This window comes from Blastococcus sp. SYSU D01042 (assembly GCF_054050515.1).
Window position 1 is genome coordinate 56542 of sequence record NZ_JBJGZM010000008.1, and the last position, 57106, is coordinate 113647.

53 protein-coding genes (2 of these 53 running past the window's edge) are annotated in these 57106 nt (G+C 75.5%); 38 read left to right on the forward strand and 15 right to left on the reverse strand.

The window, feature by feature from the left end:
- From pyrR to ACI79H_RS15245, 18 genes are all read left to right on the forward strand, one after another.
- A protein-coding gene (pyrR, locus tag ACI79H_RS15160; protein WP_456555234.1) for a bifunctional pyr operon transcriptional regulator/uracil phosphoribosyltransferase PyrR crosses the window boundary here: on the forward strand, positions 1 to 124 show its 3' portion. 515 nt of this gene lie to the left of the window's left edge; the window shows 124 of its 639 coding nt (coding positions 516-639); the start codon falls outside the window, past its left edge; its stop codon occupies positions 122 to 124.
- Positions 121 to 1041, forward strand: coding sequence for an aspartate carbamoyltransferase catalytic subunit (locus tag ACI79H_RS15165; protein ID WP_456555235.1), 921 nt, complete (start codon positions 121 to 123; stop codon positions 1039 to 1041). The genes pyrR and ACI79H_RS15165 overlap by 4 nt, the downstream gene beginning before the upstream one ends.
- On the forward strand, positions 1038 to 2327 hold the full coding sequence (locus ACI79H_RS15170; RefSeq protein ID WP_456555236.1) for a dihydroorotase: 1290 nt from the start codon (positions 1038 to 1040) through the stop codon (positions 2325 to 2327). The genes ACI79H_RS15165 and ACI79H_RS15170 overlap by 4 nt, the downstream gene beginning before the upstream one ends.
- The gene (gene carA / locus ACI79H_RS15175) at positions 2324 to 3433 is read left to right on the forward strand and encodes a glutamine-hydrolyzing carbamoyl-phosphate synthase small subunit (protein ID WP_456555237.1); all 1110 of its coding nucleotides are present in this window, start codon (positions 2324 to 2326) and stop codon (positions 3431 to 3433) included. The genes ACI79H_RS15170 and carA overlap by 4 nt, the downstream gene beginning before the upstream one ends.
- Positions 3426 to 6725, forward strand: coding sequence for a carbamoyl-phosphate synthase large subunit (gene carB, locus ACI79H_RS15180; protein ID WP_456555238.1), 3300 nt, complete (start codon positions 3426 to 3428; stop codon positions 6723 to 6725). Before carA ends, carB begins: the two co-directional genes overlap by 8 nt.
- A complete protein-coding gene (locus tag ACI79H_RS15185) occupies positions 6722 to 8074 on the forward strand; it encodes a dihydroorotate oxidase (protein WP_456555239.1) in 1353 nt (450 codons plus the stop codon). The genes carB and ACI79H_RS15185 overlap by 4 nt, the downstream gene beginning before the upstream one ends.
- Positions 8071 to 8877 carry an orotidine-5'-phosphate decarboxylase gene (gene pyrF / locus ACI79H_RS15190; RefSeq protein WP_456555240.1) on the forward strand — a complete coding sequence of 269 codons (807 nt, stop codon included), beginning with the start codon at positions 8071 to 8073 and terminating at the stop codon, positions 8875 to 8877. The genes ACI79H_RS15185 and pyrF overlap by 4 nt, the downstream gene beginning before the upstream one ends.
- 301 nt (positions 8878 to 9178) lie before the next feature.
- A complete protein-coding gene (gene mihF / locus ACI79H_RS15195; RefSeq protein WP_456555241.1) occupies positions 9179 to 9505 on the forward strand; it encodes an integration host factor, actinobacterial type in 327 nt (108 codons plus the stop codon).
- 42 nt (positions 9506 to 9547) lie between these two features.
- Positions 9548 to 10135 carry a guanylate kinase gene (gene gmk, locus ACI79H_RS15200; RefSeq protein WP_456555242.1) on the forward strand — a complete coding sequence of 196 codons (588 nt, stop codon included), beginning with the start codon at positions 9548 to 9550 and terminating at the stop codon, positions 10133 to 10135.
- A 34-nt stretch (positions 10136 to 10169) separates the two neighbouring features.
- Positions 10170 to 10433, forward strand: a complete 264-nt coding sequence (rpoZ, locus tag ACI79H_RS15205) for a DNA-directed RNA polymerase subunit omega (RefSeq protein ID WP_012949163.1) — start codon at positions 10170 to 10172, stop codon at positions 10431 to 10433.
- 77 nt (positions 10434 to 10510) lie between these two features.
- Positions 10511 to 11734 (forward strand): bifunctional phosphopantothenoylcysteine decarboxylase/phosphopantothenate--cysteine ligase CoaBC, encoded by a 1224-nt coding sequence (gene coaBC, locus ACI79H_RS15210; RefSeq protein WP_456555243.1) that lies wholly within the window; start codon positions 10511 to 10513, stop codon positions 11732 to 11734.
- Positions 11735 to 11851: 117 nt separating this feature from the next.
- Entirely contained in the window at positions 11852 to 13045 is a 1194-nt protein-coding gene (gene metK / locus ACI79H_RS15215; RefSeq protein ID WP_456555244.1) for a methionine adenosyltransferase, read from the forward strand.
- A 54-nt stretch (positions 13046 to 13099) separates the two neighbouring features.
- Entirely contained in the window at positions 13100 to 15055 is a 1956-nt protein-coding gene (locus ACI79H_RS15220; protein ID WP_456555245.1) for a primosomal protein N', read from the forward strand.
- Positions 15056 to 15062: 7 nt separating this feature from the next.
- On the forward strand, positions 15063 to 15788 hold the full coding sequence (locus tag ACI79H_RS15225; protein ID WP_456555246.1) for an aspartate/glutamate racemase family protein: 726 nt from the start codon (positions 15063 to 15065) through the stop codon (positions 15786 to 15788).
- On the forward strand, positions 15785 to 16330 hold the full coding sequence (gene def / locus ACI79H_RS15230; protein ID WP_456555247.1) for a peptide deformylase: 546 nt from the start codon (positions 15785 to 15787) through the stop codon (positions 16328 to 16330). The genes ACI79H_RS15225 and def overlap by 4 nt, the downstream gene beginning before the upstream one ends.
- Entirely contained in the window at positions 16267 to 17259 is a 993-nt protein-coding gene (gene fmt / locus ACI79H_RS15235; RefSeq protein WP_456555248.1) for a methionyl-tRNA formyltransferase, read from the forward strand. The genes def and fmt overlap by 64 nt, the downstream gene beginning before the upstream one ends.
- A complete protein-coding gene (locus tag ACI79H_RS15240) occupies positions 17256 to 18626 on the forward strand; it encodes an RsmB/NOP family class I SAM-dependent RNA methyltransferase (RefSeq protein WP_456555249.1) in 1371 nt (456 codons plus the stop codon). The genes fmt and ACI79H_RS15240 overlap by 4 nt, the downstream gene beginning before the upstream one ends.
- A gap of 31 nt (positions 18627 to 18657) precedes the next feature.
- Positions 18658 to 19167, forward strand: a complete 510-nt coding sequence (locus tag ACI79H_RS15245) for a GNAT family N-acetyltransferase (protein ID WP_456555250.1) — start codon at positions 18658 to 18660, stop codon at positions 19165 to 19167.
- On the opposite strand, the gene ACI79H_RS15250 is transcribed toward ACI79H_RS15245, so the two are convergent.
- The 3 genes from ACI79H_RS15250 to ACI79H_RS15260 are packed head-to-tail and all read right to left on the reverse strand — an operon-like array spanning position 19164 to position 21712.
- Positions 19164 to 19820, reverse strand: a complete 657-nt coding sequence (locus ACI79H_RS15250) for a cyclase family protein (RefSeq protein ID WP_456555251.1) — start codon at positions 19818 to 19820, stop codon at positions 19164 to 19166. The two genes, ACI79H_RS15245 and ACI79H_RS15250, sit on opposite strands and share 4 nt — an antisense overlap.
- Before the next feature lie 29 nt (positions 19821 to 19849).
- Positions 19850 to 21409 (reverse strand): DUF222 domain-containing protein, encoded by a 1560-nt coding sequence (locus tag ACI79H_RS15255; protein ID WP_456555252.1) that lies wholly within the window; start codon positions 21407 to 21409, stop codon positions 19850 to 19852.
- 39 nt (positions 21410 to 21448) lie between these two features.
- Complete coding sequence (locus tag ACI79H_RS15260; protein ID WP_456555253.1) at positions 21449 to 21712, reverse strand: hypothetical protein; 264 nt, start codon at positions 21710 to 21712, stop codon at positions 21449 to 21451.
- A gap of 63 nt (positions 21713 to 21775) precedes the next feature.
- Here ACI79H_RS15260 and rpe point away from each other — a divergent pair, with 63 nt between their 5' ends.
- The 8 genes from rpe to ACI79H_RS15300 are packed head-to-tail and all read left to right on the forward strand — an operon-like array spanning position 21776 to position 27604.
- Entirely contained in the window at positions 21776 to 22447 is a 672-nt protein-coding gene (gene rpe, locus ACI79H_RS15265) for a ribulose-phosphate 3-epimerase (RefSeq protein WP_456555254.1), read from the forward strand.
- Positions 22444 to 23505: a bifunctional diaminohydroxyphosphoribosylaminopyrimidine deaminase/5-amino-6-(5-phosphoribosylamino)uracil reductase RibD gene (gene ribD / locus ACI79H_RS15270; RefSeq protein WP_456555255.1), complete on the forward strand. Its 1062-nt coding sequence runs from the start codon at positions 22444 to 22446 to the stop codon at positions 23503 to 23505. The genes rpe and ribD overlap by 4 nt, the downstream gene beginning before the upstream one ends.
- Position 23506: 1 nt before the next feature.
- Complete coding sequence (locus ACI79H_RS15275) at positions 23507 to 24115, forward strand: riboflavin synthase (protein WP_456555256.1); 609 nt, start codon at positions 23507 to 23509, stop codon at positions 24113 to 24115.
- Positions 24112 to 25425: a bifunctional 3,4-dihydroxy-2-butanone-4-phosphate synthase/GTP cyclohydrolase II gene (locus ACI79H_RS15280; RefSeq protein WP_456555257.1), complete on the forward strand. Its 1314-nt coding sequence runs from the start codon at positions 24112 to 24114 to the stop codon at positions 25423 to 25425. Before ACI79H_RS15275 ends, ACI79H_RS15280 begins: the two co-directional genes overlap by 4 nt.
- Positions 25422 to 25943: a 6,7-dimethyl-8-ribityllumazine synthase gene (gene ribH / locus ACI79H_RS15285; RefSeq protein WP_456555258.1), complete on the forward strand. Its 522-nt coding sequence runs from the start codon at positions 25422 to 25424 to the stop codon at positions 25941 to 25943. The genes ACI79H_RS15280 and ribH overlap by 4 nt, the downstream gene beginning before the upstream one ends.
- Positions 25940 to 26203 carry a phosphoribosyl-ATP diphosphatase gene (locus ACI79H_RS15290; RefSeq protein WP_456555259.1) on the forward strand — a complete coding sequence of 88 codons (264 nt, stop codon included), beginning with the start codon at positions 25940 to 25942 and terminating at the stop codon, positions 26201 to 26203. The genes ribH and ACI79H_RS15290 overlap by 4 nt, the downstream gene beginning before the upstream one ends.
- A gap of 35 nt (positions 26204 to 26238) precedes the next feature.
- The gene (gene hisG / locus ACI79H_RS15295; RefSeq protein ID WP_456555260.1) at positions 26239 to 27105 is read left to right on the forward strand and encodes an ATP phosphoribosyltransferase; all 867 of its coding nucleotides are present in this window, start codon (positions 26239 to 26241) and stop codon (positions 27103 to 27105) included.
- Positions 27106 to 27142: 37 nt separating this feature from the next.
- The gene (locus ACI79H_RS15300) at positions 27143 to 27604 is read left to right on the forward strand and encodes an SSI family serine proteinase inhibitor (RefSeq protein ID WP_456555261.1); all 462 of its coding nucleotides are present in this window, start codon (positions 27143 to 27145) and stop codon (positions 27602 to 27604) included.
- Between the two features lie 36 nt (positions 27605 to 27640).
- Here the strand turns inward: ACI79H_RS15300 and ACI79H_RS15305 are convergent, their stop codons facing one another.
- Positions 27641 to 28489: a DUF2877 domain-containing protein gene (locus ACI79H_RS15305; RefSeq protein WP_456555262.1), complete on the reverse strand. Its 849-nt coding sequence runs from the start codon at positions 28487 to 28489 to the stop codon at positions 27641 to 27643.
- A gap of 557 nt (positions 28490 to 29046) precedes the next feature.
- Between ACI79H_RS15305 and ACI79H_RS15310 the strand changes: the two genes are divergently transcribed.
- Positions 29047 to 30861 (forward strand): PucR family transcriptional regulator, encoded by a 1815-nt coding sequence (locus tag ACI79H_RS15310; protein ID WP_456555263.1) that lies wholly within the window; start codon positions 29047 to 29049, stop codon positions 30859 to 30861.
- Here ACI79H_RS15310 and add read toward each other — a convergent pair.
- Complete coding sequence (gene add, locus ACI79H_RS15315) at positions 30858 to 31835, reverse strand: adenosine deaminase (RefSeq protein ID WP_456555264.1); 978 nt, start codon at positions 31833 to 31835, stop codon at positions 30858 to 30860. The two genes, ACI79H_RS15310 and add, sit on opposite strands and share 4 nt — an antisense overlap.
- A gap of 65 nt (positions 31836 to 31900) precedes the next feature.
- Between add and ACI79H_RS15320 the strand changes: the two genes are divergently transcribed.
- Positions 31901 to 32650, forward strand: coding sequence for an SDR family NAD(P)-dependent oxidoreductase (locus tag ACI79H_RS15320; protein WP_456555265.1), 750 nt, complete (start codon positions 31901 to 31903; stop codon positions 32648 to 32650).
- A gap of 4 nt (positions 32651 to 32654) precedes the next feature.
- Here the strand turns inward: ACI79H_RS15320 and ACI79H_RS15325 are convergent, their stop codons facing one another.
- The gene (locus ACI79H_RS15325; protein WP_456555266.1) at positions 32655 to 34199 is read right to left on the reverse strand and encodes a helix-turn-helix domain-containing protein; all 1545 of its coding nucleotides are present in this window, start codon (positions 34197 to 34199) and stop codon (positions 32655 to 32657) included.
- An 87-nt stretch (positions 34200 to 34286) separates the two neighbouring features.
- On the opposite strand from ACI79H_RS15325, the gene ACI79H_RS15330 reads away from it, so the two are divergent.
- From ACI79H_RS15330 to ACI79H_RS15340, 3 genes are all read left to right on the forward strand, one after another.
- Positions 34287 to 35033: an SDR family oxidoreductase gene (locus ACI79H_RS15330; RefSeq protein ID WP_456555267.1), complete on the forward strand. Its 747-nt coding sequence runs from the start codon at positions 34287 to 34289 to the stop codon at positions 35031 to 35033.
- Between the two features lie 99 nt (positions 35034 to 35132).
- Positions 35133 to 36047: a DMT family transporter gene (locus ACI79H_RS15335; RefSeq protein WP_456555268.1), complete on the forward strand. Its 915-nt coding sequence runs from the start codon at positions 35133 to 35135 to the stop codon at positions 36045 to 36047.
- A gap of 67 nt (positions 36048 to 36114) precedes the next feature.
- Positions 36115 to 37116 carry an Acg family FMN-binding oxidoreductase gene (locus tag ACI79H_RS15340; RefSeq protein WP_456555269.1) on the forward strand — a complete coding sequence of 334 codons (1002 nt, stop codon included), beginning with the start codon at positions 36115 to 36117 and terminating at the stop codon, positions 37114 to 37116.
- Between the two features lie 7 nt (positions 37117 to 37123).
- Here ACI79H_RS15340 and ACI79H_RS15345 read toward each other — a convergent pair whose 3' ends face one another.
- The 4 genes from ACI79H_RS15345 to ACI79H_RS15360 all read right to left on the reverse strand — a co-directional run bounded on the left by ACI79H_RS15345 (position 37124) and on the right by ACI79H_RS15360 (position 38902).
- Positions 37124 to 37909 carry a DUF998 domain-containing protein gene (locus ACI79H_RS15345; protein WP_456555270.1) on the reverse strand — a complete coding sequence of 262 codons (786 nt, stop codon included), beginning with the start codon at positions 37907 to 37909 and terminating at the stop codon, positions 37124 to 37126.
- Positions 37897 to 38355 (reverse strand): hypothetical protein, encoded by a 459-nt coding sequence (locus tag ACI79H_RS15350; RefSeq protein WP_456555271.1) that lies wholly within the window; start codon positions 38353 to 38355, stop codon positions 37897 to 37899. Before ACI79H_RS15350 ends, ACI79H_RS15345 begins: the two co-directional genes overlap by 13 nt.
- Before the next feature lie 14 nt (positions 38356 to 38369).
- A complete protein-coding gene (locus ACI79H_RS15355) occupies positions 38370 to 38567 on the reverse strand; it encodes a hypothetical protein (protein ID WP_456555272.1) in 198 nt (65 codons plus the stop codon).
- A 77-nt stretch (positions 38568 to 38644) separates the two neighbouring features.
- Positions 38645 to 38902: a hypothetical protein gene (locus tag ACI79H_RS15360; RefSeq protein WP_456555273.1), complete on the reverse strand. Its 258-nt coding sequence runs from the start codon at positions 38900 to 38902 to the stop codon at positions 38645 to 38647.
- Between the two features lie 367 nt (positions 38903 to 39269).
- Between ACI79H_RS15360 and ACI79H_RS15365 the strand changes: the two genes are divergently transcribed.
- Positions 39270 to 41750 carry an ExeM/NucH family extracellular endonuclease gene (locus ACI79H_RS15365; protein WP_456555274.1) on the forward strand — a complete coding sequence of 827 codons (2481 nt, stop codon included), beginning with the start codon at positions 39270 to 39272 and terminating at the stop codon, positions 41748 to 41750.
- Positions 41751 to 41954: 204 nt separating this feature from the next.
- Positions 41955 to 43790 (forward strand): bifunctional metallophosphatase/5'-nucleotidase, encoded by a 1836-nt coding sequence (locus ACI79H_RS15370; RefSeq protein ID WP_456555275.1) that lies wholly within the window; start codon positions 41955 to 41957, stop codon positions 43788 to 43790.
- 111 nt (positions 43791 to 43901) lie between these two features.
- On the opposite strand, the gene malQ is transcribed toward ACI79H_RS15370, so the two are convergent.
- Both malQ and hrpB read right to left on the reverse strand, forming a co-directional pair.
- Positions 43902 to 45740, reverse strand: coding sequence for a 4-alpha-glucanotransferase (gene malQ / locus ACI79H_RS15375; RefSeq protein WP_456555276.1), 1839 nt, complete (start codon positions 45738 to 45740; stop codon positions 43902 to 43904).
- A gap of 37 nt (positions 45741 to 45777) precedes the next feature.
- Positions 45778 to 48261, reverse strand: coding sequence for an ATP-dependent helicase HrpB (gene hrpB / locus ACI79H_RS15380; RefSeq protein WP_456555277.1), 2484 nt, complete (start codon positions 48259 to 48261; stop codon positions 45778 to 45780).
- Positions 48262 to 48457: 196 nt separating this feature from the next.
- Between hrpB and ACI79H_RS15385 the strand changes: the two genes are divergently transcribed.
- Genes ACI79H_RS15385 through ACI79H_RS15400 form a run of 4 tightly spaced genes read left to right on the forward strand, consistent with a single transcriptional unit; the run spans position 48458 to position 54474 of the window.
- A complete protein-coding gene (locus tag ACI79H_RS15385) occupies positions 48458 to 51040 on the forward strand; it encodes a putative bifunctional diguanylate cyclase/phosphodiesterase (protein WP_456555278.1) in 2583 nt (860 codons plus the stop codon).
- Between the two features lie 40 nt (positions 51041 to 51080).
- Positions 51081 to 51731: a hypothetical protein gene (locus tag ACI79H_RS15390; protein WP_456555279.1), complete on the forward strand. Its 651-nt coding sequence runs from the start codon at positions 51081 to 51083 to the stop codon at positions 51729 to 51731.
- A gap of 32 nt (positions 51732 to 51763) precedes the next feature.
- Positions 51764 to 52807, forward strand: coding sequence for a TIGR03885 family FMN-dependent LLM class oxidoreductase (locus tag ACI79H_RS15395; RefSeq protein ID WP_456555280.1), 1044 nt, complete (start codon positions 51764 to 51766; stop codon positions 52805 to 52807).
- On the forward strand, positions 52804 to 54474 hold the full coding sequence (locus tag ACI79H_RS15400) for an alpha-amylase family protein (protein ID WP_456555281.1): 1671 nt from the start codon (positions 52804 to 52806) through the stop codon (positions 54472 to 54474). Before ACI79H_RS15395 ends, ACI79H_RS15400 begins: the two co-directional genes overlap by 4 nt.
- A gap of 7 nt (positions 54475 to 54481) precedes the next feature.
- On the opposite strand, the gene ACI79H_RS15405 is transcribed toward ACI79H_RS15400, so the two are convergent.
- Complete coding sequence (locus ACI79H_RS15405; protein WP_456555282.1) at positions 54482 to 54961, reverse strand: N-acetyltransferase family protein; 480 nt, start codon at positions 54959 to 54961, stop codon at positions 54482 to 54484.
- A gap of 115 nt (positions 54962 to 55076) precedes the next feature.
- Here ACI79H_RS15405 and ACI79H_RS15410 point away from each other — a divergent pair, with 115 nt between their 5' ends.
- Positions 55077 to 55721, forward strand: coding sequence for a hypothetical protein (locus ACI79H_RS15410; RefSeq protein WP_456555283.1), 645 nt, complete (start codon positions 55077 to 55079; stop codon positions 55719 to 55721).
- 63 nt (positions 55722 to 55784) lie between these two features.
- Here ACI79H_RS15410 and ACI79H_RS15415 read toward each other — a convergent pair whose 3' ends face one another.
- Positions 55785 to 56546 (reverse strand): sulfite exporter TauE/SafE family protein, encoded by a 762-nt coding sequence (locus ACI79H_RS15415; protein ID WP_456555284.1) that lies wholly within the window; start codon positions 56544 to 56546, stop codon positions 55785 to 55787.
- Positions 56543 to 57106, reverse strand: partial view of a sulfite exporter TauE/SafE family protein gene (locus tag ACI79H_RS15420; RefSeq protein ID WP_456555285.1) — the 3' portion only. Its footprint extends 216 nt past the window's final position; the window shows 564 of its 780 coding nt (coding positions 217-780); the start codon falls outside the window, past its right edge; it ends in the stop codon at positions 56543 to 56545. The genes ACI79H_RS15415 and ACI79H_RS15420 overlap by 4 nt, the downstream gene beginning before the upstream one ends.

The window sequence follows — 57106 nt, forward strand, 5'->3', positions numbered from 1 at the left end:
CCTGGTGGGCAAGAACGTGCCCACCTCGCGCAGCCAGAAGGTGCGGGTGCACCTGGCCGAGACCGACGGCGTGGACGAGGTCCTCGTGACGGACGGGGCGGCGGGGCGGGTGGACGAGCGATGAAGCGGCACCTGCTGGAGGCGGCCGACCTCGACCGGGACGACGCGACGCTGGTGCTCGACACCGCGGCGCAGATCGACCGGGCGCTGGCCGGTCGCGAGGTCAAGAAGCTCCCGACGCTGCGTGGCCGCACGGTGGTGAACCTCTTCTACGAGGACTCCACCCGCACCCGCATCTCCTTCGAGCTGGCCGCCAAGCGGCTCTCCGCCGACGTCATCAACTTCTCGGCGAAGGGCAGCAGCGTCTCCAAGGGCGAGAGCCTTAAGGACACCGCGCTGACCCTGGAGGCCATGGGCGCCGACGCCGTCGTCGTCCGCCACTCGGCGTCCGGGGCGCCGCACCGGCTGGCGCACTGGGTGCGGGGCAGCGTGGTCAACGCCGGCGACGGCACCCACGAGCACCCCACGCAGGCTCTGCTGGACGCCTACACGATCCGGCAGCGGCTGGGCCGGCTCGAGGGGGTGCGGGTGGCGGTCGTCGGCGACGTGCTGCACAGCCGCGTCGCGCGCTCCAACGTCGGGCTGCTGCACACCCTGGGCGCGGAGGTCACGCTGGTGGCGCCGCCCACGCTGCTGCCGGTCGGCGTCGGCAGCTGGCCGGCGGAGGTCTCCTACGACCTGGACGCCGTGCTGCCCAAGGTCGACGTGGTGATGATGCTGCGCGTGCAGGCCGAGCGGATGAACGCCTCGTTCTTCCCGAGCGCCCGCGAGTACAGCCGCCGCTACGGCCTGGACGCCCGCCGGATGGCCGCGCTGCCCGACGACGCGATCGTCATGCACCCCGGCCCGATGAACCGCGGGATGGAGATCGCCGCCGAGGTGGCCGACTCCGTCCGCTCCACGATCGTCGAGCAGGTCGCGAACGGGGTCTCCACCCGCATGGCCGTGCTCTACCTGCTGCTCGGAGGCTCGCCCGCATGACCACGTACCTGATCAGGGGGGCGCGGCCGCTGGGCGGTGACCCCGCCGACATCCTGCTGGTCGACGGCCGGATCGCCGCCATCGGCGAGGAGCTGTCGGCGACCGGCGCCGAGGTCGTCGAGGCGGCCGGGCTCGTCGCGCTGCCCGGCCTGGTCGACCTGCACACCCACCTCCGCGAGCCCGGCCGCGAGGACGCCGAGACCGTCGAGACCGGCAGCCGGGCCGCCGCGCTCGGCGGGTTCACCGCCGTGCACGCGATGGCCAACACCGACCCGGTCGCCGACACCGCCGGCGTCGTCGAGCAGGTCTGGCGGCTGGGCCAGGAGGCCGGGCTGGTCGACGTCGTCCCGGTGGGGGCGGTCACCGTCGGGCTGGCCGGCGAGCGGCTGGCCGAGCTCGGCGCCATGGCCGACTCCGCGGCCCGGGTGCGGGTCTTCTCCGACGACGGGCACTGCGTGTCCGACCCCGCGCTGATGCGCCGCGCGCTGGAGTACGTGAAGGCGTTCGACGGCGTGGTCGCCCAGCACGCGGAGGAGCCGCGGCTCACCGTCGGCGCGCAGATGCACGAGGGCGACCGCTCGGCGAAGCTCGGCCTGACCGGCTGGCCGGCCGCCGCGGAGGAGGCGATCATCGCCCGCGACGTGCTCTTGGCCGAGCACGTCGGGGCGCGGCTGCACGTCTGCCACGTCTCCACGGCCGGCTCGGTGGAGATCCTGCGCTGGGCGAAGTCCCGCGGCGTCCAGGTCACCGCCGAGGTCACCCCGCACCACCTGCTGCTGACCGACGCCTGCGCGGAGTCCTACGACCCGGTGTTCAAGGTCAACCCGCCGCTCCGGACAGAACGTGACGTGGCAGCCGTGCGGGACGGACTGGCCGACGGCACGATCGACGCCGTCGGCACCGACCACGCCCCGCACGCGGTCGAGGACAAGGAGAGCGAGTGGGCGCAGGCCCGGCCCGGCATGCTCGGGCTGGAGCAGGCGCTCTCCGTGGTCATCGAGACCATGGTCGAGCCGGGCCGGCTCGACTGGGCCGGCGTCGCCGACCGCATGTCGGTGCGCCCCGCGCGGATCGGCCGCCTCGCCGAGCAGGGCCGCCCGCTGGCCCCCGGCGAGCCGGCCAACCTGGTGCTGGTCGACCCCGCGAGCCGGTCGACGGTCGACCCGGCGGCCCTGGCCAGCCGCAGCCGCAACAGCCCCTACGCCGGCCGGGAGCTCCCCGGCCGCGTGGTCGCCACCTTCCTGCGCGGAACGGCGACCGTCCTGGACGGAAAGGCAGTGAAGTGACAGAAGCGGTGCTCGTGCTCGAGGACGGGCGCACGTTCCGCGGCGAGGCCTACGGCGCGGCCGGGACGACGGTCGGCGAGGCGGTGTTCGCGACCGGCATGACCGGCTACCAGGAGACCCTCACCGACCCCAGCTACGCCGGTCAGATCGTCACCATGACGGCCCCGCACATCGGCAACACCGGCGTGAACGGGGAGGACGACGAGAGCCGCCGCATGTGGCCGGCCGGGTTCGTCGTGCGCGACCCCGCCCGGCGGACGTCGAACTGGCGCGCGACCGGGACCCTCGACGACGAGCTCGCCGCCCACGGGATCGTCGGCATCAGCGGCATCGACACCCGCGCGCTGACCCGCCACCTGCGCGACCGGGGCGCGATGCGCGCCGGGATCAGCACCGAGCTGGGGGCCGACGAGCTGCTCGCCCGCGTCACCGCCGCGGCGGGCATGACCGGCGCGGACCTGGCGCCGACGGTCAGCACCGGCGAGGCCTACGTCGTCCCCGCGGTGGGGGAGAAGCGCTACACGATCGCCGCGCTGGACCTCGGCATCAAGACCGCCACCCCGCGGCACCTGGCCGAGCTCGGCGTCGAGACCCACGTGCTGCCCTCGACCGCCACCGCCGAGGAGCTGCTCGCCGCCGGCCCGGACGGGGTGTTCCTCTCCAACGGCCCCGGCGACCCGGCCGCCGCCGACTACGCGGTCGAGGCGGTGCGGGGCGTGCTCGACGCCCGACGCCCGCTGTTCGGCATCTGCTTCGGCAACCAGATCCTGGGCCGCGCGCTGGGCTTGGGCACCTACAAGCTGCGGTTCGGCCACCGCGGCCTCAACCAGCCGGTGCTCGACCGGGTCAGCGGCACGGTCCGGGTCACCAGCCACAACCACGGCTTCGCCGTCGACGCGCCGCTCGACCGGCCCACCGACACCCCGTACGGCCCGGTGGAGGTCAGCCACGTCGGCCTCAACGACGACGTGGTCGAGGGCCTGCGGCTGCTGGACACCCCGGCCTTCAGCGTCCAGTTCCACCCCGAGTCGGCCGCCGGTCCGCACGACGCCGCGCCGCTGTTCCAGCGCTTCGTCGACCTCATGGAGGAGAACAAGCGTGCCTAAGCGCACCGATCTCGAGCACGTCCTGGTCATCGGCTCCGGCCCGATCCTCATCGGGCAGGCCGCCGAGTTCGACTACTCCGGCACGCAGGCCTGCCGCGTCCTGCGGTCCGAGGGCCTGCGGGTGAGCCTGGTCAACAGCAACCCGGCGACGATCATGACCGACCCCGACGTCGCCGACGCCACCTACGTGGAGCCGCTGACCCCCGAGTTCGTCGAGAAGGTCATCGCCAAGGAGCGCCCCGACGCGCTGCTGGCCACCCTCGGCGGGCAGACCGCGCTCAACATCGCGATCGGGCTGTACCAGAACGGCGTCCTGGAGAAGTACGGCGTGCAGCTCATCGGCGCCGACGTCGACGCGATCAACCGCGGCGAGGACCGGCAGCTGTTCAAGGACATCGTCCGGTCCATCGGCGCCGACGCCCCCCGGTCGCGGGTCTGCGCCACCGTCGAGGAGGCGATCGAGACCGCCGAGGAGGTCGGCTACCCGGTCGTCATCCGGCCCAGCTTCACCATGGGCGGCCTGGGCTCGGGTTTCGCGACCGACGAGGCGATGCTGCGCCGCATGGCCTCCCACGGGCTGGCCGACTCCCCGGTCCACACCGTCCTCATCGAGGAGTCGGTGCTGGGGTGGAAGGAGTACGAGCTCGAGCTGATGCGCGACCGCAGCGACAACGTCGTCGTCATCTGCTCGATCGAGAACATCGACGCGATGGGCGTGCACACCGGCGACTCGGTCACCGTCGCGCCGGCGATGACCCTGACCGACGTCGAGTACCAGCGGATGCGCGACGTCGGCATCGCCGTGCTGCGCGAGGTCGGCGTGGACACCGGCGGCTGCAACATCCAGTTCGCCGTCAACCCCGCCGACGGCCGGCTGGTCGTCATCGAGATGAACCCGCGGGTCTCCCGGTCCAGCGCGCTCGCGTCCAAGGCCACCGGCTTCCCGATCGCCAAGATCGCCGCGAAGCTGGCCATCGGCTACACGCTGGACGAGATCACCAACGACATCACCGGCGTCACCCCGGCCGCGTTCGAACCGACGCTGGACTACGTCGTCGTGAAGATCCCGCGCTTCGCGTTCGAGAAGTTCCCCGGCGCCGACCCCCGCCTGACGACGACGATGAAGAGCGTCGGCGAGGTCATGTCGATGGGCCGCAACTTCGCCGAGGCGCTGGGCAAGGCGATGCGCTCCACCGAGACCAAGGTGGCCGGCTTCTGGACCGGCGCGGCGGACGAGCGCTCGGCAGACGAGCTGCTGGAGGCGCTGCGGACGCCGGTCGACGGCCGCCTCTACACGGCCGAGGCGGCGCTGGCCGCCGGTGCGACCGTCGAGGAGGTCGCGGCTGCCAGTGGTTTCGACCCGTGGTTCGTCGACCAGATCGCACTGGTCCGCGAGGTGGGGGAGGCGGTGCGCACCGCGGCGTCGCTCACGCCGGAGGTGCTGCGCCGGGCCAAGCGGTACGGCCTGTCCGACCGGCAGATCGCGGCGCTGCGCCCGGAGCTGGCCGGGGAGGACGGCGTCCGCTCGCTGCGCTGGCGGCAGGGCATCCGGCCGGTCTACAAGACCGTCGACACCTGCGCCGGCGAGTTCGCCGCCCGCACGCCGTACCACTACTCGTCCTACGACGAGGAGACCGAGGTCGAGCCGCGCGAGAAGCCGGCGGTGCTGATCCTGGGCTCGGGGCCGAACCGCATCGGGCAGGGCATCGAGTTCGACTACTCCTGCGTGCACGCGGTGATGGCGCTGCAGGACGCCGGCTACGAGGCGGTGATGGTCAACTGCAACCCGGAGACCGTCTCCACCGACTACGACACCGCCGACCGCCTCTACTTCGAGCCGCTGACCTTCGAGGACGTCCTGGAGGTGGTCGAGGCCGAGCGCGCCGCCGGCCCGGTCGCCGGGGTCATCTGCACCCTCGGCGGGCAGACGCCGCTGGCGCTGGCCCAGCGGCTCAAGGACGCCGGCGTCCCGGTGCTGGGCACCTCGCCCGAGGCGATCGACGACGCCGAGGACCGCGGGGCGTTCAGCCGGGTCCTGTCCGACACCGGCCTGCTCGCGCCCAAGCACGCGATGGCCACGACCTTCCCCGAGGCCCGCGACATCGCCGCCGAGATCGGCTACCCGGTGCTGGTCCGGCCCTCCTACGTGCTGGGCGGCCGGGGCATGGAGATCGTCTACGACGACGCCACGCTCGAGGCCTACATCGCCAAGGCGACCGACGTCAGCGTGGACCACCCGGTGCTCGTGGACCGGTTCCTCGAGGACGCCGTCGAGATCGACGTCGACGCGCTCTACGACGGCACCGACCTCTACCTGGGTGGCGTCATGGAGCACATCGAGGAGGCCGGCATCCACTCCGGCGACTCGGCGTGCGCCCTCCCGCCGATCACCCTGGGTACCGCGGACCTGCTGAAGATCCGGGCCGCGACCGAGAAGCTGGCCGCCCGGATCGGCGTCCGCGGGTTGATGAACGTCCAGTACGCCATCAAGGACGACATCCTGTTCGTGATCGAGGCCAACCCCCGAGCCAGCCGCACGGTGCCCTTCGTCTCGAAGGCGACCGCGGTGCAGCTGGCCAAGGCCGCGGCCCGCATCGCCGTCGGGGAGACCATCGCCGAGCTGCGCGCGGCCGGCGTCCTCCCGGCGAGCGGCGACGGCATCGACCTGCCCGACGATGCGCCGATCGCGGTGAAGGAGGCCGTGCTGCCCTTCCACCGGTTCCGCACCGTCGAGGGCCACGGCGTCGACACCGTGCTCTCCCCGGAGATGAAGTCCACCGGCGAGGTCATGGGCCTGGACGCCGAGTTCGGCACCGCGTTCGCCAAGTCGCAGGCGGCCGCCTACGGCACGCTGCCCACCGGCGGCACGGTGTTCGTCTCGCTGGCCAACCGGGACAAGCGCAATGCGATCTTCCCGGTCAAGCGGCTGGCCGACCTCGGCTTCCGGGTGCTGGCGACCGCCGGCACCGCCCAGGTGCTGCGCCGCAACGGCGTGGCCGCGGAGGTCGTCGGCAAGTTCAGCGAGGGCTCGGGCAACGTGGTCGAGGCGATCCTCGCGGGGCACGTCGACATGGTCGTGAACACGCCCTACGGGGCGCCGGGCAACAGCGGCCCGCGGCTGGACGGGTACGAGATCCGCACCGCCGCGGTGGCCGCCGGCATCCCCTGCATCACGACGGTTCAGGGCATGGCGGCCGCGGTCCAGGGCATCGAGGCGCTCCGGCAGGGTGGGATCGGCGTCCGCAGCCTGCAGGAGGTGCACGCGGCCTTGGCGGCGGGGACGCAGGCGTGAGCCCACCGGTCCGCCGGCTGCGGGACGACCTGGTCGCCCGCGGCCTGGTCGAGGAGCTGCCCTCGGCGTTCCTCGCCGGGGTGACCCGCTCCGGGCCGCCGCCGCGACCGGAGCTCGACGCCCTCACCGCCGGCGTCGCCGACCTCGCCGGGCGCCTGGCGTCCGGCGAGGTCGACGAGGCGGACCTGCCGCTGCTGGGCCGGGTCCTGTACTTCGCGCGGCGGTCCGACGTGCTCGCCGACCACGGGCTGCCGACGCCGGCCTACGACGTCCTGGGCGGGTTCCGGGAGAACCTGGCGCGCCCGCTGGGGCCGCGGCTGCCCGAGCGGCCCACCGCGGGCGGCCGGCGCTGGCCGCTGCTCGGGCGGACGGTCGGCTTCCCGATCGGCGTCCCGGCGTGCGTGCTCAACGGCAGCGAGGCGTGGGTGCGGCACAACGTCGCCAACGGCTGGAACGTGCTCACCTACAAGACGGTGCGCAGCCGGGCGCACGCGCCCAACGAGCAGCCCAACTGGGCCTTCGCGGCCCGGGAGACGGCGAGCCTGGCCCCGGGTGCGGACGCCGACGTCGTCGCCGACCCCTGGGACTGGGTGCCGCCCGGCTCGCCGGCGGTGAGCAGCGTCAACTCCTTCGGCGTCCCGTCGCCGGAGCCGGAGGAGTGGACGGCCGACCTCGCGCGCGCCCTGGCCGCCGTCGGGGACGAGCAGCTGCTGCTGGTGAGCGTGATGGGGGAGGGTGACGACCTCGCGGAGGACTTCGCCCGCACCGCGCTGCTGGCGCAGGACGCCGGGGCCACCGTGGTGGAGCTGAACCTGTCCTGCCCCAACACCCTCGACCGCTCGGCGACCGGCGTGAAGCCGCCGTTGTGCCTGGACCCCGACGCCACCGTCGCGGTGGTCGAGCACGTCCGCCGCGCCCTGGACGACCGCACCGGCCTGGTCGCCAAGCTCTCCTGGCTCGACGAGCCGCGCCTGTCCGCGCTCGTGCCGCGGCTGGCGCCGCTGGTCGACGGCATCGCCGGGATCAACACCGTGCAGAGCCGCGTGCGGCGCAGCGACGGCAGCCCCACCTTCCCCGGGCGCGAGCTCGCCGGGCTCTCGGGGATCGCGGTCCGGGAGCCGGCGCTGGACTTCACCCGGCGGCTGGTCGGGCTGCGCGCGTCGGGCGGGGTGCACTTCGACGTCCTGGCGATGGGCGGGGTCACCGATCCGGAGTCCTTCGCGGCGCTGTTCGCCGCCGGCGCCGACTCGGTGCAGTCCGCGGCCGGCGCCTTCGCCGATCCCTTCCTGGCGGCGGCGTGCGTCGCCCGGTTGGGGACCACCCTGCCCCGAGCCGTGGAGGACCCGTGACCGCACCGTTCGGACAGCGCCTCGCCGACGCCGTCGCCGCCCGCGGGCCGCTGTGCGTGGGCATCGACCCGCACGCGCCCCTCCTGGCGGCCTGGGGCCTGCCGGACTCGCCCGAGGGGCTGGCCCGCTTCACCGACGCCGTCGTCGACGCGCTGGCCGGCTCGGTCGCCGTCCTCAAGCCGCAGGCGGCCTTCTACGAGCGGCACGGTTCCCGAGGCCTCGCCGTCCTGGAGGACGGCGTGGCGCGCGCCCGCGCGGCCGGGGCGCTGGTGCTCCTGGACGCCAAGCGCGGCGACATCGGCTCGACGATGGACGCCTACGCCGGCTACCTGACCCCCGGCCACCCCCTCGCGGTCGACGCGATGACGGTGAGCCCCTTCCTGGGGGCGGGGTCGCTGCAGCCGGCCGTCGACACCGCCCGCGAGCACGGCGCCGGCGTCTTCGTGCTGGCCCGCACCTCCAACCCGGATGCCGGATCGCTGCAGCTGGTGGGGGAGCCCTCGGTCGCGCAGCGCGTCGTCGACACCGTCCGCGGCTGGAACGCCGCGACCCCCACGGGCTCCTTCGGCGTCGTCGTGGGCGCGACGCTGCGGGAGCTCGACGTCGACCTGGCGGGCCTGGGCGGGCCGGTGCTCGCGCCCGGGCTGGGCGCGCAGGGCGGCGCGCCCGGGGACCTGCGCCGGCTGTTCGGTCCGGGGACCGTCGTCGTGCCGTCGGTGTCCCGGGACGTGCTCGCCGCGGGTCCGGACGTCGCCGCGCTGCGGGCGGCGGCGGACCGGTGGACGGCGGCGCTCGCGGGCTGAGGCCGTCGGCGTGTCGCCCACCGGCGTGTCGGGCCGCGGCCGGGTCGCGCGGCGGGCGGGCGCGGTTCGGAACGGTACCGTCTGGAACTCCCGTGACCTGCGGTGATGACGGTGGGTGAGCGGCATGGTGAACGGCCTGTGAACGGGCCCGGAGCGAGCCGCGCGCAGACACCTTGACCTGCGGATTTGCCCGGGAGGACGTTGATCGCGAGGCTCGACCCGCACGTCGTCCGACACCACTTGATTCCGTGTACAGACCCCGCCGGCCTCACCGCCGACGACGACACGATTGGGTTGCACCATGCCCCTTCCCGACCTGTCCCCGGAGCAGCGCGCCGCCGCACTCGAGAAGGCCGCCGCCGCCCGCAAGGCGCGCGCCGAGCTGCGCGAGCGGCTCAAGAGCAAGGGCGCCACCGTCGGCGACGTCCTCAAGCAGGGCGAGACCGACGAGGTCATCGGCAAGATGCGCGTCTCGGCGGTCCTCGAGTCCCTCCCCGGCGTCGGCAAGGCCCGGGCTGCGAAGATCATGGAACGCCTGGAGATCTCCCCGACGCGCCGCGTCCGGGGCCTGGGCGCCAACCAGCGCCGTGCGCTGGAGACGGAGTTCGCCAGCGAGAAGGTCGACTGACGCCCGTCCCCGCAGCACGCACGACCCGGACGGGGACGACGAGTGGCAGCGAAGGCACCGGCACGGCTCACCGTGCTCTCCGGACCCTCGGGGGTCGGCAAGGGCACCGTGGTCGCCGAGGTCCGGCGGAGGCACCCCGACGTGTGGGTGTCGGTGTCCGCGACCACCCGCCGTCCCCGGCCCGGTGAGGTCGACGGCGTCCACTACCACTTCGTGGACGGCGCCGAGTTCGACCGGCTGATCGCCACCGACGGGCTGCTGGAGTGGGCCGAGTACGCGGGCAACCGCTACGGCACCCCGGTGGCCCCCGTGCGCGAGCAGCTGGCCGCCGGCGCCCCCGCGCTGCTGGAGATCGAGCTGCAGGGCGCACGGCAGGTGCGGGCCCGCGCCCCCGAGGCGCAGCTGGTGTTCCTGGCGCCGCCGTCGTGGGCCGAGCTGGTCAGCCGGCTGGCCGGCCGCGGCTCGGAGCCGGCCGCCGTGCAGGAGGCCCGGCTGGCGATCGCGCAGGCCGAGCTGGACGCCGCCGGGGAGTTCGACGCGGTGGTCGTCAACGACGACGTCGCCCGGGCCGCCGACGAGTTGGTAGGCTTGCTGACTGCGCCCTCGCCCGGACTCGTACCGGGGGAGTAGCGCCCCCGCCATCGAATGAGGAGCACGCCCGCCCGTGTCCGGAGTCGCACCCGCCCCCGAGGGCATCACCAACCCGCCGATCGACGAGCTGCTCGAGCGCACCAGCAGCAAGTACGGCCTGGTCATCTTCGCCGCCAAGCGCGCGCGCCAGATCAACGCCTACTACAGCCAGCTCTCCGAGGGCCTGCTGGAGTACGTGGGCCCGCTGGTCGACACCGCTCCGCAGGAGAAGCCGCTGTCGATCGCGCTCCGCGAGATCAACGAGGGTCTGCTGACCCACACCGCCGGCGAGAACTGACCCGGCCACCCCAGAAGTGATGACGACGCCCCCGGCTCCGGCCGGGGGCGTCGTCGCGTCTGCGGCAGGATGAGCGCATGAGCAGGATCGTGCTGGGCGTGAGCGGCGGCGTGGCCGCGTACAAGGCGGCGCTGCTGCTGCGCGCGTTCACCGAGGCCGGGCACGACGTGCGGGTCGTCCCCACGCCGAGCGCGCTGCACTTCGTCGGCGCCGCGACCTTCGAGGCGCTGTCGGGCAACCCGGTGACGACGGACGTGTGGTCCGACGTCGACGAGGTGGCGCACGTCCGCATCGGCCAGGAGGCCGACCTGGTCGTCGTCGCCCCGGCGACCGCCGACCTGCTCGCCCGCGCCGCCGCCGGCCGGGCCGACGACCTGCTCACCGCCACGTTGCTCACCGCGCACTGCCCGGTGGTCTTCGTGCCGGCGATGCACACGGAGATGTGGCTGCACCCGGCCACGCAGGACAACGTCGCCACCCTGCGCCGCCGCGGCGCGGTCGTGCTGCCGCCGGCCGTCGGCCGGCTCACCGGACCGGACTCCGGCCCCGGCCGGCTGCCCGAGCCCGCGGACATCGCCGCGCTGGCCGCCGTCGTGCTGGAGTCCGGCGCCGGCGCGCTCGCGCAGGACCTCGCCGGCCGCCGCGTGGTCATCAGCGCCGGCGGCACCCGCGAGCCGCTGGACCCGGTGCGCTACCTGGGCAACCGGTCGTCGGGCAAGCAGGGCTGGGCGCTGGCCCGGGTCGCCGCGGCCCGGGGGGCGGAGGTCGTGCTGGTCGCCGCCAACGTCGAGCTGCCGGTCCCGTTCGGCGTCCGGGTGGTGCCGGTGGGCACGGCCGAGGAGCTGCGGACGGCGATGCACGAGCAGGCCGAGGGCGCCGACGTCGTGGTCATGAGCGCCGCGGTCGCGGACTTCCGGCCCGCCACGGTGGCCGGCGCGAAGATGAAGAAGGACTCGGCGGGGGAGCCGGACTCGGTGCCGCTGGTCCGCAACGCCGACGTCCTCGCCGAGCTGGTCGCGAAGCGGTCGCCCGGGCAGCTGGTGATCGGGTTCGCGGCCGAGACCGGCGACGCCGACGCCGACGTGCTCACCCACGCCCGCGCCAAGCTCGCCCGCAAGGGCTGCGACCTGCTGGTGGTCAACGACGTCTCCGGGGGGCAGGTGTTCGGCCGGGCCGACAACGCCGTCGTCGTCCTCGCCGCGGACGGGAGCGCGACCGAGATCGCGCTCGGCCCCAAGGACGCCATCGCCGCCGGCATCTGGACCGCGGTGGCTGCGCGGCTGTCCCCCGCGCGGGGGTAGTCCTCCTCCCGGTCCCCGGGCACTGCCCGTCCGCGGGGCCCGGCCGGGTAACGTGCGCACCGAGTCGTGCCAGCGGGCGGCTCGCCGTCTCGTGACCAGCGACCCAGGAGTACCGACATGCCACGCCGCCTCTTCACGTCCGAGTCGGTCACCGAGGGGCACCCGGACAAGATCGCCGACCAGATCAGCGACTCGATCCTCGATGCCATGCTCGCGCAGGACCCGAAGAGCCGGGTCGCCGTCGAGACGATGATCACGACCGGCCAGGTGCACATCGCCGGTGAGGTCACCACCGCCGGCTACGTCGACATCGCCGCCATCGTGCGCGAGACGGTGCTGCGCATCGGCTACGACTCCTCCCGCAAGGGCTTCGACGGCGCCTCCTGCGGCGTCAGCGTGTCGATCGGCGCCCAGTCGCCCGACATCGCCCAGGGCGTCGACACCGCCTACGAGGCGCGCACCGGCTCGGCCGAGGACGAGTTGGAGCGCCAGGGCGCCGGCGACCAGGGCCTGATGTTCGGCTACGCCACCGACGAGACCCCCGAGCTCATGCCGCTGCCGATCGCGCTGGCCCACCGCCTGTCGCGCCGGCTGTCCGCCGTGCGCAAGGACGGCTCGGTGCCCTACCTGCGCCCCGACGGCAAGACCCAGGTCACCGTCGTCTACGAGGACGACCGCCCGGTCGCCGTGGACACCGTGGTCGTCTCCTCGCAGCACGCCGAGGACATCTCGATCGACCAGCTGCTCGCGCCCGACATCAAGGAGCTCGTCGTCGAGCCCGAGCTGGCCGCCCTCGGCCTGCCCACCGACGGCTACCGGCTGCTGGTGAACCCGACCGGCAAGTTCGTCATCGGCGGCCCCATGGGCGACGCCGGGCTGACCGGCCGCAAGATCATCGTCGACACCTACGGCGGCATGGCCCGCCACGGCGGCGGTGCCTTCTCGGGCAAGGACCCGTCGAAGGTGGACCGCTCCGCGGCCTACGCCATGCGGTGGGTGGCGAAGAACGTCGTCGCCGCCGGCCTGGCCAAGCGCTGCGAGGTGCAGGTCGCCTACGCGATCGGCGCCGCGCACCCGGTCGGCCTGTTCGTCGAGACCTTCGGCACCGGCACCGTGGCCGACGACGTGCTGGAGAAGGCGATCACCTCGGTGTTCGACCTGCGCCCGGGCGCCATCGTGCGCGACCTGGACCTGCTGCGACCGATCTACGCGCCGACCGCCGCGTACGGCCACTTCGGCCGCACCGACGTCGACCTGCCGTGGGAGCGCCTCGACCGCGTCGACGCCCTGCGCGCGGCCGTGGGCCAGTAGCAGCTGGACGCACCCGTTCCACCCGACGACCCGGGTCGCCCGCGCACGCCGCTGGTGGCCCGGGTCGTCGTCGACGTGCCCCTGGCGCACCTCGACCGGCCTTTCGACTACGCCGTCCCGGACACGCTCGCCGACACCGTGCGGACCGGCTGCCGGGTGCGCGTGCGCTTCCACGGCCGCCTGGTCGACGGCGTGGTGTGGGAGCTGGGGGAGACCACCGAGTTCGGCGGCTCGCTCCAGCCGCTGTCCCACGTCCCCTCCGGCGAGCCGGTGCTCACCCCGCAGGTCGCGCGGCTCGTGCGCACGGTCGCCGACCGCTACGCCGGGACGGCGAGCGACGTGCTGAGGCTGGCTCTCCCGCCGCGCCGGGCCGCGGCCGAGAAGCGGGAGACGCCCACGCCCGAGGAGCTGCCGGGGCCGCCGGACCCGGCCGGTTTCGCGCGCTACGCGGCCGGGCCGGCACTGCTCGACGCGCTCGCCGAGGGCCGCCCGGCCCGGGCGGTGTGGACGGCGCTGCCCGGCGAGGACTGGCCCACCCGCCTGGTCGAGCTGTGCCGCGCGACGCTCTCGGGACGACGGGGTGCGCTGGTCGTGGTGCCCGACGGGCGGGACCTGGACCGGCTGGCCGCGGCGGCCGCCGCGCTGCTGCCGGCGCACTCGTTCACCGTGCTGCGCGCCGACGACTCACCGGAGAAGCGGTACCGCGCCTTCCTGGCCGCCTCGCGCGGCGCCGCGCAGGTGGTGCTGGGCACCCGTGCCGCGATGTTCGCGCCGGTCCGGGACCTGGGGCTGGTGGTCGTCTGGGACGACGGCGACGACCTGCACGCCGACGAGCGCGCGCCCTACCCGCACGCCCGCGACGTGCTGGTGCAGCGGGCGTGGCTGGACGACTGCGCCGCGGTGGTGGCCGGCACCACCCGCACCGCCGAGGGGGCGCTGCTGGTCGAGTCCGGCTGGGCGCACGAGCTGGTCGCCGAGCGGGCCGTCCTGCGCGCCGCCGCACCCCGGGTGCAGGCGCTGGGCGAGGACTTCGAGCTGGCCCGGGACGCCGCCGCGCGCTCGGCCCGGCTGCCCTCGCTGGCGCACGAGGCGGCGCGCCGGGCGCTGGCCGCCGACACCCCGGTGCTCGTGCAGGTGCCGCGCCGCGGGTACGTGCCCTCGCTGGCCTGCGCGCGCTGCCGGGCGCCGGCCCGCTGCGCGCACTGCGCCGGGCCGCTGGGCATCTCGCCGCGGCCCGGCCCCGGCGGGACGCGGATCCCCGCCTGCCGCTGGTGCGCCCGCCCGGCGGCGACGTTCGACTGCCCGCACTGCCACGGCACCAAGCTGCGCGCCTCGGTGATCGGGGAGTCCCGGACGGCGGAGGAGCTGGCCCGCGCCTTCCCCGGGGCGGCGGTGCGCACCTCCGGCAGCACGACGGGCGTGCTCGCGTCGGTGCCGGGCGGGGCGGCACTCGTCGTCTCCACCCCGGGGGCCGAGCCGGTCGCCGAGGGCGGGTACGGCGCGGCGCTGCTCCTGGACTCGTGGGCGCTGCTGGGCCGGGCCGACCTGCGCGCGGGGGAGGAGACGCTGCGGCGCTGGATGAACGCCGCCGCGCTGGTCCGGCCGGCGTCGGCGGGCGGGCACGTGGTCGTGGCGGCCGACGCGGGGCACCCCGTCGTCCAGGCGCTGGTGCGGTGGGACCCGGCGTGGCTGGCCGCCCGCGAGCTGGCCGACCGCCGGGAGCTGGGCTTCCCGCCCGCGACCCGCATGGCGTCGGTGTCCGGGTCACCGGCGGCGCTCGCCGAGTTCCTCGAGGCGCTCCGCCTGTCCGATGGCGCCGACCTGCTCGGCCCGGTGCCCGAGCGCCCACGGCCGGGCGAGGAGGGGGAGCGGGAGCGCTACCTCGTCCGGGTGCCCCGCGCCGCCGGCGCCGCCCTGGCGCACGCCCTGGCCGAGGTGCAGGGCGTGCGCAGCGCGAGGAAGGTGCCCGAGCACGTCCGGGTGCAGCTGGACCCGCTGGACCTGGTGTGATGCCCGCATGCGGACGATCGGCCTGCTGGGCGGGATGAGCTGGGAGAGCAGCGCGCTGTACTACCGGCTGCTCAACGAAGCGGTGCGGGAGCGGCTGGGCGGGCTGCACTCGGCGCGCTGCGTGCTGCTGTCGGTCGACTTCGCGGAGATCGCGCGCCTGCAGGAGACCGGCGACTGGCAGCGCGCGGGCGAGCTGCTGGCCGCCGACGCGCGATCGCTGCAGGCGGCCGGGACCGACCTGGTGCTGCTCTGCACCAACACCATGCACACCGTGGCCGACGCCGTCACCGCCGGGCTGGACGTCCCGCTGCTGCACATCGGCGACAGCACGGCCGAGGCGGTCACCGCCGCCGGGCTGACCCGGATCGGGCTGCTGGGCACCCGGTACACGATGGAGCAGCCGTTCCTGGCCGACCGGCTCATCGCGGCGGGGCTCGAGGTCGTGGTCCCCGAGCTGGACGACCGGGACATGGTGCACCGGGTCATCTACGAGGAGCTGGTGCTGGGCGTCGTCCGGGAGGAGTCGCGGGCGGCCTACCGCGCGGTGGTCGACCGGCTGGTGGCCCGCGGCGCGCAGGGGGTGGTCCTCGGCTGCACCGAGATCGAGCTGCTCATCGGCCCGGGGGACGTCGGCGTCCCGACCTTCCCGACGACGGCGCTGCACGTCGCCGCGGCCGTGCGGGCTGCGCTCGACGACGACGCGCCGAGGGCCCCGCTTACGATCGGCGGGTGAGCGTCACCCCGATCCGGCTGTACGGCGACCCCGTCCTGCGCACGCCCGCGGCCCCGGTCGTCGACTTCGACGCCGAGCTGCGGCAGCTGGTCGCCGACCTGACCGAGACCATGCACGCCGCCGGCGGGGCCGGGCTGGCCGCCCCGCAGATCGGCGTCGGCCTGCGGGTGTTCACCTGGTTCGTCGACGGCGAGGTCGGCCACCTGGTCAACCCCGACGTCGCCGCGGTGGGCGAGGAGCAGCAGGACGGCCCCGAGGGCTGCCTGTCGCTCCCGGGGTTGCGCTACGACTGCCGGCGGCACCTGCACGTGGTCGCGTCGGGCTGGAACATGCACGGCGACCCGGTGCGCATCGAGGGCTCGGAGCTGCTCGCCCGCGCCATCCAGCACGAGACCGACCACCTCGACGGCGTCCTGTTCGTCGACCGGCTCGACGAGGTGGCCCGCACCCAGGCCCTCGCCGAGCTCGAAGCGGCCGAGTGGGCCGGCGTCGCCGCGTACCTGCCGGCGCCCCCTCCCGTCGTGAAGGTGAGCCCGCACTGAAGCTCCTGTTCGCGGGTACGCCCGCGCCCGCCGTGCCCTCCCTGGAGGCGCTGCTCGCCTCCGACCACGAGGTGGTGGCGGTCCTCACCCGTCCCGACGCCCGTTCCGGCCGGGGGCGGAGGACCGGCCGCTCGCCGGTCGCCGAGCGCGCCGACGCCGCCGGGATCCCGGTGCTGCAGCCGCGCTCGCCGCGGGAGCCGGAGTTCCTCGAGCAGCTGGCCGGGCTCGCGGTGGACTGCGCGCCGGTCGTCGCCTACGGCGCGCTGGTCCCGCAGGCCGCCCTCGACCTGCCGGCGCACGGCTGGGTCAACCTGCACTTCTCGCTGCTGCCGGCCTGGCGGGGAGCCGCACCCGTGCAGCACGCGATCATGGCCGGCGACGAGATCACGGGTGCTGCCACGTTCCGGCTCGAGGCCGGGTTGGACACCGGTCCGGTGTTCGGCACCGTCACCGAGGCGATCGGGCCCCGCGACACGGCCGGCGACCTGCTGGGGCGGCTGGCCGTCAGTGGCGCGCAGCTGCTCGTGGCCACGCTCGACGGCATCGCCGCCGGGGCGCTGGAGCCGCGGCCCCAGCCGGCCGAGGGCGTCAGCCTGGCGCCGAAGGTGGAACCCGCCGACGCCCGCGTCGACTGGGCGCTGCCGGCGCACGTGGTGGACCGGCGGGTCCGGGGCGTCACGCCCGCGCCGGGAGCCTGGACGACGTGGCGTGGTGACCGGCTGCGGCTGGGCCCGGTGACCCCCGCGCCGGAGGCGCCGGCGCTCTCGCCCGGCGAGCTGCGCGTCGAGGGCCGCGAGGTCCTGGCCGGCGCCGGCAGCGGCGCCGTCCGGCTGGGCGAGGTGCAGCCGGCCGGCAAGCGGATGATCCCGGCGGCGGACTGGGCGCGCGGTGCCCGGCCGGCCGCCGGCGAACGGCTGGGCGAGGCGTGACCCGGCCGCCGAAGCGTCCGGCCGGCGGGCCCCGGCGGCGCCGTCCGCTGGACGGTGCGCGGCTGACCGCCTACGACGTGCTGGACGGCGTCTCGTCGCGGGACGCCTACGCGAACCTGCTGCTGCCGCAGCTGCTGCGCGAGCGCGACCTGGACACCCGCGACGCGGCCTTCGCGACGCAGCTCGCCTACGGCACGCTGCGCGCCACCGGCACCCTCGACGCGGTGCTCGCCGGCCTGGTCGACCGCCCGCTGGCCGAGCTCGACCCGCGGGTGCTCGACCTGCTGCGCCTGGGCGCCTACCAGCTGATCGACCTGCGGGTGCCCTCGCACGCGGCGGTCGACACGACGGTGGACCTCACCCGGGCGATCGTCGGCACCGGCGCGTCCGGGCTGGTCAACGCGGTGCTGCGCAAGGTGGCGGCGGGCGGTGACCGCACGGCCTGGTTGGCCGCGCTCGGCGGCGACGCCGAGCAGCAGCTGGCGCTGGCGACCGACCACCCGCGGTGGATCGTGGACGCGTGGCGGGACGCCCTCGGCGGCGGGGGCGAGCTGGAGCCGGCGCTGCTCGCCGACGACGCGGCGCCCGAGGTGCACCTGGTCGCGCGGCGGATCCCGCGCGAGGAGCTGGCTGCGGAGTCCGGCGGCGAGCCCGGGCCGTGGTCGCCCTACGCGGTGCGGCTGCCGGGGGGCGATCCCGGGCGGCTGGCCGCTGTGCGCTCCGGCCGGGCCGCCGTGCAGGACGAGGGCAGCCAGCTGGCCGCGCTGCTGCTGAGCCGGGCGCCGCTGGAGGGGCCCGACGCGGCGTGGCTGGACATGTGCGCGGGGCCGGGTGGCAAGGCCGGTCTGCTGGCGGCGGTGCGCCCCGACGGGGTCCGGCTCACCGCCGCCGACCGGGCGCCGCACCGCGCCGATCTCGTGCGCCAGGCGCTGGGGGACCAGGCCGACGTCGAGGTGCTGGCCGCGGACGGCCGCGAGGCGCCCTGGCAGGCCGGTTCGTTCGACCGGGTGCTGCTCGACGCGCCGTGCACGGGCCTGGGCGCGCTGCGCCGCCGTCCCGAGGTGCGCTGGCGCCGGACGCCCGAGGACGTCGCCCCGCTGGTGGAGCTCCAGGTCGAGCTGCTGGCGAGCGCCCTGGCGTCGGTGCGGCCGGGGGGAGTGGTCGCGTACGTGACCTGCTCGCCGCACACCGAGGAGACCGTCGGCGTGGTCGACGTCGCCGCCGCGCGCGACGACGTCGAGGTGCTGCCGGTCGCGCCGCTGTTCCCCGAGGTGCCCGGCATCGCGCGCGGGGACTACGCGCAGCTGTGGCCGCACCGGCACGGCACCGATGCCATGTTCATGGCGCTGCTGCGTCGAACCCGCTGACCCCAGCTCCGGCCCGGCTACGGTGCCGGGCATGGCCTGGCTGCCCGAGGAGTTCGTCCACCCGCTGCGCGCCGACCTGCCGACGGGGCACCACCTGCGCCCGATCCGCGCCGAGGACGTGGGCATCGACTTCCCCGCGGTGATGGGCTCGCGCGAGCGGCTCTGGGCGATCTACGGCGACGCGTGGGGCTGGCCGCCGGCGGGGATGACGCCGGAGCAGGACCGCGCGGACCTGGCCCGGCACGAGCGGGAAATCGAGGCGCACGAGAGCTTCAACTACGCGCTGCTGCCCGAGGACGAGGGTGCGCTCCTGGGTTGCGTCTACGTGGACCCGCCCGAGAAGGCCGGCGACGTCGGGGCCGAGGTGTCCTGGTGGGTGGTCGACGAGCTCGTCGGCACGGATGTGGAGCGGGCGTTGGACGACTTCGTGCCCCGCTGGCTGGCGGAGGGGTGGCCGCTGCCCGCGCCGCCGCGCTTCGTCGGGCGCGACCTCTCCTGGGCGGAGTGGATCGGGCTGCCCGACCGGGACGCGGCGGCCTAGTCGACGGTCGCGAAGGCCCGCACCGGGAAGGTTGCCAGCCCCTCGACGGCCACCGGGACGGCGGTGAAGACGGCGCCGGTGTCGGGGAGCCCGCCGAGCCCGGTGAGGTGCTCGACCACGGGGATGTCGGCGCCCAGCAGCACGGTGTGCGCCGGGCGGGCGCGGCCCACGGTGTCGTCGATGTTGACCGAGTCGATGCCGACCAGCGCCGCCCCACCGTCCACCAGGACCCGGCAGGCGTCCTCGGTGAGGTGCGGGTGGTCGGCGTCGAGGTAGCGCTCGGTGCCCCAGTGCTCGTCCCAGCCGGTGTGCACGAGCACGGCCCGCCCGGCCAGGTCGAGGCCGGCGAACGCGCCGGCGTCCAGGGCGTGGCCGAGCCCGGCGGCGCGCACGACCACCGCGGGCAGGCCGGCGCAGCGCTCCAGGGCGAGACCGGCGAGGTCGTGCCCGTCCCGGTAGCGGTGCGCCGGGGTGTCCAGGTACGTGCCGGTGTTGCCCACCATGCTGATCCGGCCGATCTGGAACTCGGTGCCCGCGGCGTAGGTCCCGTGCGACTCGTCGAAGGCCAGGTGCAGACCGATCTCGGGCTCGGGCAGGCCGGGGTAGGTGACCATCCCGGACCGGACGACGTGGCTCAGGTCGACGTATCGCACGCGGTGATCATGGCTGACCGCGGTGGAGGTCAGAAGGGTGGTGGGTCGTCCGCCGGTGGGGGCGGGGGACTCGGTGGCTCGGCGAGCACCCGGTGTCCCGGTGGTCGGCTGGTCCGGGTGACGCCGGACGGGGTGAGGACGGTGAGTGTGCCGTCGTCGTCGAGGGTGTGGGTCCAGCCGGGGGCGTGGGTCTTGAGCCGGTGGTGGCGGCGGCACAGGCAGCAGAGGTTGGCGCAGTCGGTGGCGCCGCCCTCTCCGTGTGGCACGACGTGGTCGAGGTCGGCGCGTGCGGCGGGGACGTGGCAGCCGGGGTGGCGGCAGGTGCGGTCGCGGGCGGTGAGGTAGCGGCGCTGCGCGGCCGTCGGGGTGTAGCGGTTCACGGCCTCAGGGGCGCCGAGCAGCGGGCAGCCGCAGGCCTGGTGGGGGTGGTCGGGGCAGCCGCGGCGGGCGAGGCGCTCCACCTCGCGCTGGCCGGTGACCGCCAGCAGCCGGCCCCGGTGGTCGGTGAGGGCGATGTCGAGGGCGCCGCCGGCCGGCGCGCGCAGCCCGCCCGGGCCCACGGCGTCGAGCTGGGCCAGCAGCTCGCGCAGGTGGGCGGCGGTGATCGGCTCACCGTCCACCTCGCCGACCGGCGCTTCGGCTCCCGGCCGGCGGTAGGCGGCGGGCAGCGGGGCGCCGCCGTCGAGGAACCCGCCGACGGTGAGCGCGTCGAGTGGGGCGATGACGGTCAGGTGCGCGGTCACCGGTGGCTGCTGCTGCCAGGGCCGCAGCAGCAGGTCCAGGCCCGCGCCGACCCGCAGCACGCCGACCGGGCGGCGGTCACCGGCGGCCTGGGCGGTGCAGGCGTGCGCGTCCAGGGTGCGGCGGCAGGCGACCGCCTCGGGGTGCGGCATCCGCAGGGCCAGCTCGCTCATGCCGTTGCCGATCCGCCGGACCGTCACATCGGCGGCCTGGCGGGCCTGCGTCCGGCGCCGGTCAGCGGCCGCCTGGTCGCGGGCGGCCAGCTCGCGCTGCACGCGCTCCCGCAGCCCCCGGACCGACAGGCCGCCCGCGACCGGCAGCACCGCGGCCTCGACCGCGGCGACCACGGCCGGGTCGCTGTCATCGGCCGGGCGGCCCAGCTCCGCGGCGATCGCCCGGGCACGCGGCCAGTCCAGCGCCCCGCCGGCCAGCGCCGCCCAGGTGCGGGGGAGCCGGGTGGACAGCACGTGCGCGTGGTCCAGCAGCGTCACCGCCGCCGCCCGGCTGACCCCCAGGATCAGCGCCAGCTCGTCCAGGGCGAACTCACTGGTCCCCGCCGGCCCGTGCTCGGCCTCACCGGCCCGCCCCGGCCGGGCATCGTCGCCGACCGGGCGGGCCGCGGCGATGTCCAGGGCGAGCTCCAGCTTCAGCGACGCCAGCTTCGCCTCGGCCACCGTCACCTGCTGCAGGAAACCCGCCGACTCCGCCGACGACCGGCGACGCGGCAGCCACTCGCCCAGCCGCTCCACCCGCGGCGCCGGATCCGGATCGGCCGGCTCCCACGGCGACGGCGCGGCATCGACCGGCACCACGGTCACACCGACCGCCACCCCGCCCCTCGATGCCATGACCCCACGCTAGGCGCGGGGTACGACAGTTTGCGCAGGTCAGTCGCGCGGCGGGCCCGGCGGGTCTGCCAGCCAGCGGCGGCCGGCGCGGGCCTCCCGCTCGAGGGCGAGCACGAAGCACCCCGCCCCCAGCCAGAACTCCGACGACCAGGTCCACGGCCGGAGGCAGAGCAGCGACGCCCCGGCCGCGTATCCGAGCATCGTCGCGACCTGGCGGGTGAGGACCTCGCGACCGCGTCGAGCCGCCTCGGCGGTGGCGTCGTTCCCGAGCTCTCCCGCGGGCGGCCGGGCGCTGTCGGTCACGGGCGCAGGCTAGGCCGCTCGCAGGCGGTCGGGGCGCGATCCCGCGGCACCTAGACTCCCCGCGTGTCCCGGCAGCCGATGATCGCCCCCAGCCTGCTCTCCGCCGACTTCGCGAACCTCGCCGCCGAGGTCGCGCGGGTCGCCGACGCCGACTGGCTGCACGTCGACGTCATGGACGCGCACTTCGTCCCGAACCTGACCCTCGGCCTCCCCGTCGCTCAGGCGATCCAGGCGGTGAGCCCGGTCCCGCTCGACTGCCACCTGATGATCGAGAACCCGGAGCGCTGGGCGCCCGGGTACGCCGAGATGGGCGCCCGCAACGTCACCGTGCACGCGGAGGCCTGCACCGACCCGCGTGCGGTGGCCCGCGACATCCGCGCCGCCGGTGCGCTCGCCGGTCTGGCGATCAAGCCGGGCACCCCGCTCGAGGACCACCTCGACGTGCTGACCGACTTCGACACGCTGCTGGTCATGAGCGTCGAGCCCGGCTTCGGCGGCCAGTCCTTCATCGCCGACGTGCTCCCCAAGGCGCGCAAGGCCCGCGAGCTGGTGGATGCCGGCCACCTCACGCTGATCGTCGAGATCGACGGGGGCATCAACGCCGACACCATCGAGCAGGCCGCCGGGGCCGGCGTCGACATGTTCGTCGCGGGCTCGGCCGTCTACGGCGCCGACGACCCCGCCCGGGCCATCGCCGCGCTGCGCGCGCAGGCCGCCGCGGCGATGCCGGGATGACCGTCACCGGCACCGAGCTCGGCGCGATGGCCCGCGCCCGCGACCTGGGCGCCTCGGTCCTGGGCACGACCAGCCCCAACCCCGCGGTGGGCGCGGTCGTGCTGGCTGCCGACGGCACGGTGGCCGGCGAGGGGGCGACCCAGCCGCCCGGCGGCCCGCACGCCGAGGTGCAGGCGCTGGCGGCCGCGGGGGGACGGGCGCGCGGTGGCACCGCCGTCGTCACGCTCGAGCCCTGCGCGCACACCGGCCGCACCGGGCCGTGCGCCGACGCGCTGATCGCGGCCGGGGTCGCCCGCGTGGTCGTCGCCGTCCCCGAGCCGACGGAGAACGCCGGCGGGGGAGCCGACCGGCTGCGCGCCGCCGGCATCGACGTCGAGCTCGGCGTCGAGCAGGACGAGGCGGAGCTCGGGAGCCTCGCGCCCTGGCTGACCGGCGTGCGCGAGCACCGGCCGCAGGTGGTCTGGAAGGTGGCCGCCACGCTCGACGGCCGGGTGGCCGCCGCCGACGGCAGCAGCCGGTGGATCACCGGCGAGCAGGCCCGCTCCGCCGTCCACCGCCTGCGGGCCACCTGCGACGCCGTCGTCGTCGGCTCCGGGACGGCGGTGACCGACGACCCGCAGCTCACCGTCCGGGACGCCGACGGCCGGGACGCCGGCCGGCAGCCGCTGCGGGTGGTCGTCGACCGCCGCGGGCGGCTGCCGGAGAACGCCCGGGTGCTCGACGACGCCGCGCCCACCCTGGTCAGCCGGGCCGCGGGACCGGCCGACCTGCTCGCCGACTTGTTCGTCCGCGACGTCCGCCGGGTGCTGCTGGAGGGCGGCCCGACGCTGGCCGCCGCCTTCCTCCGCGCCGGCCTCGTCGACGAGGCCGTGGTGCACCTCGCCCCGAAGCTGCTGGGTGCCGGGCCCGCCCTGGTGGGTGACCTGGGAATCAGCGCGATCACCGGAGCGCTTGAGTTCGAGACCGTCGAGATCCTCCCCCTGGGTGGGGACGTGCAGCTCCGCCTGCGGCCCACCCGGCACACTGGGGGACGACAGTCCGTCCGGAGGAGGAGCTGAGATGTTCACCGGGATCGTCGAAGAGGTGGGCACGCTCGTCGTCCGCGAGGACCAGGCCGAGGCCGCCCGCCTCGAGATCCGCGCCAGCCGCGTGCTGGAGGACGTCGCCCTCGGGGACTCCATCGCCGTCGACGGCGTCTGCCTGACCGTCACCGGCGTCGAGGACGGCGTCTGGAGCACCGACGTCATGGCGGAGACCCTCCGCCGCAGCAGCCTGGGCAAGGTCGAGGCCGGCAGCCGGGTCAACCTCGAGCGGGCCGTCACCCCGAACACCCGGCTCGGCGGGCACATCGTGCAGGGCCACGTCGACGGCGTCGGCACCGTCCTCGCCCGCACCCCGGCCGAGCACTGGGAGGTCGTCCGCGTCGGGCTGCCCGCCGGCCTGGCGCGCTACGTCGTCGAGAAGGGCTCCATCACCGTCGACGGCGTGTCCCTGACCGTCAGCGCGGTCAGCGCCGCCGCCGACCCCGAGCCCTGGTTCGAGGTCAGCCTCATCCCCACCACCCTCCGCGAGACCACGCTGGGCGCGCGCGCCACGGGGGACCCCGTCAACCTGGAGGTCGACGTGATCGCCAAGCACGTCGAGCGACTGCTGGAGGCACGTCGGTGACGACACCCTTGACCCGTCTGGACAGCATCGAGACCGCCATCGCGGCGATCAAGGACGGCCGCCCGGTCGTCGTGATCGACGACGAGGACCGCGAGAACGAGGGCGACCTGATCTTCGCCTCGGAGCTCGCGACCCCCGAGCTGGTGGCCTTCATGGTCCGCTACACCTCGGGCTACATCTGCGTCGCCGTCACCGAGGCCGACGCCGACCGGCTGGACCTGCCCCCCATGCACCGGGTGAACCAGGACCGCCTCGGCACCGCCTACACCGTGACCGTGGACGCCCGCGAGGGCGTCACCACCGGCATCTCCGCCGCCGACCGGGCGACCACGATCCGCACCCTCGCGGCGGAGGACACCAACTCCCGCGACCTCTCCCGCCCGGGGCACATCGTCCCGCTGCGGGCCAAGGACGGCGGTGTGCTGCGCCGGCCCGGCCACACCGAAGCCGCCGTGGACCTCGCCGTCCTCGCCGGCCTGCGGCCCTCCGGGACGCTGTGCGAGATCGTCAGCGAGAAGGACCCCACCGGCATGGCGCGCGGCGAGGAGCTGCGCGTCTTCGCCGACGAGCACGACCTCGTCATGGTGTCGATCGCCGACCTGATCGCCTACCGCAAGCGCTTCGACAAGCTGGTCGAGCGGGTGGCCGAGGCGATCGTGCCGCTGACCCCCGGCACGTTCACCGCCGTCGGCTACCGCAGCTCCTACGACGAGCGCGAGCACGTGGCCTTCGTCTACGGCGACATCGGCGACGGCGAGGACGTGCTGGTGCGCGTGCACTCCGAGTGCCTCACCGGCGACGTCTTCGGCTCGCTGCGCTGCGACTGCGGCCCCCAGCTGCAGGCCGCGCTGGCCGCCGTGGCCGAGGAGGGTCGCGGCATCGTGCTCTACATCCGCGGGCACGAGGGCCGCGGCATCGGCCTGCTGCACAAGCTGCAGGCCTACCAGCTGCAGGACCTCGGCGCCGACACCGTCGACGCCAACCTCGACCTGGGTCTGCCGGCCGATGCGCGCGACTACGGCACCGGGGCGCAGATCCTGGTCGACCTCGGCGTGCACACGATGCGGCTGCTGACCAACAACCCGGCCAAGCGCGCCGGGCTGGAGGGCTACGGCCTCAAGGTGCTCGGCCGGGTCTCGCTGCCCAGCCACGTCACCTCGCAGAACCTGGGCTACCTGCGCACCAAGCGCGACCGCATGGGCCACCTGCTGGACATCATCGAGCCGGAGGTCGAGGTCGCCGGCGAGCCCGTGCACGCCGACCCGATCCCGGAGAACGTCCCGCTGCGCGTCGACGAGCAGCCCTCGTGAGCGGCACTGGAGCACCCGTCGTGGAGCCGGTCGACGCGGCAGGGCTGACCCTCGGCGTCGTCGCGACGACGTGGCACGCCGAGCTCACCGACAGTCTGCTGGCCCGCGCCCTCGAGGCGGCCCGGGCCAGCGGCATCACCGCGCCGACCGTGGTCCGCGCCCCGGGTGCCGTCGAGCTGCCGGTCGTCGCCCAGGCGCTGGCCGAGCGGCACGACGCCGTCGTCGCCCTCGGCGTCGTGATCCGCGGGGGGACGCCGCACTTCGAGTACGTCTGCGACGCGGTGACCGCCGGGCTGACCCGGGTGTCGCTGGACGCGGCCACGCCCGTGGGCAACGGCGTCCTCACCTGCGACACCGAGGAGCAGGCGCGCGACCGCGCCGGCCTGCCCGGCTCGGCCGAGGACAAGGGCTGGGAGGCGACCATCGCCGCGCTGGCCACCGCCCTGACCCTGCGCGACCTGCGGCCCCCGCAGCGCACCACCGGGTTCAGCGTGACCCCCGCCGGAGGCCGGTCGTGAAGACGTTCGACGCCCTGTTCGCCGAGCTCTCGGCCAAGGTCGCCGAGGGCGATCCCGCCTCGGGCACCGTCACCGCCGTGCGCGACGGCGTGCACGCCGCGGGCAAGAAGGTCGTCGAGGAGGCGGCCGAGTCGTGGATGGCCGCCGAGCACGAGGGGGAGGAGCGGACGGCCGAGGAGATCAGCCAGCTCCTCTACCGGGTGCAGGTGCTGATGCTCGCCAGGGGTCTGACCCTGGACGACGTCTACGCTCACCTCTGATCGCGACCCGACCCACCGCCCTGAGGAGCTCTCCCGTGCTGCGCATCGCCGTGCCCAACAAGGGCGTCCTGAGCGAGCCGGCCGCCGAGATGCTCGCCGAGAGCGGGTACCGGATGCGGCGCAGCACCAAGGACCTCGTCGTCTACGACCCGGACAACGACACCGAGTTCTTCTACCTGCGGCCCCGCGACATCGCCGTCTACGTGGCCGCCGGGACCCTCGACGTCGGCATCACCGGCCGCGACATGCTGCTGGAGACCGCGCCGGCCGAGGGCGAGGGCCCGACCGCGGTCGAGGTCATGCCGCTGGGCTTCGGCCGGTCCTCCTTCCGCTTCGCCTCCCCGGTCGGCTCGGGCATCGAGTCGGTCGACCAGCTCGCCGGCAAGCGGATCGCCACCGCCTACCCGGTGCTGCTGCAGCGCCACCTCGAGGACTCCGGCATCAAGGCCGACGTGGTCAAGCTCGACGGCGCCGTCGAGACCGCGTGCGCGCTGGGCGTCGCCGACGCCGTCTGCGACGTCGTGGAGACCGGGACGACGCTGCGGGCCGCGGGGCTGCACATCATCGGTGAGCCGGTGCTGGCCAGCGAGGCCATCCTGGTCGGCCGCGAGGGCGCCGAGGAGATCGGGGCGGTCGCGCAGCTGCGCCGCCGCCTGCAGGGCGTGCTGGTCGCCCGGCAGTACGTGATGCTCGACTACGACTGCCCGGACGACCTGCTCGCCCGCGCCACCGAGCTGACCCCGGGCATCGAGGGGCCGACGGTCAGCCCCCTGCAGCGGGCCGGCTGGTCGGCGGTCCGCGCCATGGTCCGCCGCAGCCAGACCAACCAGGTCATGGACGAGCTGTACGAACTCGGCGCGCGAGCCATCCTGGTCACCAGCATCCATGCCTCCCGGCTCTGAGCCGGAACCTCCCGGCGTCCCCGCGCGTCAGTCCGGCATGCGCCGACTCCTGCCCCTGCTCCTGACGGTCGCCGCCCTGGCCCTGGCCGGCTGCGGGACGGCGGACGACGGCGATGCGGCGGGGCCGAGCACGGACGGAGGCGGCGGCGGGGCCGCGGCCGGGGGCGGCATCTCGCAGGCCGACAACGACCTGCAGGTCGAGGTCGACCTGGGCGACGGCAGCGCGGCGCAGACGTGGACGCTCACCTGCGTCGGCTTCGTCGAGGGCAGCCACCCCGAGGCGCAGGCGGCCTGCGACCACCTGTCCGCGCTGACCGACCCGTTCGCCCCGCTGCCCGACGACGTCATGTGCACCCAGGTGTACGGCGGGCCCGAGACCGCGCACGTCGTCGGCCGCTGGGGCGGGCAGCCGGTCGACCTCCAGCTCTCCCGGACCGACGGCTGCCGCATCGAGCAGTGGGCCGCGCTGGTCCCGCTGGTGCCCGCGCCGGCCGGCTGACCGCGGCCCGGTGGGGTCAGCCGGCCGACCGGCCGGTCAGCGCACGCGCGTGGTGCGCTCCACCAGGTCGATCGCGGTGCACAGCCCGAGCGCCGTCGCCCGGCTGCCGGTCGGGCCGGAGGCGAGCAACGCCGCCACGGCCGGGGCCAGCGGCCGCTCGCCGACCAGGGCGTGCAGCACCGCCGCGTACTCACCGCTCACCCGGCCGGCCGCCGCGTGCCGCAGCAGCGCGCGGGAGAGCTCGGTGGTGCGGCAGGCCGCCAGGGTCGTGACGCCGGCCGCGAAGCGCGGAGCGGCGGGGTGCCCGAGCAGGACCAGCCCGGCGACCGTGCCGGCCATGACGTCGTCGCCGGCCGGGGTGAGCCCGGGGCCGAGGCCGATCAGCCGGGTCGCGGTGCGCAGGGCGGCATCGAGGTCGGCCCGCCGGACGGCACCGCGCAACGCGGCCAGCGGTCCACCGGGGCCGGTGGGCAGGCCGGGCAGCGCGAAGGCGCTGTGCGGGACGCCCTCCCCGTAGAGGGTGGTCCGCAACTGGCGCACTCCCTCGGGCAGCAGCGCCGGGCGGGCGCTGGGCAGCCGTGGGCGGGGGTCCCACCACGCGGCGGCGCTGACCACCAGGTCGCCGACGACGATGCGGCCGCCGCCGACCTCGGCCGGAGCGGTCGGGGAGGCCAGCGGACGCCCCGTGCTCGGGCGGAACAGCACGCAGCCGAGCGGCAGCCGCGCGGCGTCGCTGGTGAGCACCCCGACGACGTCGCCGTCGCGCTCACCGGGCACGTGCAGGTACACCCCGGTCGGGGTGCTGGCGACGACGCGCGCCTTGCGGACCGGTCCGCGCAGCAGCGCGGCGACACCGGTGCTCGCGGCGGCCGGTACGGCGGCCATGGGTCGCGCCGGACGCGTGGTCCGCGCCGCCGCCGCGCCGGATCCGCGGGGGAGGGGGATGGTCGGGACACCGGCCCGCGCGGCGCGACCGCGCGCGGCCGCCTGCGAGTGGGTGTCCGTGCTGGTGTCGTTGCCGGTTGTCTCGTCGATCGTGCGCACTGGCGGCCCTTCGCCGGAGGTGCGACGGGGGGCGAGAGCCCCCGTCCGGTCTCTGCTCGCGTCCGGACGCAGAGGGCCGTGCCGCCGGTTGCCGGGTGACGGCTTAGCATCGCTGCGAGCGGGTTGAGCGGGCTTCGAACCTATGCGGCGCGTCGCACGCCGTCTTATGGCGGAACTCGCCAAGAATGGATGGTGCCGTTCAAGGAGTCCTGACAGACTTCCGAGACGGGACCGCCTCATTGGCGACTGGAAAGGGATGCGTCGTGACGCAGGGTGAAGCCTCGGTGGTAGCTCCAACGCAGCGTGACGGAACCGTGCCGTTTCGTCGCAACCGTGTGGTCGACGAGTCGGCGCGTCCGGACCCGTCCTGGACCGACCGCGGCAGCTGGCAGGAGCGCATGGGACTCACCGTCGAGGACGCGCTGGACCTCCCGGGGCTGACCGGCACCGCGGTGGTCGCCGGGGCCGGCGGGCTGGGCCGCTCCGTCCGGCTCATGGTCGTCGACAAGCCCGCCGACCCGCTCGCGGGCGCGGGCGCCGACGTGCTCGTCGTGCTGGGCGCGCGGCTGCCCCCGGCCGACCCCGCCAACTGCCGGGCGCTGGTCGAGCGGCTGGACTCCATGGGCACCGCTGCGCTGGCCTTCCGCAGGACCGAGGGGCCGCCCCCCGTGCCGGCCGAGGTGCTCGCCGAGGCCGACCGCCGCGGGCTGCCCGTGCTGGCGCTGCCCGCCAACGTCCGCCTGGACGAGGTGGTCGCCGAGGTGCTGGGCGCCGTCGTCACCAAGCAGGGCCAGGCCCTCGCGCTCAACTCCCGCATGGACGACCAGTTCATGGAGGTGGCGCTCACCGGCGGGGGGCTGGCCGAGGTGACCGCGCGGCTCGCCGCGATGCTCGACGGCGCCGCGGTGCTCGGCCTGGGCCCGGACCGCGAGGTGGTCACCAGCGCCGGCGTGCAGGACGACGTCGAGGAGATCAGCGACTGGCTGTGGCTGCTGGACGCCGCCGCCGACGACGCGCTCGCCGAGCTCACGCCGTCCCACCGGCTGGCCGGCGTGCGCGCGGACCGCACCGCCGTCACCCCGGCCGACGTCCTGGCCGACGCCGACCTCTCCCCGGCCGACGGCATCCTGCTCGTCCCTGGCCACCACCAGCTGCCCGGCGGGGTGGGTGAGTACGCGGTGGCGCCGATCATGGCCGGGGACCAGCGGCACGGCTGGCTGGTCGCGGTGCACCGGACGGGCGCGATGATGGTCGGTGCCGGCGGCGTCCTCGAACGCGCGGCGGTGATCGCGGCGCTGTCGGTCATCCGGCTGCAGGCCGTGCACTCGGTCGAGCTGCGGTTCCAGGGTGACCTGGTGCGCCGGCTCGTCGGCGGCTCGGTGGGGCACACCGAGCGGACGCTGGCCTACACCCGGTCCTTCGGCTGGCGGCTGGACGGCCCGGTCGCCGTCCTCGTGACCGCGACCGAGACCGTCGCCGACGCCGCGGGTGACCCCACCCGGGCCCTCGACGTCCTCGACCGGCTGGCCGACGGCTGGCGCTCCGCGCTGGAGGCCGAGGTGGCCGGCGCCGCCGTCGCGGGGCTCGCGACCGAGATCGTCACCCTGCTGCCGCTGGACGGGCGGACCCCCGAGGAGGTGTCCTCGCTCGTCGCCGCGGTGAGCTCGCGGGTCAACGGGCGGCTGCGCCGGCTCGGTCGCGTGCTCGGCACCGGCATCGGCCGGCCCGCGGGCTCGCTGTCGGAGCTGGCCGAGGCGCACCGCCAGGCCCAGCGCGCCCTCGGCGTCGGCCAGGAGATCCAGGGCGGTGCGTCGGTCACCCACTTCGACCAGCTCGGGGTCTTCCGTCTGCTCTCCCTCATCCCGGACAGCACGGAGCTGCGCTCCTACGTCGACGAGGTGCTCGGCCCGCTGGCCGACGCGACCGACGCCGACTCCGCCGACCTGCGCGAGACGCTGCTGGTGCTGCTGGAGACCAACCTCAACGTCGCGGAGTCCGCGCGCCGGCTGCACTTCCACTACAACACGATGCGCTACCGCATCGGCAAGCTGGAGCGGATGCTCGGGCCCTTCACCAGCGACCCCACGCTGCGGCTGAACCTGCTGCTCGCGCTGCACGCCGCCCGGATGAGCGGGCTGGACCAGCCGCACCGCCCGCCGCTGGAGGCCGGGATGGCCCCGCCGCCGGACGAGGGGCTGGACTCGCTGCTCTAGGCAGCCAGCCAGGCGTCGATCCCGGCGAGCAGCTCGCGCTGCACGGCTGCCGGCGCGAAGGACGCCGTCACCGAGGCGCGGGCCAGGTCGGCGAGCGCGGCGTCGTCCCACCCGTGGACGTCGCGGACGGCGTCGTACTCGCCCGGCAGCGTCCAGCCCGTCTCGGCGGGGACGTCGGTGGACAGGGTGACCACCAGCCCGGCGTCCCGCAGCGCCGGCAGCGGGTGCGCGGCCAGGTCGGGCACCAGCCCGAGCGCGACGTTCGACGACGGGCAGACCTCGAGCGGGACGGCGCGGTCGCGCAGATCCGCGACCAGCTCCGGGTCCTCGGTCACGCGCAGCCCGTGGCCGATCCGCTCCGCCCGGCCGGTCCTGAGCGCCTGCCGCACGCTGGCCGGGCCCTGGGTCTCGCCGGCGTGGTGGACCAGGTGCAGCCCGGCGTCGGCGGCCTCGGCCACCAGCCCGGCGAAGGGGGCCAGCGGGTGCTCCTCGGCCCCGGCGAAGCCGACACCCACGACGCCGGCGTGGCGGTACCGGCGGGCCAGCTCCACGGTCCGCCGGAAGCGCTCTGCGGACCGGCGCCGCGGGTGGTCCAGCAGCACCTGCACCTCGAGCCCGGTCTCCGCCCGCCCGGCCGCCAGCCCGTCCAGCACCGCGGTCAGCGGCATCTCGGGGTCGCCGAGCCGCTCGCCGTGGCTCGCGGCGGTGAACGTCACCTCCGCGTAGCGGACGCCCTGGGCGACCTGATCGGCGCAGAACTCCCGGGCCACGCGGGTGAAGTCCTCCGGTCGGCGCAGGCAGTCGCGGACAGCGCCGTTGACCTGGGCGAACTCCGCGAACCCGGCGTACCGGCCCGCGCGCGGGAGCAGGGCGAGACCGTGCTCCGCCGCCAGCTCGCGGGCGGTGTCCTCGCGGACCGCGCTCTCCAGGTGCACGTGCAGGTGCGCCGTCGGCAGGGTGGTCAGGTCGCGCACCGGCGCAGCGTACGGACGAGGATGGCCAGGACGCCGCACCGTGCGGCACGGAGGAGGCGACGCACGTGACAGGTCCGCTGCAGGGGAAGGTCGCACTGGTCACCGGGGCGTCGTCGGGCATCGGGGAGGCGACGGCGGAGGCCCTCGCCGCCGCCGGCGCCGCGGTCGCCATCGGGGCGCGCCGCAAGGACCGGCTCGACGGCCTCGCCGCCCGGCTGCGGGCCGACGGCGCCACGGTGCTCGCGCTCGACCTCGACGTGACCGACGAGCAGGCGTGCGCCGACGCGGTCGCCCGCACCCGGGCCGAGCTGGGGGGCCTGGACGTCCTGGTCAACAACGCCGGCGTCATGCTGCTCGGCACGATCGTCGGCGCCGACCCCGAGGACTGGCGGCGGATGCTGCACACCAACGTCCTCGGCCTCATGTACATGACGCACGCGGCCATCGACGGCATGGTCGAGCAGGGCTCGGGTGACGTCGTCAACGTGTCGAGCGTCGCCGGGCGGGTGGCCCGCAAGGGCGCCGGCGTCTACAACGCCAGCAAGTGGGCGGTGAACGCCTTCAGCGAGTCGCTGCGGCAGGAGGTGACCGGGCGCGGGGTGCGGATCGGGCTGGTCGAGCCGGGCGCGGTCGCCACCGAGCTCACCGACCACATCACCCAGCCCGAGGCGAAGGCGGCGTCGAGGAAGATGGCCGAGACCATGACGCCGCTGCAGGCCGAGGACATCGCCCGCGCCGTCGTCTACATGGTCAGCCAGCCCCGCCACGTCGCCGTCAACGAGGTGCTCGTCCGCCCCACGGACCAGGAACGGTGACCTGCTAGTCGTGGAAGACCTCGATGGCGGCGCCGATCTCGACCAGCCGCTCGTAGAGGTGCTCGTAGCCGCGGGCGATGATGTCGACGTTGCGCAGCACCGAGGTGCCCTTCGCCGCCAGCATGGCCAGCAGGATGCAGACCGCGGGGCGCAGCGCCGGCGGGCAGACGACCTCGGCGCTGGACCACCGCGTCGGGCCGTCGACCAGCACGCGGTGCGGGTCGAGCAGCCGCACGTCGGCGCCCAGCCGGGTGAGGTCGGACAGGTGGATCGCCCGGTTGTCGTAGACCCAGTCGTGGATCATCGTCGACCCCTCCGCCTGCGCGGCGATGACCGCGAAGAACGGCAGGTTGTCGATGTTGAGGCCCGGGAACGGCATCGGGTGGATCTTGTCGATCGGCGCCCGCAGCCTCGACGGGTGGATGGTGACGTCGGCCAGCCGGGTGTGCCCGTTGTCGGCCAGGTACTCCGCCGAGAGCTCGTAGCGCAGGCCCATCTCGGCCAGGACGGCGAGCTCGATCTCCAGGAACTCGACCGGCGCCCGCCGCACGGTCAGCTCCGAGCCGGTGACGATGCCCGCGGTGAGCAGGCTCATCGCCTCGACCGGGTCCTCGCTGATCGTGTAGTCGACGTCGGCGTCGAGCACCGCCCGGCCGGAGACGGTCAGCGTCGTCGTCCCCAGGCCCTCGACGCCCACGCCGAGCAGCTGCAGGTACAGGCAGAGGTCCTGGACCATGTAGTTGGAGCTGGCATTGCGGATGGTCGTCGTGCCCTCGGTGCGGGCGGCGGCGAGCAGGGCGTTCTCGGTGACGGTGTCCCCGCGCTCGGTCAGCACGATGGTGCGGTCGCTGGCGCCGGTCGGGGTGACCGTGGCGTGGTACTCGCCGGCCCGGGCCTCCACCTCCAGCCCGAAGGGGCGCAGGGCGATCATGTGCGGCTGCACGGTGCGGGTGCCCAGGTCGCAGCCCCCCGCGTAGGGCAGCTCGAACTCCGGCGCCCGGTGCAGCAGCGGGCCGAGGAACATGATGATGCTGCGGGTCCGGCGCGCGGCGTCGGCGTCGATGCCGGCCAGGTCCAGCTGCTCGGGGACGACGAGGGTGAGGTCGTGACCGGCCTCGTCCCAGGTGGCCGAGACGCCGATCGACCGGAGGACGTCGAGGATCCGCTCGACCTCCACGATCCGGGCGACGTTGCGCAGCGTCGTCCGCCCGCGGTTGAGCAGCGCCGCGCAGAGCAGCGCCACCGCGGCGTTCTTCGAGGACTTGACCGCGACGCTGCCGCTGAGCAGCCGACCGCCGGTGACCCGCAGGTGCGTGGGGCCCGACGGCCCGACGCTGATCAGCTCGCTCTCCAGCGCAGCCGACAGCCGGCCGAGGAGCTCGAGGGTCAGGTTCTGGTTGCCCTGCTCGATCCGTGCCACCGCGCTCTGGCTGGTGCCCAGCCGGTCGGCCAGCTGCTGCTGGGTGAGGCCGCGGTGCCGCCGGGCGTCGCGGACCAGCGCGCCGATCCGGGCCATCGCGGTGTCAGGGGCCTGCTCGGTCAGCGTCACCGGGGCACGGTATCTCGTGTGTGAGATACCGCCGTGCAGGCCGGGCCGGGCGTGTGCGATCGGAGGTGCGAGGGCCAGGATGGGTCCGTGGAGGTCCTGGTCACCGGTGGCACCGGCCGGCTCGGTCAGCGCCTGGTCCCGCGGCTGCGGGCGACGGGCGCCACGGTGCGGCAGATGTCCCGGCGCGGCACCGGACCGGGCGGGGTGCGCGGCGACCTCGCCACCGGCTTCGACCTGACGACGGCGCTGGCCGGAGCGGAGGTCGTGGTGCACGCCGCCGGCGACCCGCGCGGGGACCCGTGGGAGGTCGACGTCGCGGGCACCCGCCGGCTGGTCCAGGCGGTCGACCGCGACCGGCTGCGGCACCTGCTGCACGTGAGCATCGTCGGCGTCGACCGGATCCCGTTCGGCTACCACCGCGCCAAGTTCGCCGCCGAGCAGGTGCTGCTCGCCTCCGGCCTCCCGGTCACCCTGCTGCGGGTCACCCAGTTCCACGAGTTCGTCGACGAGTTCCTCGACACCGCCCGCCGCGGGCCGGTCCTCCCGGTGCCGATGGGCTGGCAGGCGCAACCGGTCGACGTCGACGAGGTGGCCGCGCACGTGGTCGAGCTGAGCTCCGGCCCGCCCTCGGGCGGCGTGGTGGAGTTCGGCGGGCCGGAGGTGCACACCGCGGCCGAGCTGGCGCGGCTGTGGACCGCGGCGCGCGCTCCGGGCGTGCACGTGGTGGCCACACCGGTACCGGGCCGGCTGAGCTCTGCGATCCGCGACGGCGCCGCCCTGCCCCGCGGCGGCGCGCGCGGGCGGCGCACGTACGCCGAGCACCTGCGCGGCTGAGCGCGGCGTTCCTGCCGAGGACCGTGGCAGGACCGCCGAAGCGGACGCGACGGCCGGTATCCGCCGGAACGTGTCGGTGCCGGTGCCTAGGGTCCGGTCGTGACCACCGCACCAGCCCTCCCGGGACGCACGCTCCTGGCCGTCGTCGTGACCGTGCTCGCCTGGGCGTCGGCGTTCGTCGCCATCCGCGGCGTGGGGGAGGACGTCTCCCCGGGTGCCCTCGCGCTCGGTCGCTTGCTGGTGGGGACGGCGGTGCTGGCCGCGCTGGCCGCCGGCCGCGGCTGGGTGCGCCCGGACCGCCGCGAGTGGGTGCTGCTCGTGGTGTGCGGCGTCGGGTGGTTCGGGGTCTACAACCTCGCGCTCAACGCCGCCGAGCAGCACCTGGACGCCGGCACCACCGCGATGCTGGTCAACATCGGCCCCATCCTCATCGCCGTCCTGGCCGGGTGGCTGCTGGGCGAGGGGTTCCCGCGCTGGCTGGTGGTGGGCGTGGCCGTCGCCTTCGCGGGCGTGCTGCTCATCGGCCTGGCCACCCGCGGCGCGGACGTCGACCTCCTCGGCGTGCTGCTCTGCGTCGTCGCCGCGGTCACCTACGCCGTGGGCGTCGTCGCGCAGAAGCCGCTGCTCGGCCGGCTGCCCGCCCTGCAGGTCACCCTGACCGCGTGCGCCATCGGCGCCGTCTGCTGCCTGCCGTGGGCCGGCGCCCTGCTCGCCGACCTCGGCACCGCACCGGCCGGCTCCATCGCCGGCATGGTCTACCTCGGGGTGGTGCCGACGGCGCTCGCGTTCAGCACCTGGGCGTACGCGCTGACCCGGATGGACGCAGGCCGGCTGGGCGTGACCACCTACCTCGTGCCGCCGCTGGTGATCCTGCTGGGCTGGGTGCTGCTGGACGAGGTCCCGCCGGCGCTGGCCGTGGTGGGCGGCGCGGTGTGCCTCGCGGGGGTGGCGCTGTCCCGGCGCGGCGGGCGGCGGCCGGTCGTCCCGCAGGCCGAGACGGTGCCCGCCGGCTGACCTCATGGTGGGTCTCCCGCCGCGGATGGGGTAGGCAGGCAACAGGCAACGACCAGGAGGGGACGCGGTGGAGCAGCAGGAGTGGGCACGCGTGGTGGAGGCGGCCACGCGGGCGCCCTCGATCCACAACACCCAGCCGTGGCGGTTCACCGCCACGCCCGACCAGCTCGACGTCCACCTCGACCCGGCCCGCGCGCTGCCGGTGCTCGACCCCACCCGCCGGCAGCAGGTCATCAGCTGCGGCATCGCCGTCGAGTTCGCCGTCGTGGCCCTCGCTGCGGCGGGGCGGCTCACCGAGGTGGAACTGCTGCCGGACGACGACGCCGACCACCTGGCCACCCTGCGGGTCATCGGCCCGATCGAGGCGACCGACGAGGACCGCGCGCTGGCCGCCGCCGTCGGGCAGCGGCACACGGTGCGCGACCCCTTCCAGGCCCGCGACCTCCCGGCCGGCCTGACGGACCGGCTGCAGGCCGAGGCCGGCGCCTTCGGCGCGTGGTTCAAGCCGGTGACCCGCTCCGAGGAGGAGGTTGCCACCGTCTTCCTCATCGACCGGGCGGAGGAGATGGAGCAGGGGGACCCCGCCTACCTGGCCGAGCTGCAGAGCTGGCTGCGCACCGACCCCGCAGCCGTCGACGGCGTGCCGGTCGGGGCGGTGCCGGGCGGTGACCCGCACCAGCGGCCCTCGAACTGGACCATCCGCGACTTCGTCGTCGGCACGCGGGAGCACGCGCCGGCCGGGGTGGTCGACCCCGACGCGCCACCGCCGGCGGTCGAACGGCCCGCGGTCGTGCTCATGGGCACCGACGGGGACGAGCGGTACGACTGGGTGCAGGCCGGCCGGGCGCTGGCGCGGGTGCTGCTGGTGGCCACCGCCGCCGGGCTCGCCGCCTCGCCGCTGACCCAGGCGCTGGACTGGCCGGCCACGCGGACCCGCCTGCGGTCCCGGCTCTCGCTGGTCGGGCACCCGCAGATGCTGCTGCGGATGGGCTACCCGCAGGAGACGCCCGCCGCCCCGCACAGCGGGCGGCGGCCGGTCGCCGACGTGCTCACCGTCGTGACCGGCTGAGCGCCGGTCAGCCGGTGCGGCGCGGAGCGGCCCAGGGGTCCTCGTCGTCGTCCGGGCCGGCGTCGTCGTCGGCGGGGGAGGAGGGCGCGCTGCGCCGGGCGGCGGCCTCCAGGGCCGCGTCCCGCTCGGACGCGCGCTCGGCGGCCAGCGCCCGCTCCCGGGCCCGCTCCTCGCGCAGCGACGGCCGGTCCGCGACCGGCGCGCCGGCGCCCAGCCGCCAGAGCGCGACCCCGGCGAGGGCCAGTCCGATCGGCAGCACGTAGGCGGCGGCCCGCTCGGTCGCCCCCTCGGCGAGGACGTCGACGCCGGTGACGAAGAACGTGGTCGCCGCGGCCCCGACGAGCCCGAGCAGGACCAGCGTCGTGCCGAGCAGCTCCGAGCGCGGCCGCAGCGCGTAGGCCAGGGCGATCAGGCCGAGGGCACCGCCGACCAGGTAGAGGGTGGCGCCGACGGCGTGCCAGGTGTCGGAGCGGTCGCTGGGCAGCACCCCCACGAGCAGCACGCCGAGCGCGGCGATCCCGAACAGGTAGGTGGCGACCCTGCCCGCGCCGCTGCGCAGCGGCGGGAGGAGCAGCAGCGCGCCGGCCAGGATCAGCCCTGCCTGCACCACGAAGGAGGCGTTCATCGCCTGGTGGCCCGGCCAGGTGGTGGCGCCCAGGTCGCTGATGACGTCGTCGATGCGGGAGTGCCCCTCGCCGCGCAGCTGCACGAGGGTCTCGACGACGAAGAACTGCAGGGTGAGCAGCCAGGCGAGCGCGCCCCAGCGGAACCGGTCGGAGATCACGGGCCCCATCGTCCCAGCCCGGCCGGAGCGGCCCGCTCGAGGACCACGTCGAGCTGGGTCTCGCTCAGCCAGGAGGGGTTGCTGCCCGCCGGCATCCGCAGCACCTCGGCGTCCCGGAACCGGGGGTCGTGCAGGAGCTCGCCGCGCTCGACCGGAACCGCCAGCCGGGTCAGCCGCACCGGCAGCACGAGCTGGTCGTCGTCCGGCCCGTCGCCGGGCCGCACCGGACCGGTGACCGTGCCGACGGCGTGCACACCCGGCAGGACGCGGCCGCTCACCCACAGCACCACCGGCCGGCCGGGGACGACGAGGTCGAGCCGGTAGGAGGACCGGACGCAGCGGGTCAGGTCCCGCTGCTCGCCCGGCGCCCATCCGGGGTCGATCGCGTCCGGCGGCCGGGTGCTCTTGAGCAGCCAGCCGGCGACGTCCCCGGCCTCCAGCCGGGCTCCTGGCACGGGAGCGGCGCGGATCAGTCGGTGGCGGGGTGCCGGATGCCGCCGGCCGGGTCGGCGTCGTCGGAGCCGACGGCCTGGCGCTCCTGCTCGGTGCGGTGCTCGAGCACCTCGTCGTCGGGGTGCGGGTCCTTGGCGTGCTGCGTGCGGTCCCGCGTCACGTTCTCCTCGGGGACGAGGACGTCGTCGAGGTTCGGCTGGTCGGGGGAGGTCATCGGGAGTGCTCCGTCCATGGGGGAAGTGGTCCCCCGAGCCATAGCCAGCGGCCACCCGACCCAATCCCGGGGCGGCGTCAGCGGGGCTCGAGCCGCGCCGCAGGCAGCCAGGTCTCGATCAGCGCCGGCCCGTGCGGCCCGGTGACGGTGTAAGCGACCCGCCCCTGCCACGTCCCGGCGCGCTGGCGCCACTCCACGAGCAGCCCGGGCCAGGTGCCGGGGAACTCCGGCGGGTCACGCACCCAGCAGTGCCGACCCTCGCCGCCGTCGCCTGCGGCGGCGAACACCGCGCTCGCGGGGCCGGGCGCCCGCGAGGCGTCGGGCGGGGCGTTCACGCCGGACTCCGCCGCTCGCTCCTGGAGGGAGCGTCGACTGCGCCCGCTGTGCATCCCACCTGCCACCGGCCCAGCATGGCACGGTGCGAACACATGTTCGAGCGGTCACTCGTCGGGCGTGTCCGGGTGAACTCTGGGTGACGCGACCGGGTGGTGAAGCTCACGCGGCCGACGCGCCGACGACGCGCGGTGACGGGACCGGAGCGCGGTGGCGTCGTCACGTCAGGTGACGCAGCATGGACACTCCGTCAGCAGAGGAGCGCCGTACCGGACGCCGACGCGGGAGTACCGAAGTCGTTCCGCAACCCGTTCGTCATCCGGGCGCTCTTGGCTGCGCCGCGTCCCGCTCCTCACCGGAAGGAACCCCGTGCCCGCACAACCCGGCACCGCACCGCACCGCCCGACCGCCCGCGCGGTCGTGCGGCGAGGTGTCCTCGGCTCGGCGGCCCTGACCGTCGCGGTCGTCGGCCTCCCTGCCGTCGCGACGGCGGCGCCCCCCACGAGCCCGTTCATCGCCGAGATCCACTACGACAACGACGGCACCGACGTCGGCGAGTTCGTCGAGGTCCAGCTGCCCGCCGGCACGACGTCGGCCGGCCTGGAGGTGGTGCTGTACAACGCCTCCAACGGCGCGAGCTACTCGACCCGGGCGCTGCCGCTCGTGGCGGCGCCCGCCGACGGCCCCGCCGTCGCCGTCCTCGAGTACCCGGCCAACGGGATCCAGAACGGCGCCCCGGACGGCCTGGCGCTGGTCCAGGACGGCACCGTCCTGGAGTTCCTCTCCTACGAGGGCGGTATGACCGCCACGAACGGCCCGGCCGCCGGCACCGCGAGCACCGACATCGGCGTCGCGGAGACCGGCAGCGAGCCGGCCGGCCAGTCGCTGTCCCGTCGCTACGACGCCACGGCCGACGCGCTGGTCTGGGCCGGCCCCGCGGCCGCGACCCCCGGCGCCGTGAACCCGGCCCCCGGTGGTGAGGAGACCGGTGGTGAGGAGCCCGGTGGCGAGGAGCCGGGCGCCGCCTGCGACGTCGCGCCGAGCCACGCCGTCGGCGCGGTGCAGGGCGGCGGCGAGGCCACCCCGATCGACGGCCAGGCGGTGAGCGTGCGCGGCACGGTTGTGGGCGACCTGCCCGGCATGTCCGGCTTCTTCGTCCAGGACGCCGGCGACGCCGACCCGGCGACGTCCGACGGCGTGTTCGTGTTCAGCACCGCCGCGGTGGACCTCGGCGACACCGTCGCCGTCAGCGGCACCGCCCAGGAGTACTTCGGGCAGACCCAGATCGGTGGCACCAGCACCGTCAGCGTGTGCGCCGACGGCACCGTCGCGGACCTTCCCGAGGCCACCCCGCTGGACCTGCCGGCCGACGACGCGGCCCGCGAGCGGGTCGAGGGCATGCTGGTCGAGCCGGTCGACGCGCTGACCGTCAGCGAGGTCTTCGACCTGACCAGCTTCGGCGACCTGACGCTCTCCGAGGGCGGTCTGCTCGTGCAGCCCACGGAGCTCGCCCGTCCCGGCACGGAGGCCCAGGCGATCGCCGCGCAGAACGAGCTGCGCCGGATCGTCCTCGACGACGCCGTCAGCGGCCGGGTGAGCGTGGCGACCGCGCCCTACCTGACCCCCGACTCGCCGGTGCGCGTCGGCGACGTCCTCGACTTCACCGAGCCGCTGGTGCTGGGCTACGGCTTCGACCGGTGGCGGCTGTTCCCCGCCGACGGCACCTCCGGCGGCGTCTTCGCCCCGCAGGACACCCGGCCGGGGTCGCCGGACCCCGTCGGTGGTGACATCCAGGTCGGCGCGTTCAACGTGCTGAACTACTTCGTGACGCACTCGGGCCCCGATGCCCGCGGCGCCACCAGCCAGGCCGCGTTCGACCGGCAGGCCGCGAAGATCGTCACCGCGATCGGCACCATGGACGCCGACGTGCTGGCGCTCATGGAGATCGAGGACACCGATTCGACCGGCTTCAGCCCGGGCGACGCCGACGCGGCGGTGGCCGACCTCGTCGGGCGGCTCAACGCGGCGGCCGGCAGCGAGAAGTGGGCATTCACCGCCTTCCCGGACGAGCTGCTCGGTGTCGACCGGGACGTCATCCGCAACGCCGTCATCTACCAGCCGGCGTCGGTGACCCCGGTCGGTGACGCGGTCGGCCTGGTCGACGAGGCGAACTTCGACAACGCCCGCGAGCCGATCGCGCAGACCTTCCGGGCGCAGGGCGACACGTTCACCGTCATCGCCAACCACTTCAAGTCCAAGGGCAGCGGGGAGGGCGTCAACGCCGACCAGGGCGACGGGCAGGGCGCGTCGAACCCGGACCGCATCGGGCAGGCCGAGGCGCTGGCCGGCTTCGTGGCCGACCTGCGGACGAGCACCGGTGACGACGACGTGATGGTGCTCGGCGACCTGAACGCCTACTCCGCCGAGGACCCGATCGTGGTGCTCGAGCAGGCGGGGCTGACCGACCTGGGCACGCAGTTCGACCCGGGTCGCTACAGCTACGTCTTCGACGACATGTCGGGCTCCCTCGACCACGCGATGGCCACCGCGAGCCTGACGGCCAAGGTGACCGACGCGGCGCACTGGAACATCAACTCGGTCGAGTCGTTCGCCTACCAGTACACCGGCAACCCGGCGCTCTACGCGCCGGACCAGTACCGGTCCAGCGACCACGACCCGATCCTCGTCGGCCTCGACCTGGCCGATGAGCCGGGCAACGGCCACGGCAACGGCCACGGCAACGGCCACGGCAACGGCCACGGCAACGGCCACGGCAAGGGCAACGGCCACGGGAACGGGAACGGGAACGGGAACGGGAACGGCAACGGGAGAGGGAACGCCGGCCGGTAGGTGACCGCAGGTCACCTGCACCGACCGTGCACAGGTGCGGGGCCGGGTCTCCCTCGAGGGCCGGTCCCGCACCGCGCGGAGGTCCGCGGCCGGTCGCAGTCCGGCCACCCGCCCGGCGCCTGCTCGCGGTTCACGCGCAATCTGTTGTTCACGACGGGACGGAACGGTCTGTTCCGTCACCACCACCTGAAGTGGAGAGTCTCGATGCACGCAGTTCACCGGCCGGCGCGCGCCGTCGCCGCCGTCACCGCCGCACTGCTGGGGGGTGGCCTGGTCGGGATGTCACCGGCACTGGCGGCGCCGTCCGCCGACCCGGCCGCCACGACGTCACCGCCGGGCACCGCTCAGCCCCAGGGGAACGGCCACGGCAAGGGCGTCGGCCAGGGCAACGGGAACGGCCAGGGCAAGGGAAACGGCCAGGGCAACGGCCAGGGCAAGGGGAGCGGCAACAACGGGAACGGCAACGGCACGGGCGGCGTCACGGAGCTGCAGCTGCTGGGCGTCAACGACTTCCACGGACGCCTCCTGGAAGCGGTGGAGATCGCCGGCACCGTGGAGGAGCAGCGGGCCCGTCAGGACGTCGACGCGACCCTGCTCCTGTCGGCCGGCGACAACATCGGCGCCTCCCCGTTCGTGTCGTCGGTGCAGCAGGACGAGCCGACCATCGAGGTGCTCGACGAGATGGGGCTGCAGGCCTCGGCCGTCGGCAACCACGAGTTCGACCGCGGCTTCGACGACCTCGTCGGCCGCGTCGGGGTCGACGGCGAGAGCGGCCTGGCCGACTACGACCACCTGGGCGCCAACGTGTACGGCGCTGACGGCAGGCCGGTCCTGCCGGAGTACGCGCTCCTCGAGGCCGCCGGTGTGACCGTCGGGGTCATCGGCGTGGTCACCACGGAGACCAGCTCGCTCGTCTCGCCCGCCGGTATCGAGGGCATCACCTTCGGGGATCCCGTGGACGCCACCAATCGCGTGGTCGACGCGCTCACCGATGGGGCCGGCGACGAGGCGGACGTGATCGTCCTCCTCGCCCACGAGGGCGCGCGCGGTAGCGCCTCGCTGCAGGACGAGCTCGCCGCCGACACCGCCTTCGCGGCGATCGTCAACGGCGTGGACGCCCAGGTCGACGCGATCTTCACCGGTCACACCCACCAGAGCTACGCCTGGTCGGCGCCGGTCCCCGGCACCGGGGACACCCGCCCGGTCATCCAGACCGGTTCCTACGGAGCCGCGCTCGGCCGGATCGCGCTGACCTACGTGGAGCGCACCGACGAGGTCACGGCCTTCACGGTCGAGAACCTGCCGCTCACGACCCGGCCCGCCGACGAGCTCGTCGCCACGTACCCGCGCGTCGCCGAGGTCGCCGCCACCGTCGCGGCGGCGGTGGACTTCGCCGAGGAGGTGGGCAGCGAGGTGGTCGGCTCGGTGACCGCCGACATCACCCGGGCCTTCACCGCAGCCGGGGCCGAGGACCGCGGCGCGTACTCGTCCCTCGGCGGCCTGGTCGCCGACAGCTACGTGTACGGGTCCGAGCTCAGCGCGATCGAGCCGGCCGACCTCGGTCTGGTGAACCCGGGAGGACTCCGCGCGGACCTGCTGCACGGGGGCGACGGGCAGATAACGCTGGCCGAGGCCAACGCGGTCACGCCGTTCGCCAACGACCTGGTCGTCGTGTCGCTGAGCGGCGCGCAGCTGGTCCAGGTGCTCGAGCAGCAGTGGCAGCCCGCCACCGCCTCGCGGCCGTTCCTCGCGCTCGGCGCGTCCGAGGAGCTCACCTGGTCCTACGACCCGACCGCTCCGGCCGGCGAGCGGATCGCCGTCGACACCATCCGGATCTCCGGCGAGCCGATCGACCTGGCCGCGACCTACCGGGTGGCCACCAACAGCTTCCTGGCCTCCGGTGGCGACAACTTCACCGCCTTCGCGCAGGGCACCACGGAGGGGACCGGCCTGATCGACTTCGACGCCCTGCAGGCCTACCTGGAGGACGAGTCGCCGCTGAGGCCGGAGGACTACACCGGGCGGGCCACCGTCCGCTGAGGCCTCCGTGCCGACCGGCCCGCCCGGTCGGTCGGCACGTCTCCCGCACGAACGCCGGCGGCCGGCTCCCACGACCTGGGAGCCGGCCTCCGGTCGTCGGAGCGCCCGGTCTCAGCCGGCCTGCTCGCCCGCCACGCCGGCGGCCAGGGTCCGCGCGACGGTGCGGAGCAGCGGGTGGTCGGGCAGGTCCTCGACGGGGACGGGGAGCGGCAGCGACCAGTTGGGGCGCTCGCCGGCGCCGGGCATGTTGGGCCGGCGCGGCTCGCCGACGGCGTCGTCCAGCGTCGCCGACAGGAGCAGTGACGGCGCCTGCGCCAGCAGCCGGTGCGCCAGCTCCACCGCCTCCTCCGCCGACGCGCCCTCGGGCAGCCCGGGCAGCTGGGCGAGCAGGGTCGTCCGGCCGCGCTCCAGCTCCTCCTCGGTGCCGGTGCCGTGCTCCCGCTGCTCCGCGATGTCGGCGCCGCCCACCAGGCCCGCCACGGTGGGCAGGTCGTGGGTGCTGATCGCGGCCATGGCCTCGGCCGGCCAGGTCGTGGGCTCGTCCTCCTCGAACCACAGCAGCCGGTAGGAGAGCACGCCGTGCTCGGCCATGGCCTCGCGCACGCCGTCCTCCACGGTGCCGAGGTCCTCGCCGACCACGAGCGCCTGCGCGCGGTGGCTCTCCAGGGCGACGATGTCGAGCAGGTCCTCGGCCGGGTAGCGCACGTAGGCCCCGTCGGCGGCCGTGCCGTCGCGCGGCACCCACCACAGCCGGAACAGGCCCATCACGTGGTCGATGCGCAGCCCGCCGGCGCCGGCGATGGTCGCGCGGATCGACTGCACGAACGGCTCGTAGTCCGCGTCGCGCAGCCGCCACGGGATGAGCGGCGGCGAGCCCCAGTCCTGGCCCTGGCTGTTGAAGGCGTCCGGCGGCGCGCCCACGCTCACGCCGTCGGCCAGCACGTCCTGCCAGGTCCAGGCGTCCGCGCCGCCGCCGGCGAAGCCGATCGGCAGGTCCTGGATCACCGTCATGCCCTCGGTGGCGGCTGTGAGCTGCAGCTCCAGCGCCCACTGCAACCAGGCGTGGAAGCCGACGACGGCGCCGTGCTGCTCGACGTAGGCCGCCAGCGCCGGGCTGCCGGGCCGCCGCAGCTCCTCGGGCCAGGCGTGCCAGTCCGCGCCGTGCTCCTCGGTGATGGCCGCCCAGGTGGCCCAGTCCTGCAGCTGCTGCCCCTGCTCCTCGCGCCACCGGCCGAAGGCCTCGCCGCCGCCGTGGGCGAAGAAGATCCGCATGAGCACCTCGCGCTTGCGCGCCCAGACGGCGTCGCGGTCGATGAGCTCGCCGTCGCCGAGGGCGCGCCCGGCGTCCTCCTCCAGGTCCACGGCGTCGGCGCCGGGCACCTCGGCCACGCGCAGGTAGATCGGGTTGAGGAAGCGGCGGGTGGCGGGCAGGTAGGGGCTCGCCTCCTGCTCGGCGATGGGGGCGACGGCGTGCAGCGGGTTGATCAGCACGAAGCCCGCGCCCTGGTCGGCGGCCATGCGGCGGATGCTGCGCAGGTCGGCGAGGTCGCCGATGCCCCAGCTCTCGCGGCTGCGGGCGGCGTAGAGCTGCACGGCCCAGCCCCAGGTGCGCTGCTCGGGGAGCCAGCACCGCCCGGGCGAGACGATCAGCCGGCGGCGGCGCCCGTCGGTGGTCTGCAGCCAGTGGTAGCCGAGCGGGAAGTCCGCGGGCAGGTGCCCGTCGACCGACCGCACCTCGCCGTCCTCGCAGACGACGTCGGCCTCGTCCACCTCCAGCGCGTCGCCGGGGCGGGCGACGATGGGCGCGCGGTCCTCCAGGTCCTCCGGCGGCGTGCCGATGATCCCGCGGAGCGCGTCGATCGTCCCCTGCGCCACCTCGTGCTCCTCGTCGAGCGCGTCCAGCCAGGTCGCGTCGATGCCGTACTCGTCCGTCGTCGGTGTGCGCGTCACCGGACGATCCTCGCCGGGGGAGGGCCGGCCCGCAGTGTCAGTCGCGGGGGCGGGGACGTGAGCCGGCCCGCTTCGTCGCCGGTGCCGCGGCCGGGTCCTCCGGCCAGGGGTGGCGGGGGTAGCGGCCGCGGAGCTCGCTGCGGACGGCGGGGTAGCCGGTGACCCAGAACCCGGCGAGGTCCGCGGTCGTGGCCACCACGCGGTGCGCGGGGGAGAGCAGCTGCAGCCGCAGCGGGCGTCCGGCGACCCGCGGTGCCTGCGCCCAGCCGAAGACCTCCTGCACCCGCACCGCCAGGGTCGGGACGGCGGGGTCGGTGTAGTCGACGCGGATCCGCGAGCCGGTCGGCACCGTCACCGTGTCGGGCACGACGGCGTCGAGGTCGCCGGCGAGCTGCCACGGGAGCAGCGCGCGCAGGGCCGCGGCGACGTCGATCCGGGCCAGGTCCCCTCGGCTGCGGGCCCCGGAGACGTCGAGCCCGGCGAGCAGCTCGTCGTCGTCGACCGCCGGCCACGGATCGCCCAGCCCGTCGCGCGCGGCGGCGAGGCGGGCCCGCAGCCGCTCGGCGGCCGGCGTCCAGGTGAGCAGTCCGAGGCCCTCGCGGCGCAGGCCCTCCGCGACGGCGGCCCCCAGCGCGGTGGGATCGGGCTCCGGGACCGGCCGCTCGGCCAGCACGATCGCGCCCAGCCGCTGCACGTGCGCGCTGCGCACGTCGCCGTCGCGCCAGGCGACCTCGTCGCCCTCGGTGCGCAGCGCGGCCCCGGCTTCGAGCGCGGTCGCCTCGTCGATCGCGACCGCCGAGCGCACCCGCGCGTCCCGGGAGCCGGCCGGTCGGTCCGCGGCAGCGACCGCCAGCCAGGGCGCGCCGGACAGCCCGGTGCCGGGTGCCAGCTCGGCGCCGGTGCCCGCGGCCATCAGGTACGTGCCGCCTCCGCCGCGCCGCCGGGCCAGCCGCTCGGGGTGGGCGAGGCCGACCACCAGCCCGGCGGCGGTGTCGTCGGCCAGCCGGGGCGCCGCGGTATCCGGCACGGCACGCTCGAGGCGGCCGACCTCCTCGCGCCAGCGCGCGCTCGCGGCCCGGTCCGTTCCGGCGCGCAGCGCCCGCCAGGCCGTGACCAGGTCGTCGCCCCGCGCGGGGAGGTCCGCCGACAGGAGTGCGACGACCTCCGCGGCGCGGCGGCGGCCCACCAGGGGAGCGCCGTCGAGCAGCGCGCGGGCCAGCCGCGGGTGCACGCCGACGGCGGTCAGCGCCCGGCCGCGCGGGGTGGCCCGGCCGTCGTCGTCCACCGCCCCGATCGTGCGCAGGGTCCCCTCGGCGACGAGCAGGGCGGCCGGTGGAGGCGGGTCCAGCAGGGCCAGGCCCTGGCCGCCCGGCGCTCCCCAGCAGGCCAGCTCGAGGGCGAAGGCGGTGAGGTCGGAGACGGCGACCTCCGGTTCGTCGTGCGCCGGCAGCCGGTCGTTCTCGGCGGGCGTCCAGCAGCGGTAGACCGCGCCCGGGCCCTCCCGGCCGGCGCGGCCGGCTCGCTGGGTGACCGCGGCCCTGGACGCCCGCACGGTGACCAGCGACCCGAGGCCGCGGGCGAGGTCGGCGCGCGGGACGCGGGCCAGGCCGGCGTCCACGACGACGCGCACGCCGGGGACGGTCAGGCTGCTCTCCGCGAGCGCCGAGGCGACGACGACGCGTCGGCGCGGGCCGGCGCGCAGGGCGGCGTCCTGGGCGGCGGCGGGCAGTCGGCCGTGCAGCGGCAGCACGTCGGCGTCCACCCCGCGCAGCTCCCCGACGACCCGGCCGATCTCCCCGGCACCGGGCACGAAGACCAGCACGTCGCCGGCCCGCTCGGCCAGCGCCCGGCGGACGGTGGCCGCGACGTGCGCGAGCAGCCGCGGGTCGACGCGCAGGCCGAGCGGCGGGTCCACCGGGCCGGCCGGCGGCGCCCACACCACGTCGACGTCGTGCAGGGCGCCGGAGGCCTCGACGACCGGCGCGGGCCGACCGTCCCCGAGCAGCGCCGCCAGCCGCTCGGCCTGCGCGGTGGCGGACATGGCGAGCAGCCGCAGGTCCGACCGCAGCGCCGCGCGGGCGTCGAGCAGGAAGGCGAGCGCGAGGTCGGTGTCCAGGTGCCGCTCGTGGCACTCGTCGAGGACCACGGCCGACACCCCGGCCAGCTCGGGGTCGGACTGCAGGCGGCGGACCAGCAAGCCGGTGGTGACCACCTCGACCCGCGTGGCGGCGCTGCGCCGGCTCTCGCCCCGCACGCTGTAGCCGACCCGGCCGCCGACCTCCTCGCCGAGCAGGGCGGCCATCCGGCGGGCGGCGGCCCGGGCGGCCACCCGCCGGGGCTCGGCCACCAGGACGCGGCCCGCGACCTCCCCGGCCAGCGCGAGCGGGACCATCGTCGTCTTCCCGGTGCCCGGCGGCGCGACGAGGACGGCGGTGCCGCGGGCGGTCAGCGCGCCCGCGAGCGCGGGCAGCGCGCCCCGGACCGGCAGGTCGGTGCCGGGCGTCCCGGGCGGTGGCAGCACCGGTCCAGTGTCCGGGCCCGGCGAAACCCGCTGTCCGGGGACCGTCATCCGTTGGGGGGTTCCGCCGCCCGCCGCCCCTCCAGCCGTCCGGTCGGCACGCCGACCTGGACGTGACACCGGAGAAAGCGGGACATCGATGCAGCACCGAGCCAGGGAGCGGGACCGGCGGCAGGCCTGGGCCGGCCGGGTGATGGCCGTGCTCGCACTGTTCGTCCTCCACCGGGCGCTCGCCGGGACGCCGGCCGGGGACGTGCTGTACCTCCTGGTCGTCGGGACCGCGACCGGCCTGGCGTGGTCGTGGGTGCGGAGCGGACCGGGGCGTCCCGCTGCGATCCTCATCGCCGGGGGGCTGACGCTGTCGACCGTCGGCGACCTCCTGTTCCTCGTCCTCGAGTGGCTCGGCCACGAGGCGGAGGTGTCCGTGGCCGACCTCGCCTACCTGACCGGCTATGCCGCCCTGGCCCTCGGGCTGACCGCCCTGGCCCGCACCGTGCAGCAGCCGCGACGGCAGCGCGTCGACGGCTGGATCGACGCGGCCGTCGTCTTCGTCGCCGCCCTCCTGCTGATGTGGCACCTCTCCATCGCCGAGACGGTCGTCGACGACTCGGTCTCGCTGCTCAGCCGGACGGTCTGGGCGCTGTACCCGGCCCTCGACGCCGCCCTCCTGGCGCTGGTGTTCCGCCTCCTCGTCGGGGGCCGGCGGCACTGCAGCGCCGCCGCCCTGACTGCGGGTTCGCTCTGCTGGCTGGCCTCCGACCTCGGCTTCCTGGTCATGGCCGACCAGGGCGGGACGACGGCCCTGCTGGATGCCGGGTGGATGCTCGGCGCGGGGCTGCTCGCGGTGGCCGTCCGGGCCGTCGGGCGGCCCGGACCCCCCGCGCCCCCGGCCGGGACCGGCGAAGGGGTCGGACGCCTGGCGGTGGCCCTCGGAGCGCTCCTGGTGCCCGGCTCGATCGAGCTCGTCACGGACCTGACCGGGCGACCGGAGAGCCCGGTGTCGGTGTACGCCGCCACCTCCGTCCTGGTGGCTCTGGTCTTCGTGCGCACCGTCCGCCTGCTGAAGGCCGAGGCGCACGCACGCGAGCTGGTCCGGTCGCAGGCCCGCCACAGCGCCGCCCTGGCGGCGCACTCCTCCGACGCGGTCGTCGTGGTCGACCGCTCCGGACAGGTGCGCAGCGACGTCTCACGGCTCGCCGAGCTGCTCGGTTCCGGCGGCCCGGGCGACGGGACCGTCCGCGACCTGCTGGCGAGGGCGGGGCTGCACCTGGAGGAGGCCCGGGTCGTCTTCGAGCGGGCGCTGGCCGCGGGCGGAGCGGTCGTGAGCGCAGAGCTCGCCCGCCGGGTGGACGGCCAGGAGCACCACCTCGCCGTGCGGCTGGCCGACCTCTCCGACGACCCGGACGTGCGCGGTGTCGTGGTGCACGCCACGGACATCACCGAGCGGAAGCGCGCCGAGCAGACGCTGGCCCACCAGGCCTTCCACGACGGCTTGACCGGCCTGGCCAACCGCGCCCTCTTCGCCGACCGCGTCGAGAACGCCCTGCGCCGCAACGTGCGCCGGGGCGAGGCGGTGGCCGTCGCCTTCATCGACCTGGACGGGTTCAAGGGGATCAACGACGCCCTCGGCCACCACGCCGGCGACGAGCTGCTGCAGGTGGTCGCCGGGCGCCTGTCCGCGACGGTCCGTGCGGGCGACACGCTCGCGCGGCTCGGCGGCGACGAGTTCGCGGTGCTGGTCGACCAGGTCCCCGGTGCCGACGAGCTCGAGGCGGTCGGCGAGCGCGTCCTGTCCGCGCTCCGTGCGCCCATCCGCATCGGCAACCAGGTCATGACGGTGTCCGGGAGCGTCGGCGTTGCCGTGGGCGACGATGACGCCACGAGCGAGTCGCTGGTCCGGGACGCCGACATCGCCATGTACGCGGCCAAGGCGGCGGGACGCGGGCGGGTCGTGGTGTTCGACCCGAGCATGCGCGCCGCCGTCGTCGAACGGCGTGAGCTGGAGCGCGAGCTGCAGGGCGCCCTCGCGGGGAACCAGCTGCGCCTGGTGTACCAGCCGGTCGTCGAGCTTTCCGGATCCACGGTGGTGGGCTTCGAGTCGCTCCTGCGCTGGAGCTCGCCGTCGCTCGGCCCGGTCCCGCCGGACAGGTTCGTGCCCGTCGCGGAGGACCTCGGCCTGATCGGGGAGATCGGCGCCTGGGTGCTGCACGAGGCGTGCGCCACCGCGGCCCGGTGGCGGCAGCTGCCCGGTGGCGAGGAGCTCACCATGGCCGTCAACGTCTCGGCCGTGCAGCTGGCCTCGCCGGACCTCGTCGAGCAGATCGTCGACGCGCTCACGACCACCGGCCTGCCGGCCTCGGCGCTCGTCCTGGAGGTGACCGAGACGGCGCTGGTCCGCGATCCGGACGCCGCCGCCGAGCGGCTGGCCGAGCTCCGTGCGCTCGGCGTGCGGCTGGCGCTCGACGACTTCGGGACGGGCTACTCGTCGCTGAGCTACCTGCGGCAGTTCACGGTCGACGTCCTGAAGATCGACCGCTCGTTCATCTCCACCATCCAGGGCGACCACCTCCCGCCGATCGTGCGCGGCCTGATCGACCTCGGCCGCACCCTCGACCTCGAGATCGTGGCCGAGGGGGTGGAGCTGGGGGTCCAGCGCGACGCGCTGCGCGCCGCCCGCTGCGACCTCGCGCAGGGCTACCTGTTCGACGCACCGCTGGCACCGGAGGACGCGGAGCGGCTGGTGCTCCGCCGGACGTCGCTCCTGGTCGACAGCGCGCGCTGACCGGGCACGCCCCGCGGCGCCCGGCCGCCACACTGGGCGCATGACCCGCTGGCTGCTCGTCCACCCGCCGCTGCTGGGCCCCGCCGTCCTCGGGCCGCTGGCCGCCGAGCTGCGGGCCGGGGGTGACGAGGTGGCCCTGCCGGACCTGCGCGCGGCGGTGCGGTCCGCCGCCGGCTGGCCGGAGCGCTGGACCGCGGCGGCCGCGGCGGCCGGTGCGGCGGACGCCGTCCTCGGGTTCTCCGGCGCCGGCGTGACACTGCCCGCGGTCGCCGTCGCCGTCGGCGCCCGCCGGGTCGTGTGGGTCGACGCGCTCGTGCCCGCGCGATCGGGTGCGACCGAGGCCGACGAGGACATCCGGCGGCGGGTCGCCGGGATGGTCGTGGGCGGCCGGATCCCCGACTGGACGACGTGGTGGGGTCCCGCCGCGCTCGACGAGCTGCTGCCGGGTGAGGAGCTGCGCGCCGCCGTCCGGGCCGAGGGGCACGAGCTGCCCGCCGACTTCTACGACGTCGCCGTCCCGGTCCCCGGGGCATGGCCCGAGGACGGCGCCCGCTACGTGCAGCTGTCGGCCGCCTACGACGGCGCCGCCGCGGAGGCGCGGGACCGCGGCTGGCCGGTCGCCGGCGACGGCGGGGGGAACCACCTGGACGTCGCGACCGCCCCGGCGCACGTCGCCGCGCTGCTGCGGTAGCCGCACCGGCCCGACCTGGGTAGGCATGACCCATGCCGGTCATCGGATTCCACAACTCGCACGAGCAGGTCCACCCCGCGGCGCTCCTCGAGGCCGTCCGGCACGCCGAGCAGGTGGGCTTCACGGGTGCCATGTGCTCGGACCACCTGACGCCGTGGAACCCCCGGCAGGGGGAGTCCGGCTTCGCCTGGTCGTGGCTGGGCGCGGCCATGGCGACGACGTCGCTGCCCTTCGGCGCGGTGAACGCCCCGGGCCAGCGCTACCACCCGGTGATCGTCGCCCAGGCGATCGCGACCCTGGGCGCGATGTTCCCGGGCCGGTTCTGGGTGGCGCTGGGCAGCGGCGAGGCGATGAACGAGCACGTCACCGGGGACAAGTGGCCCCGCAAGGACGTGCGCGACGCCCGGCTGCGCGAGTGCGTCGACGTCATCCGGGCGCTGCTGGCCGGCGAGGAGGTCAGCCACGACGGCCTGGTCACCGTCGACCGCGCCACGATCTACACGCTGCCGGAGATCCAGCCGGCGCTCATCGCCCCGGCGGTCAGCGTGGCCACCGCCCGCAACGGCGCCGACTGGGCCGACGGCCTGGTCACCATCAACCAGCCGCACGACCACCTGCGCGAGATGATCGCCGCCTACCGGGACGCCGGCGGGCAGGGCAAGCTCGTGCTCCAGGTGCACGTCTCCTGGGACCCCGACCCGGACCGGGCGCTGGGCATCGCGCACGACCAGTGGCGCAGCAACGTGTTCCCGCCCCCGCTGTGCTGGGACCTGGACAGCCCGGAGGCCTTCGAGCAGGCCAGCGCGCACGTGACGCCCGAGGACGTCACGGCCTCGGTCCGGGTGTCGGCCGACCTCGGGCAGCACGCGGCCTGGCTGCAGGAGTACCTCGACCTCGGGTTCGACGAGCTGTACCTGCACCACGTCGGTGTCGAGCAGCGGCCGTTCCTCGACGCGTTCGGCGAGCACGTGCTGCCGCAGCTCGGCGTCACCGCGGCCGCGCCCGTCGCGGCGATCGACCCGCCCGGTCCCGCCACGAACCGCCGTCCGCACGTCGACCCGGTGCCCGCGCCGTGAGGATCACCGACACCAGCGACCTGTGGTGGAAGAACGCCGTCGTCTACTGCCTCGACGTCGAGACCTACATGGACTGGAACGCCGACGGGATCGGCGACTTCGCGGGCCTCGCCCAGCGCATCGACCACCTGGCCGACCTCGGCGTCACGTGCCTGTGGCTGATGCCCTTCTACCCGACCGCCGAGCGCGACGACGGGTACGACATCACCGACTTCTACGGCGTGGACCCCCGGCTGGGCACCCACGGCGACCTGGTCGAGGTGATCCGGACGGCGAACGACCGCGGCATGCGGGTGATCGCCGACCTGGTCGTCAACCACACCTCGCGCAAGCACCCGTGGTTCCGGTCGGCGGAGCAGTCGAAGGACTCGCCGTTCCGCGACTTCTACGTGTGGCGCTCCGACCCGCCGCCGGACACCTCCGACCAGGTCGTCTTCCCCGACCAGGAGGACAGCATCTGGACGCTGTCGGAGAAGACCGGCGAGTGGTACCTGCACCGCTTCTACAAGGAGCAGCCCGACCTCGACGTCACGAACCCGCGGGTGCGGGACGAGGTCGCCAAGATCATGGGCTTCTGGCTGCAGCTCGGGCTCGACGGCTTCCGGGTGGACGCCGTCCCGTTCTTCCTCGAGACGGCCGGCGCCGACGAGGGCGCGTTCCCCGAGCCGCACCAGTACCTGCGCTCGCTGCGGTCGCTGGTCGGGCGGCGGTCCGGCAGCGGCGTCCTGCTGGGGGAGGTCAACCTGCCGTTCGACAAGCAGCTGGAGTTCTTCGGCGGCGCGGACGGCGACGAGCTGACCATGCAGTTCGACTTCATCGGCATGCAGGCGCTCTACCTGTCGCTCGCCCGCGCGGACGCCGGCCCGATCACCACCGCGCTGGAGGCCCGCCCGACGCTGCACCCCGACTCGCAGTGGGCCACCTTCGTCCGCAACCACGACGAGCTGACCCTGGACAAGCTCAGCGACGACGAGCGGGCCGAGGTCTTCGCCGCGTTCGGTCCCGAGGAGCGGATGCAGGTCTACGGCCGGGGCCTGCGCCGCCGGCTCCCACCCATGCTCGACGGCGACCCGCGGCGGGTGCGCATGGTCTACAGCCTGCTGTTCTCCCTGCCCGGGACGCCGGTGCTGTTCTACGGCGAGGAGATCGGGATGGGGGAGGACCTGGACGCCGAGGGACGGCTCGCCGTCCGCACGCCGATGCAGTGGACCTCCGGGCGCAACGGCGGCTTCTCGCCCGCGGCTCCCGGGAAGCTGCCCGGGCCGGTGGTGAGCGGCGGGTTCGCACCGGAGTACGTGAACGTCGCCGACCAGCGCAACGACCCGGACTCGCTGCTGTCGTTCATGAAGCTGCTGATCCGCCGCTACCGGGAGTCGCCCGAGCTGGGCTGGGGCGGGTTCCAGGTGCTCGAGCACCCGTGCGCCGAGGTGCTCGCGCACCTCTGCTCGTGGGACGACGGAGCGCTGATCGCCCTGCACAACCTCGGGCCCGAGCCGCGGACGGTGCCGCTGACCTTGGAGGACTGCGACTCGACGCACCGGCTGGTGGACCTGCTCGAGGAGGGCAGCACGGCGGTGGGCGACGACGGCTCGGTGGAGATCGCGCTCGGTGGCTACGGCTACCGGTGGCTGCGCGTGGTGGCCCAGGACAGCCGTCGGCTGGTCTGACGCCGGATCAGGCGAGCGGGCGCGCCATGAGGACGTCGTCGACGAACCGGCCGTCGAGGAGGAACTCCTCGCGCAGCACGCCCTCGACGGCGAAACCGGCCCGTTCGTAGAGCGCTCGGGCGGAGGTGTTCCCGCCGAGCACCCGCAGCCCCAGCTTGCGGCCGCCCCGGCGGGCGGCCTCGGCGGCGGCCGCGTCGAGCAGCTGCCGGGCGATGCCCTGGCGCTGCGCGGCCGGGTCGACCGCGAGCCCCTGCACGTGCCAGACGTGCCGGTTGGTGTCCAGCGGCGTGGGCCGGCCCAGGGCCGTGTAGCCGAGGAGGCGGCCGGCGTCCTCGGCGACCAGCACGTCCGCAGGCGGGCGCCGGGAGAAGAAATCGGTGCCCTCGGGCCACAGCGGGACGACCGCGTTCTCCGGTGACCAGGTGGCGCGGTCGAGGGCGACCAGGCGCGGTCCGTCGGCGGGCACGGCCGGCCGGATGCTGATCACCGGGGCAGTCTGCCCGACGCCCGGCGCGGCATCACGCTGCGTCACCGGTCCGCCGGGGCGCCCTCCCCGGGGCGTGGTGCCGGTGCGCCTAGCGTGGCGCGGGAGGTGATCAGGGATGAGTGAACGCGACGGAAGCACCACGACCGGGACCGGTACGGCCGAGATCCCGGTGGTCCGCCCCGGTGGCACCGCGGCGGCGTCCACCGGCGGCACGAGGAAGAAGGCGAAGGCCGCGGCCGCGCCCGAGGCGGGCGCCACCGCGGTGACGGCTGCTCCCGGTGCGGCCGCATCCGCCGAGCCGGTCGCACCGGCGGCTCCGGTGCCGCCGGCGCAGGAACCGGCCGACCCGGACCTCCCCGCCGGGGTCCACGGCACCGCGCCGGTGACCGTGCGGCCCCGGCCGCGCATGCCGCGCCGCGGGCCGCTGACGGTGATGGGCCCGTGGGCACCGGTCGCCGGCGGGCTGCTCGGCCTGGTGCTGGGCGGGATCGTGGCCGCGGTGCTGGGCGGCGCGGCGGAGAGCTACGGGCAGCGGCTGTCGGTCGTGTTCGTGGTGCTCGGCCTCGGCATGCTGGGCACCGCCGGCACGCTGCTGGCCGACGAGGTGCGCATCGTGCGGCAGCAGGCCCGCGACGCCGTCGTCCGCCCGCAGTGGGTGGAGGCGACCGCCGGGCTGGTCAACGGGCTCACGCCGGCGCGGTTGCTGATGCTGGCCAGCGTCGTCGTGCTGGTGCTCGCCGCCTGGGTCGGCCGGGGCTGATCGTCCGACTGCGCGCCGGGCGTGGTCTCCCTGCCCCCGGGACCACGCCCGGCGCGCACTCGGCTAGGTGTAGGCCTGGATGCCCAGGTGGACGGCCAGGCCCAGCCCGGCGACGGCGATGACCGTGCGCAGGATCGCCTGGGGCGCGCGGCGCACGACGCCGGGTCCGATCCGCCCGCCGACCAGGAAGCCCAGCGCCAGGGGCAGTGCTGCGGACCACGCGACGTCGGTGAGCGCGACGAAGCCGATCGCCGCGACGGCGTTGGCCACGCCGAGCACCACGTTCTTCATCGCGTTGCCGCGGGGGAGGCCCTCGCCGGTGGTGAGCAGGTACATGGCCAGCAGCAGCACCCCGGCCGCCGCGCCGAAGTAGCCGCCGTAGATCGCGACCGCGAACGTGCCCAGCGGCAGCCACCGGGGATCGCGGACCGGGCGCTGTGCTCCCTCGGCGGCCAGCTCGCGCGGCGGGCGCTGGACGAGGATCGCCGCCGACGCGCCGGCGATGAGCCAGGGAACGATCCGCTCGAACGCCTCGGTGGGGGTGAGCAGCAGCAGCGCCATCCCGGCCGCGCCGCCGAGCACGGCGGCGACCAGCAGCGGGCGCAGCCGCCGTCCCTGGCCGCGCAGCTCGGGGCGCGAGGCGCTCACCGAGCCGACCGCGTTGAGCACCAGCGCGACGGTGTTGGTGACGTTGGCGGTCACCGGGGGGATGCCGGTGGCCAGCAGCGCCGGGTAGCTGACCAGCGAGGCCAGCCCGGCGATGCTGCCGGTCAGGCCCGCGCCGATGCCGGCGAGCACGAGGAAGCCGAACTCCAGAGGGCTCATCGGTCCAGCAGCACCCCGATGGCGATGAGGCCGAGGACGACGATCGCCGTCCGCAGCACCGGTTCGGGCAGCCGCCGCCCGTAGCGGGAGCTGACGGCGCCGCCGACGAGCGAGCCGGCGGCCAGCAGCCCGGCCGCCGTCCACTCCACCCGGTCGGTGGCGGTGACGACGTACGCGCCGGCGGCGACGGTGTTGACCGCGAGGGTGAGGACGTTCTTCAGCGCGTTGAGCCGCTGCAGCGACTCCCGCAGCAGCAGGCCGAAGATGCCGATCTGCAGCACGCCCTGGCTGGCCGCGAAGTACCCGCCGTAGGTTCCGGTCAGGTAGGCGCCGCCGAACAGCGCGGCCGTGCGGCCCGGGCCGACGTGCTGCTCGACGTCGTCGGGGGAGCGCCGCCGGGCCAGCGCGCGCTGCACCAGCGGCTGGACCGCGACGAGCACGACGGCCAGCCCGACGAGCACCGGGACGACGGCCTCGAACGTGGACGCCGGGAGGTGGAGCAGCAGGAAGGCCCCGGTGAGCCCGCCGAGGACCGAGGCCGGCAGCAGCGCGAGCAGCCG

What these genes read in the sequence shown, in the direction of transcription:
- ACI79H_RS15390 (WP_456555279.1), top strand. Translation starts at nt 51,081, where the DNA reads ATGACCCGCTGGCTGCTCGTCCACCCGCCGCTGCTGGGCCCCGCCGTC.
- ACI79H_RS15310 (WP_456555263.1), top strand. Translation starts at nt 29,047, where the DNA reads ATGGGACTCACCGTCGAGGACGCGCTGGACCTCCCGGGGCTGACCGGC.
- ribD (WP_456555255.1), top strand. Translation starts at nt 22,444, where the DNA reads ATGACCGTCACCGGCACCGAGCTCGGCGCGATGGCCCGCGCCCGCGAC.
- ACI79H_RS15170 (WP_456555236.1), top strand. Translation starts at nt 1,038, where the DNA reads ATGACCACGTACCTGATCAGGGGGGCGCGGCCGCTGGGCGGTGACCCC.
- ACI79H_RS15395 (WP_456555280.1), top strand. Translation starts at nt 51,764, where the DNA reads ATGCCGGTCATCGGATTCCACAACTCGCACGAGCAGGTCCACCCCGCG.
- coaBC (WP_456555243.1), top strand. Translation starts at nt 10,511, where the DNA reads ATGAGCAGGATCGTGCTGGGCGTGAGCGGCGGCGTGGCCGCGTACAAG.
- ACI79H_RS15370 (WP_456555275.1), top strand. Translation starts at nt 41,955, where the DNA reads ATGCACGCAGTTCACCGGCCGGCGCGCGCCGTCGCCGCCGTCACCGCC.
- metK (WP_456555244.1), top strand. Translation starts at nt 11,852, where the DNA reads ATGCCACGCCGCCTCTTCACGTCCGAGTCGGTCACCGAGGGGCACCCG.
- ACI79H_RS15415 (WP_456555284.1), bottom strand. Translation starts at nt 56,546, where the DNA reads ATGAGCCCTCTGGAGTTCGGCTTCCTCGTGCTCGCCGGCATCGGCGCG.
- ACI79H_RS15255 (WP_456555252.1), bottom strand. Translation starts at nt 21,409, where the DNA reads ATGGCATCGAGGGGCGGGGTGGCGGTCGGTGTGACCGTGGTGCCGGTC.
- ACI79H_RS15300 (WP_456555261.1), top strand. Translation starts at nt 27,143, where the DNA reads ATGCGCCGACTCCTGCCCCTGCTCCTGACGGTCGCCGCCCTGGCCCTG.
- ACI79H_RS15355 (WP_456555272.1), bottom strand. Translation starts at nt 38,567, where the DNA reads ATGACCTCCCCCGACCAGCCGAACCTCGACGACGTCCTCGTCCCCGAG.
- ACI79H_RS15410 (WP_456555283.1), top strand. Translation starts at nt 55,077, where the DNA reads ATGAGTGAACGCGACGGAAGCACCACGACCGGGACCGGTACGGCCGAG.
- ACI79H_RS15345 (WP_456555270.1), bottom strand. Translation starts at nt 37,909, where the DNA reads ATGGGGCCCGTGATCTCCGACCGGTTCCGCTGGGGCGCGCTCGCCTGG.
- ACI79H_RS15225 (WP_456555246.1), top strand. Translation starts at nt 15,063, where the DNA reads ATGCGGACGATCGGCCTGCTGGGCGGGATGAGCTGGGAGAGCAGCGCG.
- ACI79H_RS15275 (WP_456555256.1), top strand. Translation starts at nt 23,507, where the DNA reads ATGTTCACCGGGATCGTCGAAGAGGTGGGCACGCTCGTCGTCCGCGAG.
- ACI79H_RS15305 (WP_456555262.1), bottom strand. Translation starts at nt 28,489, where the DNA reads ATGGCCGCCGTACCGGCCGCCGCGAGCACCGGTGTCGCCGCGCTGCTG.
- mihF (WP_456555241.1), top strand. Translation starts at nt 9,179, where the DNA reads ATGCCCCTTCCCGACCTGTCCCCGGAGCAGCGCGCCGCCGCACTCGAG.
- ACI79H_RS15165 (WP_456555235.1), top strand. Translation starts at nt 121, where the DNA reads ATGAAGCGGCACCTGCTGGAGGCGGCCGACCTCGACCGGGACGACGCG.
- ACI79H_RS15245 (WP_456555250.1), top strand. Translation starts at nt 18,658, where the DNA reads ATGGCCTGGCTGCCCGAGGAGTTCGTCCACCCGCTGCGCGCCGACCTG.